The 57671-nt window shown below is 74.3% G+C and carries 44 protein-coding genes and 2 tRNA genes (2 of these 46 only partly in view); 15 read left to right on the top strand and 31 right to left on the bottom strand.

Annotated elements, in window-relative coordinates:
* A protein-coding gene (locus ACF053_RS12675) for a catalase (RefSeq protein ID WP_058940668.1) crosses the window boundary here: on the bottom strand, positions 1 to 654 show its start. The gene continues 798 nt to the left of window position 1, outside the view; only the first 654 of its 1452 coding nucleotides appear in the window; the start codon lies at positions 652 to 654; its stop codon lies off the left edge, out of view.
* Between the two features lie 143 nt (positions 655 to 797).
* Between ACF053_RS12675 and ACF053_RS12670 the strand changes: the two genes are divergently transcribed.
* Positions 798 to 1214 (top strand): Fur family transcriptional regulator, encoded by a 417-nt coding sequence (locus tag ACF053_RS12670; RefSeq protein WP_058940667.1) that lies wholly within the window; start codon positions 798 to 800, stop codon positions 1212 to 1214.
* A 350-nt stretch (positions 1215 to 1564) separates the two neighbouring features.
* Here the strand turns inward: ACF053_RS12670 and ACF053_RS12665 are convergent.
* From ACF053_RS12665 to ACF053_RS12650, 4 genes are all read right to left on the bottom strand, one after another.
* A tRNA-Met gene (locus ACF053_RS12665) sits at positions 1565 to 1638 on the bottom strand.
* A 49-nt stretch (positions 1639 to 1687) separates the two neighbouring features.
* Positions 1688 to 3601, bottom strand: coding sequence for a tetratricopeptide repeat protein (locus ACF053_RS12660; protein ID WP_391953871.1), 1914 nt, complete (start codon positions 3599 to 3601; stop codon positions 1688 to 1690).
* A gap of 196 nt (positions 3602 to 3797) precedes the next feature.
* Positions 3798 to 3871 (bottom strand) — tRNA-Met (locus tag ACF053_RS12655).
* Positions 3872 to 3948: 77 nt separating this feature from the next.
* The gene (locus ACF053_RS12650; RefSeq protein WP_391954096.1) at positions 3949 to 6960 is read right to left on the bottom strand and encodes a UPF0182 family membrane protein; all 3012 of its coding nucleotides are present in this window, start codon (positions 6958 to 6960) and stop codon (positions 3949 to 3951) included.
* Between the two features lie 152 nt (positions 6961 to 7112).
* Between ACF053_RS12650 and ACF053_RS12645 the strand changes: the two genes are divergently transcribed.
* The gene (locus tag ACF053_RS12645) at positions 7113 to 7670 is read left to right on the top strand and encodes a PPA1309 family protein (RefSeq protein WP_391953870.1); all 558 of its coding nucleotides are present in this window, start codon (positions 7113 to 7115) and stop codon (positions 7668 to 7670) included.
* Positions 7671 to 7986: 316 nt separating this feature from the next.
* Here ACF053_RS12645 and ACF053_RS12640 read toward each other — a convergent pair whose 3' ends face one another.
* From ACF053_RS12640 to ACF053_RS12625, 4 genes are all read right to left on the bottom strand, one after another.
* Positions 7987 to 9075: a YlbL family protein gene (locus ACF053_RS12640; protein ID WP_391953869.1), complete on the bottom strand. Its 1089-nt coding sequence runs from the start codon at positions 9073 to 9075 to the stop codon at positions 7987 to 7989.
* A gap of 63 nt (positions 9076 to 9138) precedes the next feature.
* Positions 9139 to 9309 carry a hypothetical protein gene (locus ACF053_RS12635; protein ID WP_391953868.1) on the bottom strand — a complete coding sequence of 57 codons (171 nt, stop codon included), beginning with the start codon at positions 9307 to 9309 and terminating at the stop codon, positions 9139 to 9141.
* Between the two features lie 325 nt (positions 9310 to 9634).
* A complete protein-coding gene (locus tag ACF053_RS12630) occupies positions 9635 to 10096 on the bottom strand; it encodes a molybdenum cofactor biosynthesis protein MoaE (RefSeq protein WP_391953867.1) in 462 nt (153 codons plus the stop codon).
* 345 nt (positions 10097 to 10441) lie between these two features.
* Entirely contained in the window at positions 10442 to 11551 is a 1110-nt protein-coding gene (locus ACF053_RS12625; RefSeq protein ID WP_058940661.1) for an SDR family oxidoreductase, read from the bottom strand.
* Between the two features lie 191 nt (positions 11552 to 11742).
* Between ACF053_RS12625 and ACF053_RS12620 the strand changes: the two genes are divergently transcribed.
* Both ACF053_RS12620 and ACF053_RS12615 read left to right on the top strand, forming a co-directional pair.
* A complete protein-coding gene (locus tag ACF053_RS12620) occupies positions 11743 to 13302 on the top strand; it encodes a zinc-dependent metalloprotease (protein WP_391953866.1) in 1560 nt (519 codons plus the stop codon).
* On the top strand, positions 13299 to 13814 hold the full coding sequence (locus tag ACF053_RS12615; protein ID WP_391953865.1) for an NUDIX hydrolase: 516 nt from the start codon (positions 13299 to 13301) through the stop codon (positions 13812 to 13814). Before ACF053_RS12620 ends, ACF053_RS12615 begins: the two co-directional genes overlap by 4 nt.
* A 265-nt stretch (positions 13815 to 14079) precedes the next feature.
* Here the strand turns inward: ACF053_RS12615 and ACF053_RS12610 are convergent, their stop codons facing one another.
* From ACF053_RS12610 to ACF053_RS12595, 4 genes are all read right to left on the bottom strand, one after another.
* Entirely contained in the window at positions 14080 to 14835 is a 756-nt protein-coding gene (locus ACF053_RS12610; RefSeq protein ID WP_391953864.1) for an AIM24 family protein, read from the bottom strand.
* Between the two features lie 22 nt (positions 14836 to 14857).
* Positions 14858 to 15538: an AIM24 family protein gene (locus ACF053_RS12605; RefSeq protein ID WP_391953863.1), complete on the bottom strand. Its 681-nt coding sequence runs from the start codon at positions 15536 to 15538 to the stop codon at positions 14858 to 14860.
* 13 nt (positions 15539 to 15551) lie between these two features.
* Positions 15552 to 17357: a TerD family protein gene (locus ACF053_RS12600; RefSeq protein WP_391953862.1), complete on the bottom strand. Its 1806-nt coding sequence runs from the start codon at positions 17355 to 17357 to the stop codon at positions 15552 to 15554.
* 119 nt (positions 17358 to 17476) lie between these two features.
* Positions 17477 to 18055, bottom strand: a complete 579-nt coding sequence (locus ACF053_RS12595) for a M48 metallopeptidase family protein (RefSeq protein WP_058940656.1) — start codon at positions 18053 to 18055, stop codon at positions 17477 to 17479.
* A gap of 179 nt (positions 18056 to 18234) precedes the next feature.
* On the opposite strand from ACF053_RS12595, the gene ACF053_RS12590 reads away from it, so the two are divergent.
* Positions 18235 to 19380, top strand: a complete 1146-nt coding sequence (locus ACF053_RS12590) for a ThiF family adenylyltransferase (RefSeq protein WP_391953861.1) — start codon at positions 18235 to 18237, stop codon at positions 19378 to 19380.
* Positions 19381 to 19441: 61 nt separating this feature from the next.
* Positions 19442 to 20791, top strand: coding sequence for an ABC1 kinase family protein (locus tag ACF053_RS12585; protein ID WP_391953860.1), 1350 nt, complete (start codon positions 19442 to 19444; stop codon positions 20789 to 20791).
* Between the two features lie 229 nt (positions 20792 to 21020).
* Here ACF053_RS12585 and ACF053_RS12580 read toward each other — a convergent pair whose 3' ends face one another.
* From ACF053_RS12580 to ACF053_RS12560, 5 genes are all read right to left on the bottom strand, one after another.
* Positions 21021 to 21218, bottom strand: a complete 198-nt coding sequence (locus ACF053_RS12580) for a hypothetical protein (protein WP_391953859.1) — start codon at positions 21216 to 21218, stop codon at positions 21021 to 21023.
* A 120-nt stretch (positions 21219 to 21338) separates the two neighbouring features.
* A complete protein-coding gene (locus ACF053_RS12575) occupies positions 21339 to 21665 on the bottom strand; it encodes a hypothetical protein (RefSeq protein ID WP_058940653.1) in 327 nt (108 codons plus the stop codon).
* Positions 21662 to 22030 carry a WhiB family transcriptional regulator gene (locus ACF053_RS12570; protein ID WP_228982338.1) on the bottom strand — a complete coding sequence of 123 codons (369 nt, stop codon included), beginning with the start codon at positions 22028 to 22030 and terminating at the stop codon, positions 21662 to 21664. Before ACF053_RS12570 ends, ACF053_RS12575 begins: the two co-directional genes overlap by 4 nt.
* Before the next feature lie 169 nt (positions 22031 to 22199).
* The gene (locus ACF053_RS12565; protein ID WP_391953858.1) at positions 22200 to 22544 is read right to left on the bottom strand and encodes a hypothetical protein; all 345 of its coding nucleotides are present in this window, start codon (positions 22542 to 22544) and stop codon (positions 22200 to 22202) included.
* Between the two features lie 172 nt (positions 22545 to 22716).
* Positions 22717 to 24897 carry an ATP-dependent DNA helicase UvrD2 gene (locus tag ACF053_RS12560; RefSeq protein ID WP_391953857.1) on the bottom strand — a complete coding sequence of 727 codons (2181 nt, stop codon included), beginning with the start codon at positions 24895 to 24897 and terminating at the stop codon, positions 22717 to 22719.
* 153 nt (positions 24898 to 25050) lie between these two features.
* Here ACF053_RS12560 and ACF053_RS12555 point away from each other — a divergent pair, with 153 nt between their 5' ends.
* Positions 25051 to 25308, top strand: coding sequence for a mycoredoxin (locus ACF053_RS12555; RefSeq protein WP_058940649.1), 258 nt, complete (start codon positions 25051 to 25053; stop codon positions 25306 to 25308).
* Positions 25309 to 25602: 294 nt separating this feature from the next.
* Here ACF053_RS12555 and nudC read toward each other — a convergent pair whose 3' ends face one another.
* The 5 genes from nudC to ACF053_RS12530 form a co-directional block, all read right to left on the bottom strand.
* Positions 25603 to 26553 (bottom strand): NAD(+) diphosphatase, encoded by a 951-nt coding sequence (gene nudC / locus ACF053_RS12550; RefSeq protein ID WP_391953856.1) that lies wholly within the window; start codon positions 26551 to 26553, stop codon positions 25603 to 25605.
* Between the two features lie 50 nt (positions 26554 to 26603).
* Positions 26604 to 28010 (bottom strand): dipeptidase, encoded by a 1407-nt coding sequence (locus tag ACF053_RS12545; protein ID WP_391953855.1) that lies wholly within the window; start codon positions 28008 to 28010, stop codon positions 26604 to 26606.
* A 10-nt stretch (positions 28011 to 28020) separates the two neighbouring features.
* Positions 28021 to 31701 carry an ATP-dependent DNA helicase gene (locus ACF053_RS12540; protein ID WP_391953854.1) on the bottom strand — a complete coding sequence of 1227 codons (3681 nt, stop codon included), beginning with the start codon at positions 31699 to 31701 and terminating at the stop codon, positions 28021 to 28023.
* Positions 31702 to 32015: 314 nt separating this feature from the next.
* Complete coding sequence (locus ACF053_RS12535; RefSeq protein ID WP_391953853.1) at positions 32016 to 35636, bottom strand: ATP-dependent helicase; 3621 nt, start codon at positions 35634 to 35636, stop codon at positions 32016 to 32018.
* 82 nt (positions 35637 to 35718) lie between these two features.
* A complete protein-coding gene (locus tag ACF053_RS12530; RefSeq protein ID WP_391953852.1) occupies positions 35719 to 36192 on the bottom strand; it encodes an MGMT family protein in 474 nt (157 codons plus the stop codon).
* A 149-nt stretch (positions 36193 to 36341) separates the two neighbouring features.
* Here ACF053_RS12530 and ACF053_RS12525 point away from each other — a divergent pair, with 149 nt between their 5' ends.
* The 3 genes from ACF053_RS12525 (at position 36342) to ACF053_RS12515 (ending at position 42952) form a co-directional block, all read left to right on the top strand.
* Entirely contained in the window at positions 36342 to 39194 is a 2853-nt protein-coding gene (locus tag ACF053_RS12525) for a flippase-like domain-containing protein (RefSeq protein ID WP_391953851.1), read from the top strand.
* Between the two features lie 234 nt (positions 39195 to 39428).
* Positions 39429 to 41117 (top strand): alpha/beta hydrolase, encoded by a 1689-nt coding sequence (locus tag ACF053_RS12520; RefSeq protein WP_391953850.1) that lies wholly within the window; start codon positions 39429 to 39431, stop codon positions 41115 to 41117.
* A gap of 242 nt (positions 41118 to 41359) precedes the next feature.
* Positions 41360 to 42952 carry an alpha/beta hydrolase gene (locus ACF053_RS12515; protein ID WP_391953849.1) on the top strand — a complete coding sequence of 531 codons (1593 nt, stop codon included), beginning with the start codon at positions 41360 to 41362 and terminating at the stop codon, positions 42950 to 42952.
* Positions 42953 to 43125: 173 nt separating this feature from the next.
* Here the strand turns inward: ACF053_RS12515 and moeZ are convergent, their stop codons facing one another.
* The 7 genes from moeZ to ACF053_RS12480 form a co-directional block, all read right to left on the bottom strand.
* Entirely contained in the window at positions 43126 to 44304 is a 1179-nt protein-coding gene (gene moeZ, locus ACF053_RS12510; RefSeq protein WP_391953848.1) for an adenylyltransferase/sulfurtransferase MoeZ, read from the bottom strand.
* Between the two features lie 85 nt (positions 44305 to 44389).
* Entirely contained in the window at positions 44390 to 45142 is a 753-nt protein-coding gene (locus ACF053_RS12505; protein ID WP_391953847.1) for a spherulation-specific family 4 protein, read from the bottom strand.
* Positions 45130 to 46089, bottom strand: coding sequence for an NAD-dependent epimerase/dehydratase family protein (locus ACF053_RS12500; protein ID WP_391953846.1), 960 nt, complete (start codon positions 46087 to 46089; stop codon positions 45130 to 45132). The genes ACF053_RS12505 and ACF053_RS12500 overlap by 13 nt, the downstream gene beginning before the upstream one ends.
* Positions 46090 to 46489: 400 nt before the next feature.
* Positions 46490 to 47791 carry a hypothetical protein gene (locus ACF053_RS12495; protein WP_391953845.1) on the bottom strand — a complete coding sequence of 434 codons (1302 nt, stop codon included), beginning with the start codon at positions 47789 to 47791 and terminating at the stop codon, positions 46490 to 46492.
* Positions 47784 to 49622 (bottom strand): DUF3492 domain-containing protein, encoded by a 1839-nt coding sequence (locus tag ACF053_RS12490; RefSeq protein ID WP_391953844.1) that lies wholly within the window; start codon positions 49620 to 49622, stop codon positions 47784 to 47786. Before ACF053_RS12490 ends, ACF053_RS12495 begins: the two co-directional genes overlap by 8 nt.
* A 216-nt stretch (positions 49623 to 49838) precedes the next feature.
* The gene (locus ACF053_RS12485) at positions 49839 to 51203 is read right to left on the bottom strand and encodes a DUF3152 domain-containing protein (protein WP_391953843.1); all 1365 of its coding nucleotides are present in this window, start codon (positions 51201 to 51203) and stop codon (positions 49839 to 49841) included.
* A 173-nt stretch (positions 51204 to 51376) separates the two neighbouring features.
* Entirely contained in the window at positions 51377 to 52465 is a 1089-nt protein-coding gene (locus ACF053_RS12480; protein WP_391953842.1) for an alpha/beta fold hydrolase, read from the bottom strand.
* A 125-nt stretch (positions 52466 to 52590) separates the two neighbouring features.
* Here ACF053_RS12480 and ACF053_RS12475 point away from each other — a divergent pair, with 125 nt between their 5' ends.
* From ACF053_RS12475 to ACF053_RS12460, 4 genes are all read left to right on the top strand, one after another.
* Positions 52591 to 52830 (top strand): hypothetical protein, encoded by a 240-nt coding sequence (locus ACF053_RS12475; RefSeq protein WP_391953841.1) that lies wholly within the window; start codon positions 52591 to 52593, stop codon positions 52828 to 52830.
* A gap of 360 nt (positions 52831 to 53190) precedes the next feature.
* Positions 53191 to 53832: a TetR/AcrR family transcriptional regulator gene (locus ACF053_RS12470; RefSeq protein WP_058940637.1), complete on the top strand. Its 642-nt coding sequence runs from the start codon at positions 53191 to 53193 to the stop codon at positions 53830 to 53832.
* 135 nt (positions 53833 to 53967) lie between these two features.
* Complete coding sequence (locus ACF053_RS12465) at positions 53968 to 54195, top strand: DUF3107 domain-containing protein (protein ID WP_391953840.1); 228 nt, start codon at positions 53968 to 53970, stop codon at positions 54193 to 54195.
* A gap of 378 nt (positions 54196 to 54573) precedes the next feature.
* On the top strand, positions 54574 to 54843 hold the full coding sequence (locus ACF053_RS12460; RefSeq protein WP_391953839.1) for a hypothetical protein: 270 nt from the start codon (positions 54574 to 54576) through the stop codon (positions 54841 to 54843).
* A 100-nt stretch (positions 54844 to 54943) separates the two neighbouring features.
* Here the strand turns inward: ACF053_RS12460 and ACF053_RS12455 are convergent, their stop codons facing one another.
* Positions 54944 to 55678 carry a ferritin-like fold-containing protein gene (locus ACF053_RS12455; protein ID WP_058940692.1) on the bottom strand — a complete coding sequence of 245 codons (735 nt, stop codon included), beginning with the start codon at positions 55676 to 55678 and terminating at the stop codon, positions 54944 to 54946.
* 423 nt (positions 55679 to 56101) lie between these two features.
* Here ACF053_RS12455 and ACF053_RS12450 point away from each other — a divergent pair, with 423 nt between their 5' ends.
* Positions 56102 to 57671: the 5' portion of a DEAD/DEAH box helicase gene (locus ACF053_RS12450; RefSeq protein WP_391953838.1), read on the top strand. The gene runs 683 nt beyond the window's last position; only the first 1570 of its 2253 coding nucleotides appear in the window; its start codon is at positions 56102 to 56104; its stop codon lies off the right edge, out of view.

Here is a 57671-nt window from a genome sequence, read left to right as displayed (position 1 = left end):
GTCGGTCTTGAAGTGGTACTTGACCCAGAAGACCTCGCCGGCCTCGTTGTTCCACTGGTACGTGTGCGAACCGAAGCCGTCCATGTGGCGGTAGCTCGCGGGTATGCCGCGGTCGCCGAAGAGCCAGGTCACCTGGTGCGTGGACTCGGGCGAGAGGCTCCAGAAGTCCCAGACGTTGTCCGCCTCCTGGGAGCCGGTGTACGGGTCGCGCTTCTGGGTGTGGATGAAGTCGGGGAACTTGATGGCGTCCTTGACGAAGAACACCGGGGTGTTGTTGCCGACGAGGTCGTAGTTGCCCTCCTCGGTGTAGAACTTCAGCGAGAAGCCCCGCGGGTCGCGCACCGCGTCCGCCGAGCCGAGGTTGCCCGCGACGGTCGAGAAGCGCAGGAAGACCTCGGTCTCCCGGCCGACCTCGCCGAGGAAGTGCGCCCGGGTGTAGGGGGTGACGTCGCCGGTCACGGTGAAGGTGCCATACGCCCCGGCGCCGCGCGCGTGGACCACGCGCTCCGGGATGCGCTCGCGGTTGAAGTGCGCGAGCTTCTCCAGCAGGAGCTGGTCCTGCACCAGAACCGGACCACCGACGCCCGCGGTCTCGCTGTTCTGGTTGTCGGCGACCGGCGCGCCGGCCTCCGTGGTGAGGGGTCCCTGCGTCACGTGCGCCTCCTGCGTCTCAGCACTCAGTCCTGTCCCTTGGCCAAAGCCGTTCCCGATCCTACAATGGACATTGTCTAAGTCAAGCCCGCATCCAAAGCCACACCCGTTCGGGACTGAGTCCCCCGCCTGTTAGGCTGAATCGCATGAGTGACCTGTTGGAGCGCCTGCGCGGCCGCGGCTGGCGGATGACCGCACAGCGGCGCGTCGTGGCGGAGGTCCTCGACGGAGAGCACGTCCACCTGACCGCGGACGAGGTCCACGCCCGGGCGGCGGAGCGGCTCCCGGAGATCTCCCGCGCGACCGTGTACAACACGCTGGGTGAGCTGGTCAGCCTGGGCGAGATCCTCGAGGTCTCCACGGACCGCCGTGCCAAGCGGTACGACCCGAACGCCCACCGTCCGCACCACCACCTGGTGTGCGCCCGCTGCGGCGCCATACGGGACGTCCATCCGCAGGGCAACCCGCTGGCGGACCTGCCGGACTCGGAGCGCTTCGGCTTCACGGTCTCGGACGTCGAGGTCACCTACCGCGGCCTCTGCCCGCACTGCGCGACCGCCTGAGGCCGCGGTCCGCGGTCCGCGGACCGTCGACACTCCGCCCCGCCGCTCGCCCTTCGTACGACGAGAGCCCCCGACGCACGACGCGCCGGGGGCCTTTGCCGTGCCTCCGGGGAGCGCTCCGCCCGGATCGGGCCGACAAGGCGCCCGCCGCTGCGCCACGCCCGCCCCCGGGCCCACACGCCCGTCCCGGCTCCACACGCCCGCCCAGGGCCCGCACGCCACCCCGGCTCCGCACGCCCGCCCCGCTCCGCATGCCCGGCACGCCCGCCGCCCGGTCGCCCCGTACGGGGCGCGGGTGGCCGGAAAACACCTAGGGCCCGGATCGAATGATCCGGGCCCTAGGTCTTCAGTAGCGGGGACAGGATTTGAACCTGCGACCTCTGGGTTATGAGCCCAGCGAGCTACCGAGCTGCTCCACCCCGCGTCGGTGAACACCACCTTACGGGACGGCGTGGACCGGCGCAAATCCGGGCTCAAGCGGTCAGCTCCTGGTGCAGCGCCTCGCTCAGGCGCGCCGCCCGCTCCGCCACCTCGGCCGGCCCCAGCTCCACGGCGCGGGCGCACCAGCGTCGCCCTTCGGCCAGCTCGCCCCTGCGGGCGGCGAGCAGCGCCAGGCGCAGGGCGGCCCGCCCGTGCCCGGCCCGGGCGGCGCGGCTCCACCACAGGGCGGCCTCGCGCTCGTTGCCGTCGCGGGCGAGCAGCAGGCCGAGGTTGAAGGCGCCGTTGCGGCTGCCGGCCTCGGCTGCCTCGCGGTACCAGCGCCCCGCCTCGGCGACGTCGCCGCGCGCGGCGGCGAGCATGCCGACCCGGACCTGGGCGCGCCGGTGGCCCTGCTCGGCGGCGCGCTCGTACCACTCCTCGCACTCGCTCTTCGGCGTCTGCGGCTGGCCGAGGGTGTGCGGCTCGGGCGGGGGCTGACGGGCGTCGAGGACGGTGGCCAGGCGGAACGCCGCCTCGGCGCTGCCGCCGCCCGCCGCGCACCGCAGGTGCCGCTCGGCCTCCTGCTCGTCGCCCTCGCGGAGCCGGGCCATGCCGACCTGCAGGGCCGCCTCGGTGTGACCGGCCGCCGCCGCGCGCTCGTACCAGCCGAGGGCCGCGCGGTCGTCGTCGCGGCCCGCGTAGAGGATGCCGAGGTTGAAGGCGGCGTCCACGCTGCCCGCTTCGGCCGCCTTGGAGAACCACGGCTCGGCACCGTGCGGGTCGTCGGCCTGCAGGAGCAGGATCGCCAGGGCGTTGGCAGCCTCCCGGTGGCCGGCGTAGGCGGCGCGCCGGTACCACTGCTCGGCCTGGGCAGTGCGGCCCTGGGCGGCGAAGAGCAGGCCGAGGTTGTAGGAGCCGTTGACGTCGCCCGCGTCGGTGGCGGCGCGGTACCAGCGCTCGGCGGTCTGGTACTCGCCGCGCGCGGCGTGCAGCGCGCCGAGCGCGTTGGCGGCGTTGCCGTCCCCGTCCTGGGCGGCACGCAGCCACCAGACGGCGGCGCTGTCCTCGTCCCCGGCGTCGCGCAGCAGGAAGCCGAGCGCGCACGCGGCACGGGGCTCGCCGCCCTTGGCGGCCATCAGGTACCAGCGGCCGGCCTCCTTGAGCTCGCCGCGCTTCTCCAGGATCGCCCCCAGGTGCAGCGCGGCCCTGCGGTGCCCGCGCGCGGCGGCCTGCCGGTACCACTGCTCGGCGCCGTCCGCGGCGGCGGTGCCGGCCCCGTCCGGCTGCTCGGCCGCGGCGGGGTCGCCGCCCTCCGGGGACGCCCCCTGGGGCGCCCGCTTCTCCAGGGCTCGGGCCAGCCGGTACGCGGCCTCGCGGTGCCCCTGCTCGGCGGCCGTGCGCAGCCACCGCTCGGCGCCGGCGTCGCCGCGGTGCTCCATGAGGTCGGCGAGGGCGTACGCGCCGAGGGCGTGGCCCTGCTCCGCGGACTGGCGCAGCCAGTACTCGGCGGCGGGCTCGTCGCCGCGCTCGCGGTGGTGGCGGCCGAGGGCGTGCGCGGCGGCGGCCGAACCGGCGACGGCGGCGACGCGCCACCAGCCGGCGGCCTCGTCGGGGTAGCCGCGCTGGTGGAGGAGGACGCCGAGGTTGTTGGCGGCGGCGCGGTCGCCGTCGGCGGTGGCGGCGCGCAGGTAGGGCTCGGCGGCGTCGAGGTCACCGCGGCGCAGCAGCATGGCGCCGAGGACGCTCATGGACGCGGTGTCGCCGGTGTCGGCCGCGCGGCGGTGCCGCGCCTCGGCCTCGACGGTGTCGGCGGCGGCCTCCGCGAAGTCCATGCCTGCCGTGTTCCACGCGCCCGTCAGATCGGGCGCGGCGTCGGCGTCGTCGAACGCCTCCGAGGCCCCGCCGGAGTGCTGTCCCTCGAACCGCCCACTCTCCAACAGCGTCGCCCTGTCCCCCATACGTCCCATCGTCGCACCACCCGCAACCCGCCTACACCTGGTATACCGCAGCCAGTGAGGTCACTTCAGCGTTTTGTCGACATGCCCACAGAGAGACAAGTCAAACACAAGGCGTGTCAACTCCCCACTCCGGACACGGCCTTCGGCCGGCCGTACACATGACCAGGGCCCGGATCCTCGAAGGATCCGGGCCCTGGTCTTTCAGTAGCGGGGACAGGATTTGAACCTGCGACCTCTGGGTTATGAGCCCAGCGAGCTACCGAGCTGCTCCACCCCGCGCCGTTGTGTGACCCACAGTACCACGGCGCGGGGCGGGCGTTACCGGCCCCCCGTTCGAGGGGCCGGTCGCGCTCCGGTCAGCCGGCGTCCGGGGAGGCCGATGGCGACGCACCCGACGCGGCCGGCTTCGACGCGGCCGGCGTGGCCGGCTTCGACGCTCCGGGGGCGGGCGTCGGGGTGCTCGCCGGAGGCGTCTGCCCGCCGGCCTTGCGCTGGGCGTCGGCCGCCGCGGCGCGCTCGAGCGCCTTGGCGAGCTCCTGCTGGGACTTGCCGTACGCCTCCCAGTCGCCGCGCTTGAGCGCCGCCTCGCCGTCCGTGAACGCCTTCTGGGCGTCCGCGATGGCCTGCTTCAGCGCGGCCTCGCCCGTCGCCGGCGGCTTCGTCGGGTCCGGGTTCGGGTCCGTCGACGGGGGCTCCGGGGTGGGGGAATCGCCGTCCACGCCGAAGACCGCGTTGAGCGCCTCCCCGAGGCTGTTCTCGAACCGGGTGGTGTCCTTCGTCGCGTCGCCCTCCGGCTTGCTGGCGTCGATGTACGAGACCGCCACCTTCTTCAGCAGCGGGTAGAGCGCACTGCGGCCCTGGGCGTAGACGGGCTCGACGTACAGCCATCCGCCGTCCATCGGCACGGTCAGGAGGTTGCCGTACTCGATCTCCGAGTCGGCGCCCTTCATGTCACGCACGAACGTCGCCACGTCGGGGAGGCTGTTGAGCTTCGACTGCACCTGCGCCGGACCGGGCACGTCCGACGTGGCGCGCAACAGCCTTATGCGGCCGTAGTCCTTGCTGGTCGCGTCGGCGTCGACGGCCATGAAGGCGCCCAGGTTGGGCCGCCCGTTGGGCGTGAACGTCGTCGTCAGCGAGAACCGCTGCTGCTCGTCGCCGGGCATCTTCAGACTCAGGTAGTACGGCGGGACCGCGTTGCCGTCCTTCTTCGTCGGGTCGGCGGGGACCTGCCAGGCGTCGCTGCCGCTGTAGAACTGCGCGGCGTCCCGGACGTGGTAGCGGGTCAGCAGCTCGCGCTGGACCTTGAACATGTCCTGCGGGTAGCGCAGGTGCGACTTCAGCTCGTCCTTGATGGCGGTCTTCGGCTCCACGGTGCCGGGGAACGCCTTCATCCAGGTCTTCAGGACCGGGTCCTCGGTGTCCCACTGGTACAGCTTGACCGAGCCGTCGTACGCGTCGACGGTGGCCTTCACCGAGTTGCGGATGTAGTTGACCTGGTTCTGCTGGGCGACGACCGTGCGGGTCTGGTTGCCGGCGGTCAGCGAGTCGGCGGTGGTGTCGCCGAGCGTCGTCCGCGACGCGTACGGGTAGCCGTTCGTCGTCGTGTAGGCGTCGACGATCCACTGGACGCGGCCGCCGACGACCGCCGGGTAGGCGTCGCCGTCGATCGTCAGCCACGGGGCGACCGCCTCGACGCGCTGCTTGGGTGTGCGGTTGTACAGGATCCGCGAGCCGTCGCCGATCGCTCCCGAGTAGAGGATCTGCGGCTCGCTGAACGCGACGGCGTACGCGGCGCGGTTGAAGGCGTTGCCGAGGCTGACGCCGCTGTCGCCCTTGTAGCTCGTCATCCGCTCGCCGTTGGCCTCGTAGTCGAGCTCCTTCTGCGGGCCGCCGACGATCGAGTACTGCTCGGTCTTCTCGCCGTAGTAGATCCGCTGCTCGTACTTGGGCAGCGTGCCGGTGGTGGGCAGGCCGCTCTCGGTGAACTGCGGCGCGCCCGTGCTGTCCACCGAGGTGCCCGCGGCCATGATCGCGCCGTAGCCGTGGGTGTAGGTGAAGTGGTCGTTGATCCAGTTCCGCTTCGGGATGCCCTTGATGTTGAGCTCACGCAGGCCGACGACCGTGTCCTGGCCCTTGTACCGGTCGACGTCGAGGGTCACCGGGAACTGGTAGTACTTCCGCCTCTGCTCCAGCTGCTGGAACGTCGGCGAGACGATGTTCGGGTCGACGAGCCGGTAGCTGGCCGCGGTCGTCGCGTCGGCGCGCAGCTGCGGCTTCGACTTGACCGTCGCCTTGCCCGAGTAGTTCTCGGGGACCGTCCGGTCGATGTCGTACGCCTTGCGCGTCGCCTCGATGTTCTTCTTGATGTACGGCGCTTCCTTGGCCTGCTCGTTCGGCTGGACCTGGAACTTCTGAACGATCGCCGGGTACAGGCCGCCGATCAGGATCGCCGACAGGACCATCAGGCCGAAGCCGATCACCGGCAGCTGCCAGGTGCGGCGCCACAGCGTCCCGAAGAACAGCAGGGCGCAGATGACCGCGATGCAGAAGAGGATCGTCTTCGCCGGGAGGTAGGCGTTGGCGTCGACGTACCGCAGGCCCGTCCAGTTGCCCGCCGCCTTGAAGTCGCTGGACTTCACGGCGAGGCCGTACCGGTCGAGCCAGTACGCCACGGCCTTCAGCGACACGAAGACGCCGAGCAGCACGGAGAGGTGGCCGGTGGCCGCGGCGGTGGCGCGCGCTCCGGGGCTCGTCACGCGCAGCCCGCCGTACAGGTAGTGCGTGAGAGCGGCGGCGATCAGCGACAGCACCGTGGCCGCGAAGCCGAAGCCGAGGAGGAACCGGTACCAGGGCAGGTCGAACGCGAAGAACGACACGTCCATCCCGAACTGCGGGTCCTTCTGGCCGAAGGCCACGCCGTTCACCCACATGAGCCACGTGCGCCACTGCCCGGAGGCCGAGGCACCGGCGATCAGGCCGACGAGCGCCGTGATCCCGAGCAGCACCCACTTCTTGTACGGCGCCACGCCCATGCGGTACCGGTCGAGGCTCTGCTGCTCCAGCGACATGGCGCTGAGCGGCGGCCGCAGCCGGTGCGCGAGCCAGATGTTGAACCCGACGGCCAGGGCCATCAGCAGGCCGAAGACGGCGAACATGCCGACCTTCGTCCACAGGGTGGTGGTGAAGACCGACGAGTAATCGACGGACCGGTACCACAACCAGTCCGTCCAGAACCCGGCGAACATGACGAAGAGCATGGCCAGGACGGCCAGCACCCCCAGCGTCATGAGCAGGGTGCGGGCCCGCCGGGACGGCCGGCCGACTCTGATCCGTGGCCCGGTCGGGCCTCCGCCGCGGTCCGGCATCTGGAAAGCCAACGTGCGCCCCTCGAAGTTCGCGTCGTGTGTGCTGCGGGTGTCGTGCTGTGGCCCCGGATTCACCGGCGCCCCACTGATGCAACTTACTGAAGCTTTACCTGGTTCCCGTCTCCGGGTCGAGAAGAGGCAGGATATTGACCATGCCCAATGTTTCTCCCTCCGGCCCTCCGATGGCCGCAAGCCCGCTCACCCGCGCGGTCCTCGAGATCGACGAGTACGCCTCGGGTCTCGGCTGGGACCAGCCGGCCCGCCTCTTCGCCCTCGTCGACACCGTGCGGCTGCGCGCCGACGAGCCGGAACTGGCCGCCCAGCTCGGCCTCGGCGGCGACGCGGACGCCGCCCCCCTCACCCCCGTCGAGCAGGACGAGCTGCCCTCCGGCGCCCCGCTCGACGAGTTCCTCGCCACGGTCGCCTGGCCCGACGCCGTCACCGGCTGCGCCCTGACCGTGGAGCGGCTGATGCTGCCGCCGTCCGCCGAGGGCTCCGTCCCCGACGGCCTCGACGAGGCGGGCCTCGCCCGGTGGGTCGCCTCCCACCCGAAGCGTCAGGAGGTGCGCATGACCGTGGCCGTGCTGCGCGACGGCGCGCGCGAGTCGGCCATCCGGCTCCGCGAGAAGGACTCGCCGACGGAGGTTCTCACCGGCGCCGACCTGGTGCCGGGCCTCGCGGAGGCGCTGGCGGCCACGTTCGAGGGCTGACCGCCGTACGCCCCTGGGGGCGGGCCGGGACCGCGGGGGGAGGCGGCACCGGCCCGCCCCTCACGCGTACCGGGCCCTCTGGGGGCGATGCCCGGGCCGGCCCCCGGCGGCGCCGCGGGCCGGTCTGCGCGCGATGCGCGGACCGATCCCCCCGGCGGGTGCACGGGCCGGTCGCCCGGCGGGTGCGCGGGCGGGTCCGTGGACCGATCCCCCCGGCGGGTGCACGGGCCGGTCGCCCGGCGGGTGCGCGGACCGGTCCGCGCGCATGGCCGGGCCGGTTCCCCGCCGGCGCGCCGCGGGCCGGCGGCCGGGTGCGTCAGCCCGGGGAGCAGTCGGGAAGGCCGGCCGTGTCACCCTTGCGGACCTTCTCCAGGGACTTCACGGCGTCGGCGATGGTGTCGACCTTGATGAGCGTCAGTCCCTCGGGCGTGGCCGACGCGGCGGAGGGGCAGTTGGCGGCGGGCGTCATGAAGTAGCGCGCACCGGCCTCGCGCGCCCCCACGAGCTTCATCTCGATGCCCCCGATCGGGCCCACCTTGCCGGTGTCGTCGATGGTCCCCGTACCGGCCACGAACCGGCCCCCGGTCAGCGCGCCGGGCGTCAGCTTGTCGACGATGCCGAGCGCGAACATCAGGCCGGCGCTCGGGCCGCCCACGTCGTCGAGCTTGATGTCGATCGCGAACGGGAAGGTGTGGTCCCTGCCCGCCTGGATGCCGACGATCGCCCGGTCCGCGTCGGGCGCCCGCTTGGTGGAGACGGTGACGGTCTCGCTGGTGGTGGGCGCGCGGCCCGCCTTCTCCGCTGCGGCGGCGTCCTTCGCGGGGACGATGGTGAAGGTGACCGGCTTGCCGGGCCGCCGCTTGGTGACGATCTTCGCCACGTCCTTGGGGTCGCGCACCGGAGTGCCGTCGACGGACTTGATCACGTCACCGGCGTGCAGCCTGCCCTCGGCGGGGCTGTCCTTCTGGACCGAGGAGACGACCACCCGGGCGGAGACGGGGATGCCCAGCTGTCCGAGCGCGGCGACGCGGGCGCTCTCCTGGGACTGGCTGAACTCCTCGGCGTTCTCCTGCGTGGACTGCTCCGCCGTCTTGCCGTCGGGGTAGAGCGTGTCATGCGGTACGACGACGGCGTCCTCGGCGATCCATCCCGCGACGGCCTCCACGAGGTTCATCCGGTACTCCGCACCGGTGACCCTGACGGTGGTCATGTTCAGGTGGCCGGAGGTCGGGTACGTCTCGTGGCCGGAGATCCGAAGCACCGGCTCCCCCCGGGCGTCACCCAGCGTGTTGACCGTGGGGCCCGGGCTCATCTCGGAGTAGGGCACCGGGATGAGGACTCCCGCACAGAGCAGCGCGATGAGCGAGAGGGTGGCGGCGAGCATCGTCACGGTGCGGCGTGGCATGGAACGACAGTACGGGACGGGTCTGTCAGTGCACTCGTGGGGCCGGTCCGTCCGTGGTGGCCGTCAGACGGATCCGCCGCTCGAGTGGGTCCGGTCCATGGCGTCGCGGAAGCGCGCGTAACCGGCGAGCTCGGCTATGTCCTCGGTGGTGCGGCTGCGTGCGGCCCAGACGCCCCATATCGCGGCGCCGACGGCGGCGAACAACGGGATGAGCAACCAAGCGAGCGCTGCCATCGCGGCCTCCCGTCCCCTAGAGCGAAGCAAGTGATGATCAGCAGATTAACCGTCCGTGCTACCCACGCTCGTACCGGGGAGGCGGTTACGCAAATCGGCTGAGCCCCCGTCTCGGGCGACCCGTTCGGCGGGTGCCGGCGGGCGGCCCGTACCACCCCCGCGGGGAGCGCTTCCGCCGGACCGGTACCGCCGACCGGGCGATGCCGTCGGCGGGCGCCGGTACCACCGCGACCGGGGACGCCGTCCAAGGGCCGGTACCGCCGACCGGGTGACACCGACCGCAGGCCGGCGTCACCGCCGACCGGGGGACGCGACCGCAGGCCGGTCAGCAGGAGCCGACCCACTCCTCGGTGCCGTCCGAGAAGCGCTGGTGCTTCCAGATGGGGACCTCGTGCTTGAGGTCGTCGATCAGCTTGCGGCAGGCCGCGAACGCCTCCGCACGGTGCGGGCAGGACACTGCGACGACCACCGCGAGGTCGCCGACGACCAGGTCGCCCACCCGGTGCACCGCGGCCAGGGCGCGCACGGGGTACTCCGCGACGACCTTCTCGGCGACCCGCCGCAGTTCCGCCTCGGCGGAGGGGTGGCTGGAGTAGCCGAGCGCGTCGACGTCGGCGCCCCCGTCGTGGTTGCGCACGGTCCCCACGAAGAGCGCGGTCCCGCCGGCCGCGTCGTCGCCGACGGCCCGGAACACCTCGTCCAGGGAGAGCGGGGTGTCGCGGACGGCCAGCAACCGGATCGGGTCGTCGGCGGCCCGCTCGCCGGGGTGGTCGTAGGTGGGTGCCATGCCACCCATCGTGCCGCACACCCAGGCGACGCGGTATTGCCTGTTCGACCGGTGGACGCACGCGCGCGTTGGAGCCTCCTACAGCGGACGGCGCCGAAGGGTTGTCGCTCCCGGCCCGCACCGGTCGGGCCTGGTCGGGCTTGGGGCTGGTCGGGTCTGGTCCGGCCAGGTCGGGCCCGGTCGGTGCGGGCCGGGCCAGGTCGGGCCCGGTCGGGCCCGGTCGGGGTCCCGTCCCGGCCGAGACACCGGTCACCGGGCACCGGGCACCGGTCGCCCCGGGTCGGCCGTTCCGGCCCGCACGCCCGCACCGGTCGGGACGGGCCGGGTCGGGGCTGCCGTGCGTCGCTACAGGCCGCGGCGCCGGCGGGCACGGCGGACGAGGGCGGCCGTACCGAGCAGGGCGACCGTGGCGCCCGCGGCCCCCGCCGCCGTGGCGTCCTTGCGGCCGAGGCGCCGGCCCGCGACGGTGTGCCGGCCCGCGACCTCCTCCAGGAGCGCGGTCAGCACCTCCTCGTTCGTCCAGCTCGGCCGCCATCCCGCGTCGTGGAGCCGGCCCACGCTCACCACCCACGGGTGCATCGTGTAGGCGAGGTCACCGGCCGGTGAGGGGGTGAGCCCGATGCGGTGGAGCCTGGCGGCCGCGCCGAGCGCGACGGCCGACGGCAGCTCCATGCGCCGGATGCCGCTCAGCTCCTCGACCTCCTCCTGCTCCAGCCAGCCGTCGCAGCCGACCGCGAACTCCCCCTCGACCTTCTCCAACGCCGCGTACTCCAGGGCGCTGACCAGGTCCTCGACGTGGCAGAACTGCCAGGCCGGACGGGATCCGGCGACGACGAGCAGCCGCGGCGACTCGAAGTAGCGGGTCAGGGCGGTGTCGGTGCCGCCGACGAGCACGGCGGGGCGCACGACCGTGATGTGCAGGCCGGGGTGCGCGCGGGGCGCGCGGCGGGCCAGGCGCTCGATCTCCAGGAGGTCGCCCACACCGGTCGCCTCGGCCGTCGCCCGCAGCTCGGCGTCCTCGGACAGCGGGATGTCGTTGTCCGGGAGGGCGCCGTAGACCATGGCGGAGGTGCACAGCACGGCCCGGCGGACCCCCGCGGCCGCGGCGGCGGTCAGCACCGTCTGCGTACCGCGCACGTTGTACGCGGTACGGGCGGCGGCGTCCGTCTCCAGGTCCAGGTCGAGGGCGAGGTGCACCACGACGTCCGCGCCGCGCAGCTTCTCGGCGATGGCCGGATCCCGTACGTCCAGGATGTGCCACTGCGCCTCGGCCACCTCGCCGCGGCGCTCGTCGATGGCGATGACCTGCCGGATCTCCTCCGAAGCGGCCAGGCGCCGGGTCAGCATGTCGCCGAGGCCGGACGCGGCGCCCGTGACCGCGACGACGGGCCCCCGGGCGGCGGACGGGGTTGAACGGTTTCGCGCTGCGCGAACCTGCGGATCTGGGGAACTCACCAGGCGTCTCCAGCGGTTGTCTTCAGTACGTACGCGGTCAACGCGCACGCACCAGGTGGCGTCCATCCTGCCGCAGGCACTGCGCCAGTGGAGCACCGAGCCCCAGACCCGGCCCGGATGTCTAGGCTGGGTGTGATGTCGGGCAGCCGCCGTCGGCAGGAAGCCGGCGGCCCAACGAGCCGAGGAAACCCGTGAGCGACACCCCATTCGGATTCGGCCTTCCCCCGGAGGAGCCGGACGACGGCGACCAGGGCAAGAAGAAGCCCGAGGGTGGTGCCAACCCCTTCGGGGGGTTCGGCGGGCTGCCCGGAGGCCAGGGCGGCGCGGACAATCCGTTCGCCGCCATGTTCGGCTCCTTCAACCCGGCCGACCTGGGCGCCGCCTTCCAGCAGCTCGGCCAGATGCTGAGCTACGAGGGCGGTCCCGTGAACTGGGACATGGCCAAGCAGATCGCCCGGCAGACCGTCTCCCAGGGCGCGCCGGACGGCAGCAAGGACAGCAGCGTGGGCGCCGCCGAGCGGAAGGCCGTCGAGGAGGCGGTCCGCCTGGCCGACCTCTGGCTCGACGGCGTCACGTCGCTGCCGTCCGGTGCGGCCGGTGCCGTCGCCTGGTCCCGCGCGGAGTGGGTCGAGGCGACGCTGCCGGCGTGGCAGCAGCTCGTGGACCCGGTCGCGGAGCGCGTCGGCACCGCCATGGGCGACGTGCTGCCGCAGGAGATGCAGGCCATGGCGGGCCCGCTGATCGGCATGATGCGCTCCATGGGCGGCGCCATGTTCGGCCAGCAGATCGGGCACGCCGTGGGCGCGCTCGCCGGCGAGGTGGTCGGCTCGACGGACGTCGGGCTGCCGCTCGGTCCGGCCGGCAAGGCCGCGCTGCTGCCGCTCAACGTGGCCGCGTTCGGCCGGGACCTCAGCGTCCCGGAGGACGAGGTCCGGCTGTACCTGGCGCTGCGCGAGGCCGCCCACCAGCGGCTCTTCGCCCACGTGCCGTGGCTGCGCTCGCACCTGTTCGGCGCGGTCGAGGGGTACGCGCGCGGGATCAAGGTCGACACGTCCAAGCTGGAGGACGCGGTCGCGCAGCTCGACCCGAGCAGTCCGGAGCAGCTGCAGGAGGCGCTCCAGCAGGGCATGTTCCAGCCCGAGGACACGGCCGAGCAGAAGGCCGCGCTCGCCCGTCTCGAGACGGCGCTCGCCCTGGTCGAGGGGTGGGTGGACGCGGTGGTGCACGCCGCGGCCGGCTCCCGGCTCACGTCGGCGGACGCGCTGCGCGAGACGCTGCGGCGGCGCCGCGCCTCGGGCGGTCCCGCCGAGCAGACCTTCGCGACGCTGATCGGCCTGGAGCTGCGGCCGCGGCGGCTGCGGGACGCGGCGCGGCTGTGGGCCTCGCTCACCGACGCGCGCGGGGTCGACGGGCGGGACGCGCTGTGGGAGCACCCCGACATGCTGCCGACCGCCTCCGACCTGGACGACCCGGACGGTTTCGTCCACCGGGAGCACATGGACTTCTCCGAGCTGGACAAGATGCTCGGCGAGGCGGCCGGCCGCCCGGACCGGGTCGGCGGCTCCGACGGATCGTCGGGCGAGGGCAGCTCGGGTCAGGGCAGCCCGGGCGAGGGCAGCCCGGGCGAGGGCAGCTCGGATGAGGGCGGTGCCCCGGGCAACGGCGGTGCCCCGGGCCAGGGCGGCACCCCGGGTGCGGGCGGTGCCTCGGGTCAGAGCGACGCCTCGGGTGAGGGCGACAAGGACAAGTGAGCCTGCACACCGACGCGGTCCGCGTCCTGGAGGGGTACGGGGACCAAGAACAGCTGCGCCGGACGTACCTGGACCACCTCGCGGCGCACGAGGACGCCATGTGGAAGGCCTGCGCGGCGGGCCATCTCACCGCCAGCGCCCTGGTCGTGGACCCGGAGCGGGGCAGGGTGCTGCTGACCCTGCACCGGAAGCTGCGCATGTGGCTGCAGATGGGCGGGCACTGCGAGCCCGGCGACCGGACGATGGCCGCGGCGGCGCTGCGGGAGGCGACGGAGGAGTCCGGCATCCCGGGACTGGACCTGCTGCCGGGCGGCCCGGTCCGGCTCGACCGGCACGCCACGCCCTGCGCCTGGCACCTCGACGTGCAGTACGCGGCGGTGGCGCCGCCGGACGCCGTGGAGGCCATCAGCGACGAGTCGCTGGACCTGCGCTGGTACGCGTACGACGACGTGGCCGACGTGGCCGACGCGTCGGTGGTCCGGCTGGTCGAGCGAACGCTGACGCGGCTGTAGCCGCAGCCGGGGCCCGGACATCCGGGGCCGAAGGCTCCGAGCCCGGAGCCGGGAGCCCGGAAAGCCCGGGCGGGAGCCCAGGGCCCAGGGCCGAAAACCCCGTGTCCGGAAGGCTCCGAGCCCGGAGCCCGGAGCACCGGAGCCCTGAGGGGCGCTCGCCGTGGAGGCGGGCGCCCCTCCCGGGTGTCGGGCGGGTGCGCGGGGCGGCGGTGCGGCCGCGCGTGCGCGGCTTAGGCGCGGCGGCGGGTCCGGCGGGTGCGCGGATTCAGTTCCAGGCGTTGTTCTGGTTCTGCCCGTGCGCGCCGTGCTGGCCGACGCCGAACTGGGCCGCCACGCCCTGCCCGATCTGCGCGCCCTGCGGCGGCATGACCTCGCTGGGCTGGACGAGGGCGAAGCCGTGGCCGAGGAAGTTCAGCTCCCAGCCCTCCCCGGTCGTTCCGCGACGCCGGCGGACGTTCGACGAGTGCGTCTGGGCCTGCATCTGCACCCGTAGCGACGACGACCAGGCGACGATCGCGTCGGCGTCGACGTTGACGTACTTGTCGGGCGTGACCTGCATCATCAGGGGTTGCCCGGACGTCATCAGGGCGACCTGGCCGCGGCCGGAGATGTTCAGCTGGTACTTGCCGGAACCAGAGATGCCGTACTGGCTGTCCACGGCGATGACCTCGGTGTGCAGCGTCGAGTCGAGCGCCAGCACGTAGGCGCTGTCGACGGTCAGCCCGTCCTGGTCGACGTCGACGACGTGGATGTACTGGGCCAGGTTGGCGAGGTAGACGGTGCCCTGCCCGGAACAGCGCATCAGGTCGAGCCCCTCGCCGGTGGTGGCGTGGGCCGTGCGCTGGCTCTGGTTCTGGATCTCGCCGTCGAAGTCCATCAGTCCCTGGTAGGCGACCATGGCGCCCTTGCGGGCGAGGACGTCGTCGTGACCGGTCAGCGCGACCCGCAGGAGCTGCGGGTTCTGCACCGTGTACCGGTCCTGGCTCTGCTGTTCCGTGTGGCTGAAAAGCGGACTCTGCATGATCTGTTCTCGCTCCCCCGGCTCAGTTCCGGACCCGTAGCCGGTCGGTGCTGTCCTCGCTCGGCTGTACGACGACGATGCCCTGGCCCGAGAAGGCCATCTGGTACGCCTCCCCGCTGCCCCGCCCGATGAGGGAGGACGCCTTGAAACTGCGCTTGCCCTTGACCTTCAGGGAGGGCGACCAGGCGATGAGCGCGTCCGGGTCGACGTACGTCTCGTCGTCGCCCCGGCCGCAGTCGACGACGACGGGCGTGCCGCGCGAAGTGAGCGCGACCCAGCCGGTGCCGCCGATCTGGACGTTCCACAGGCCCTGGCCGGCGAACTTCGCCATGCCCTTGACGCGCTCGACGCCCCACTGGAGGTGTGCGTCGAAGGCCAGGACGTTCGTGCCGTTCACGGACAGGGCGTCGCCGTCGAGGTGGACGACGACGACGTCCGCCCCGTAGTCGGCGAGATAGAGCAGTCCGTCGCCGGAGCACTTCATGAGGGGCGCGCCCTCACCGGTGACCCAGGAGGAGGCGATCTGCCGCACCGCCGGCGGGTTGGGCTCGTACTGGACGAAGCCCTCGTAGGCGACGACGGAGCCGGTGCGGGCGAACAGGTCCTGGCCGGTGGCCATGGCGACCTTGACCATGGCGTTGCCGTGGTTCTCCATGCGGACCGTGACGGGGGTCGGGGCGTAGCCCGCGAGCTGCTGGTTCATTCCTCGGGCTCCCTCAGACCTCGTAGGGCTGGACGACGATGAAGTTGCCGGGGGCTCCCCGGAACTGCAGGTTCACGGTCTCGCCGCTGTGGCCCGGGTAGGCGTTGCGGCGCAGCCGGACCTGGCTGGAGAGGACCACCTGGGAGGCGGCCGACCAGGCGACGACCGCGTTGCAGTCGGCGAAGGTGGTGGGCGTGACGGGCAGGACCACCGGGGTGCCCTGCGTCTTCACGACGACCGTGCCGGTGCCGTGGAAGAGCATCGTGAACAGCGCCCCGCCGGGGATGCCGTGCCCATCGATGCGGCGGACCTCGTGGTGCAGCGACTCGTCGAAGGCGAGGACGTTCTCGGCGGAGACGCAGATCCCGTCGCCCTGGAGCTCGATGGGGTGCAGCTGCGCGTTGTTCTCGGCGAGGAAGAGCTGGCCGCGGCCGGTGCAGCGCATGAGCTGCATCTCCTGGCCGGTGGCGTTGCCGACGATGCGGCCGGCGAAACCGGCGCCCTTGTAGCCGAATTCGACCTTGCCCTGGTACATGACCATGCTGCCCTGCCGGGCGAGCACGGGCGTCTGGCCCAGGGCGAGGTCGACCCGCATGAGCTGCGGGTTCTGCGACGTCCAGCGCTGCCCGGTCGGCGTCTCGCGGTACTTCTGCAGCGCGGCCGCCAACCCGGCACCCTGCGAAACGCCGTGTGGGGCACCGCCGTGCGGCATACCCGACTGCGGGGCGCCTACGGGCGGCATACCGGCGTGCGGGGTGCCGACGGGCGGCGTCCCCATGGCGGGCTGCTGCCCGTACGCGCCGGGAGCCGGCTGCCCGTACCCGGGCGCCTGACCGTACGGCGCCTGGACCGGTGCGCCGTGTGGCGGCGTCTGCCCGTAGGGGGCGGGCGCCCCGTGCTGCGGCGGCGTCTGCCCATACGGTGCGGGCGCCCCGTGCGACGGGGTCTGCCCCGGCACCTGCCCGTAGGGGACGGGCTGCTGCGGGTGCTGGGGGTGCTGCGGCTGTCCGTACGGCGTGGGCGGCGGCGCGGGTACCTGCGGGACGGGTGCCTGGGGCGGCGGTTCCTGCGGGGCCACCGCCGCGCCCAGCGGCGCGGCCATCGTGGGCGCCCCGTGCAGCGCCTGCTGCGGCTGGGCCGGGGCGGGGACCGGAGGCTGCTGTGCGGCCACGGGGGCGCCGAAGGCCGGAGCGGGCTGGGCCGGGGCGGCCGGGCCGGCGGGCGGCGCGAAGGACGGCGCGGCGTGCGGGGCCTGCGGCTGCTGGGGGGCCTGGGGCTGCTGGGGCTCCTCCTCGAGGACCTCGCCGCCGAAGTTCTTCAGCAGCGCGTCGAGGCCGCCGTCGAAGCCCTGACCGACCGCGGCGAAGCGCCAGCCGTCCTTGCGGTAGAAGTCGCCCAGCATCACCGCGCGCTCGGTGGTGAACTCCGAGCCGCTGAACGCGTACCGGGCCACCTCCTCACCGCCCGCGACGATCCTGACGTAACCGGCGCCCACCTGCGACATCTGTCCGGCGCCGTCGATGGTGGCCGTGAAGGACAGCTTGTGGATGCCGTCCGGCACACGGTCGAGCGTGACGCGGAAGGACTCGGTGTCACCGGCCTGCGCGCCCAGCAGCTGGATGGACTCCTCGGGGGACTTGGGCTGGTTGAAGAAGACGAAGTACCGGTCGTCCGAGAGCCGCTCGTCGGCGTCGAGGCCGAAGCAGCTGATGTCGAAGGACAGTCCCGGTCCCGCGATCTGCACGCCGACGTACAGATCGGTCCCGGCTGTCAGGTCACTGATCCGGGCCTTGTGGCCCCGTTGGAATTCCCTGGCCATGCGTGAAGACCGTCCCCCATCCCGGAATGTGTGTGCGTCGCGCCAGGCTAACGGCTGGCCACGACGGTGGACCACGCCGGCGACCGGCTCGGTACGCACTCGGTACAGGACCGGGGAAGTCAGTCGCCGGACGGACACGGAGGGTGCGGCAGGCGGCCGGCGGCGACCACGCCCTCCAGGTAGCCACGCGCCCGCTCGGTCCTCGGATAGGAGTCGAGCAACTGCCAGAACCGCGGCCCGTGCCCGGGGACGAGCAGGTGGGCCAGCTCGTGCAGCAGCACGTAGTCGACGACGTACTCGGGCATCCCCTGGAGCCGGTGGGACAGCCGGATGCTGCCCTCGGCCGGGGTGCAGGATCCCCAGCGGGTGTTCTGGTTGGTGACCCAGCGGACGGACGCCGGCCGTGCCCGACCGCCGAGGTACTGCGCGGACAGCCGCTCGGCCCGCTCGGCCAGCTCGGAGTCGCCGGGGCGACGGCGGCTCTCCTGGGCGGCGAGCTTGTCGAGCATCTGGGTCACCCAGCGCCGCTCCTCCGCCTGGGACATCCGGGCGGGGATGAGGACGATGGTGCGGTCGCCCTCGCGGTAGGCCGAGACGGTCCGGCGGCGGCGGGTGCTCCTGCGCACCTCGACGGCGGACGTCCGGTCCGCGTGGGACGGGTCGCTGGTGGTGGGGCTGGGCTGGGGGTCGGCGGGCACGACCCGACGGTACCTGCCGGCCGGTTCATTGAAGTCGCTCGGCGGCGGTGACCCCGGCGGTCCGTCCACAGCTCGCAGCATTCGTATGACTGATCGGCCTCCCTGTGGATGAGGGTCGGAGGCGATGGCGCCGACGGCGGCATGCTGCACCCACGTGACGGGCGAGGGAGGTGGCGAGGATGCATCCGATGGTGAAGCCGGCGCTGCGGCGCGCATGGCGGGATCTGCAGTGCGTGCAGTTCGGGGTGGCGCCCGCGCACGCGGTGGTGGTGGGCCCGGTGGACACGACGACCGGGAGCCTGCTGGCGCTGCTGGACGGGACCCGCGGGGTGGGTCTGCTGAGGGAGGAGGCACGGGCGCTCGGGGTGCCGGACGGCTGGTTGGAGGCGTTGCTCGACCGGCTGGCCGCGGCGGGGCTGCTGGACGACACGGCGCCGGGCGACCGGGCGGTGGAGGCCGTGCGGCGGGAGGCCGGCGTGCTCGACCGGATGCGCGCCGATCTGGGGTCACTGTCGGTGGTGCACCGCGAGCCGGGCGGTGCGATACGGCGCCTGGCCGCGCGCGGCGGCATGCGCGTCCAGGTCAGGGGTGCGGGTCGGGTGGGGGCGGCGGTGGCCGGGCTGCTGTCGGCGGCCGGTGTCGGCCGGGTGGAGGTGATGGACGGCGGGCGGGTCGAGCCGTGGGACGTGGCGCCCGGCGGTTTCCCGGCCGAGTCGGTCGGGGACCGGCGGGACGTGGCGGCCCGGCGGTTGGTGGGCCGGTCGGCGCCGGGCGGCGGGCGGGCGCCCCGTGCGCCGACGGGGCCCGAGCCGGGTCTGTCGCTCGTGGTGGTCACGCCCCGGGACGGGCTGGCGGCGTACGCCCCGGACCCGGTGGCGGCGGACACGTGGGTGGGGACGGGCACACCGCATCTGTTCGCCGGGGTTGTGGAGGCCACCGGGGTGCTGGGGCCGCTGGTGCTGCCGGGCGAGACCGCGTGCGCGCGGTGTGTGGAGATGGATCGGACGGACGCTGATCCGGCGTGGCCGCGCCTGCTGGCGCAGTGGCGGTCAGGGCGCCGGAGTGCGGTGCCGGCCGGGGACGTGGGGTTGTCGGCGGCCGTGGCCGGGTTGGCGGCGGCGCACGCGCTGGCGTTCCTGGACGGGGGTGTGGCGGCGAGTGCGGGGGCGCGGTGGGAGGTGTCGTCACCGCTGCTGGAGTGGCGGGCGCGGCCGCTGCGGCCGCATGGCGGGTGCCCGTGCGGGGCGGCGGACCGGGAGCCGTCGGACGGGGAACGGGAGCGGCCCTCGGGGGTCCGCGGCGGGCAGGACACAATGGCGGGGTAACCGCCGTCGGCGGCGCGTGTCAGGGCAAGGCGGCACGGGAGTCTGGGCTTTGGAGGGGCGTATGTCTGATCTTCCCCGGAAGGCGGTCACCCGGACCGCCAAGTTGGCCGCTCTGCCACTGGGCTTCGCGGGGCGGGCCACGTGGGGGCTGGGCAAGCGGATCGGGGGCAAGTCCGCCGAGATCGTCGCGCGGGAGCTCCAACAGCGCACGGCCGACCAGCTGTTCAAGGTGCTGGGCGAGCTGAAGGGCGGTGCGATGAAGCTCGGGCAGGCGCTGTCCGTCTTCGAGTCGGCGCTGCCGGAGGAGGTCGCGGGGCCGTACCGGGCCGCCCTCACCAAGCTCCAGGAGGCGGCGCCCCCGATGCCGACGAGAACGGTGCACGCCGCGCTCGCGGAGCGGTTGGGCGAGGACTGGCGGGAGCTGTTCCTGGAGTTCGACGAGAAGCCGGCGGCCGCGGCCTCGATCGGGCAGGTGCACCGGGCGGTGTGGCACGACGGGCGCGAGGTCGCCGTGAAGGTGCAGTACCCGGGGGCGGGTGAGGCGCTGCTGTCGGACCTGGCGCAGCTCAGCCGGTTCGCCCGGCTGTTGGGGCCGCTGGTGCCGGGCATGGACATCAAGCCGCTCATCGCGGAGATGCGCGACCGGGTGTCGGAGGAGCTGGACTACGACCTGGAGGCGCGGGCCCAGCGGGAGCACGCCGCGGAGTTCGCTGACGACCCCGACGTGGTGGTGCCGGGCGTGGTGCACCAGTCGGACCAGGTGCTGGTGACGGAGTGGATCGACGGGGTGCCGCTGTCGGAGGTCATAGCGGACGGCACGCCGGAGGAGCGGGACCGGGCGGGCCAGTTGCTGGCGCGGTTCCTGTTCTCGGGCCCCGCTCGGACGGGCCTGCTCCACGCGGACCCGCACCCGGGGAACTTCCGACTGCTGCCCGGGGAGGACGGCGGTCGGGCGCGGCTGGGAGTGCTGGACTTCGGGACGGTGGACCGACTTCCGGGCGGGCTGCCGGAGACGATCGGCCTGTGTCTGCGGATGGCCCTGGAGGGCGAGGCGGAGACCGTCTACGAGCTGCTGTGCGACGAGGGGTTCGTGAAGGAGTCCATAGAACTGGACCCGGAGGAGGTGCTCGACTACCTGCTGCCCATCATCGAGCCGGCCGAGGCGGACGAGTTCCTGTTCACGCGCGAGTGGATCCGCTCGCAGGCGGCGCGGATCGCCGACCCCCGCTCTCCGGCACACCAGCTGGGCAAGCAGCTGAACCTGCCCCCTGCGTACCTGCTGATCCATCGGGTGACGCTGAGCACGATCGGCGTGCTGTGCCAGCTGAATGCCTCGGTGCGCCTGCGCGACGAGTTGGAGGAGTGGCTGCCGGGGTTCCTGCCGGAGGAGCCGGTGGAGGAACCGGCCTGACCTGACGGGACGCGGCGGCTGCGAGCTCCCGGTCGTGCATCGTGAGCCGGCAGCCACGAGCATGAGGTCGTCGGTCGTCAGGCGCGTGGTCCGTGGTCCCGCGCGAGGTGGTGCCCGGTGCGGGGTGACGCCCCGGTGCGCGAGGTGGTGGTTCGGTGGAGCCACCACCGGCGGCCCGGTGGGTCACCACCAGCGGCCCCCGGTGGGCCACCATCAACGCCCCGGTGGGTCACCACCAGGCGGAGTCGAGTCGGCTCTCGATGGACCGAAGGTGGTCGCGGGCGCAGGTGTCGCAGAAGTACAGCCGGGTGCCGTTCTCGACAGAGCAGGTCCAGGTGACGGGGAGGCCGCCGGCGGTCGTGCCGCAGCGTGAGCACACCGCGGTGGGCGTGCGAGGCTGCGCGGGTTCGGGTGTCCGCTCGTTCACCACGAGACGATAACCCCACCGGCCGCCGGATCCCGGGACGAACGCACCGTGGGGGCCGGTCGGTGAGACCGGCCCCCACGGGATGGGCTGTGGTGATGGTCGGGTGCCGCGGCCGGTCGGCTACTGCATGACCGCCATGGCCAGCGCGCGGCGCGCGCGGAGCGAGGCACGCTCCGCGCGCCGCTGCATCCGCCGGGCCGTGATCAGGCGGGCGCCCGCCCGTTGCTCGTCGGCCTCCCGGAGGCGCTCGTGCATATGTGCACGTGCCAGGGCTTCTGGGATGAGTTGCATTTCTCGGGTCCTGTTCTGGCGCGCGGCGTGCGCACCGAGGGTGGTGACGTCAGAAGTCGCGGAGCCCAGGGGCTCGTTGGTGGAAGAGGTCATCGGGGCCTGCTTCTGGGGTTCGTGCGTGAGGGGGCGGTCGATCGTTCCGGTGCCGGTGTTCATGCCGTGACCGGGTTCTTGCGCGGGCGGCCACGCGGCCGCTTGCGGGCGACCACCACGCCCTGGACGAAGAGCTCACCGCCCCAGACGCCCCACGGCTCGCGCCGCTCCTTCGCACCCGCGAGGCAAGCGGCCATGAGCGGGCAGGTGCGGCAGAGGGACTTGGCGTACTCGACGTCCGCCGGAGACTCGGCGAAGAAGACCTCCGGGTCGTAGGAGCGGCACGGTACGGGCACGCCGAGGTTCTCGATGGCGTCGTCGAGCGCGGTGAGCGCAGTGAGGGCGGTCACGTCGTGGTCCTTCATGAGGCCGGGCGGGGAGATCGTGTCGGAAGGCGGTACGGACGGGGCGTGCGCTTCGAGATGCACGGTGGTGTGTTTCCTCGTCTGTCGGTCCGGCGGGTGTGCCGGTGGGCTGGTACCGGGTTCTGCTGGTCCCGAGGCCCCTTCGTCCTGGTCCGCCCGTTCGGGCAAAACAGAAGGGCCGCGGATCCCGGGTGGGGTTCCGCGGCCCTGAAGGCGCCGGCCTGATGCTGGATCAGGCTGGATCACTCCAGGGTTCGAGCCCACGGAAGGCCCACATCGTGTGGTGCTGCTGCTGCGTCTGCTCCGTCAGGTCGGCACCGGTCGCCGCAAGGGCATAGGCCGGGGCCTGCGCCGCTGCTACTCCTGCTTCCAGTGCCTTGGTCGGTCGCTCATTGGCCGCAAAGACCTCGATGACGGGGAGAGCCGACAGGGAGGACGACGGACGGGCGGCCCGGAGACCACGCAGACCGGTGCCAGGGAACGCCGAACCGGAGAGGCCGAGCGAGCAGGCGGAGGCGACGACCGAGCGATCGGTCATTTTGGCGGTGCTGACGTTGCGGGTCTTGATGCTGATCACTGGAATCGCCTCCTCTCGGCGTCTCGGGGTGGGGATCGGCCGGAGCCGGTCCCACGCGTATTCGGATAAGTACAGCACGAGGACAGGGCTTCAAGGAAGCCGCTGTTCGCGTGGTTAAGAACCTATGGGGATCTCCGGGGCGGGCGCAAACTATTTTTGCGACGAGTTGCGATCAGTCTTCGGCGTCGTCCACACCGACATCCTGACCTGCGCAGATGGCCAGGACGTCGGCGCCGAAACGATTGAGCTTGCGGATGCCGACACCGGGGATGGCGGCGAGCTCGCCGTCGGTGGACGGGACCGTCTCGGCGATGGCGATGAGCGTCTTCTCCGTGAAGACGCAGTAGTCGGGCTGGCCGGCGCGGCTCGCCTGCCGGGCGCGCCAGGCGAGCAGCCGCTCGTACAGGCCCTCGTCCATCTCCGAGGGGCAGTCCTCGCAGCGCATCAGCTTCATCTCGCCGGCGATCGTCAGCGTCGTGCCGCACACCCGGCACCGCACCGGGCCGCGGACACGCCGGGTCCGGGCGCCCGCGGCGGGCGCCCGGTCGACACCGCCCGCGTGCGGCGCGCGGATGGTCTGCCCCGCGCTGCCGGGGCGCAGCCCCTTCAGGAACCGGGACGGCTCGCGGTGGGCCCGGCCGCCGGGCGAGCGGGACAGCGCCCAGGACAGGCTCAGGTGGCGGCGTGCGCGCGTCACCCCGACGTAGAGCAGGCGCCGCTCCTCCTCGATCTGCTCGTCCGTCCTCGCGTACGTGATGGGGAGCATGCCTTCGGTGAGGCCGACGAGGAAGACGGCGTCCCATTCGAGGCCCTTCGCCGCGTGGAGGGAGGCCAGCGTCACGCCCTGGACGGTGGGGGCGTGCTGGGCGGCCGCCCGCTCGTCCAGCTCGGTGACGAGGTCGGCGAGGGTGGCGTCCGGGCGGGCGCGGGCGAGGTCCTCGGCGAGGCGGACGAGCGCGGCGAGCGACTCCCAACGGTCCCGGACGGCCCCGGACCCCGCGGGCGGCTCCGTGGTCCAGCCCTTCGTCGACAGGACGGCACGGACCTGCGAGGGCAGGTCGACGACGTCGTCGAGGAGCGGGTCGTTCGCGCCGAAGCGGGCCGCGCTGCGCAGGGCGGCCCCCGCCTCCCGCACCTCCTGCCGTTCGAAGAAGCGCTCGGCGCCGCGCAGCTGGTACGGCACGCCGGCGTCGGCGAGGGCCTGCTCGTAGACCTCGGACTGGGCGTTGATCCGGTACAGGACGGCGATCTCCCCGGCCGGGACGCCGGAGGCGATCAGGTCGCGGATGCGGCGGGCGGTGCCCTCGGCCTCGGTCGGCTCGTCGCCGTACTCCGCGTAGACGGGCTCGGGGCCGGGCGCGCGCTGGGAGACCAGTTCCAGCCGGTGGTCGGCGGCGCGGCCGGACGCCTGGGCGAGGAGGCCGTTGGCCAGGTGGACGACCTGGGGGGTGGAGCGGTAGTCGCGGACGAGTCGGACGACCGTCGCCTGCGGGTGGCGGGTGCGGAAGTCGAGCAGGTAGTCGGGGGTGGCGCCGGTGAAGGAGTAGATCGTCTGGCTGGCGTCACCCACGACGCAGAGGCTGTCGCGGTCGCCGAGCCACAGGTCGAGAAGGCGCTGCTGGAGCGGGGAGACGTCCTGGTACTCGTCGACGACGAAGTGCTGGTACTGGCGGCGGACCTGGTCGGCGATGTCGTGGCGGTCCTGGAGGATGCCGACCGTGAGCAGCAGGACGTCCTCGAAGTCGAGGACGTCGCGCTCCCGCTTCAGCTGCTCGTACATGGCGTAGATCTGGCTGGTTTCCGCCGGGTCGCGGGGGGCCGTGCGCTGGGTCTTGGCGACGGCCGCCGGATAGTCGGCGGGGACGGTCTGGGTGACCTTCGCCCACTCGATCTCCGAGGTGACGTCGCGCAGCTCGGAGCGGTCGAGGCGGACGCGGCAGCGGGTGGCGGCGTCGGCGACGAGCTGGGCCTTGCGGTCGATGAGCCGGGGCAGGTCGCCGCCGACGGCTTTCGGCCAGAAGTACTGGAGCTGGCGGAGGGCCGCCGAGTGGAACGTGCGGGCCTGGACGCCGCCGGCGCCGAGCTGCCGCAGCCGGCCGCGCATCTCCCCCGCGGCGCGGTTGGTGAACGTGACGGCCAGCACGCCGGAGGGCTGGAGGATGCCCGCGCGGACGCCGTACGCGATGCGGTGGGTGATGGCCCGGGTCTTGCCCGTGCCCGCGCCGGCGAGGACGCACACCGGTCCGTGCAGGGCCGTCGCGACCTCGCGCTGCTCCGGGTCGAGCCCGTCGAGCACCGCGTCGGCCGAGTCCGGTACCTGCGGGAAGAGGGTGGAGTGCGTCGCTGGTGTCACCCTGCCATGCTGCCAGGTCGGTGGAGGGGGACGGCTCGGTCGTCCACAGGGGTGCGACGCCGGTCATACCGGAGGCGGGAATGCCCGGCCGGTCCCCGTACGTTCTCCCCGGTGCGATCACGCACTCCAGCGATCCGAGGAGCGGAAGAGACGATGCAGGGTTCTGTGACGATGTACAGCACCACCTGGTGCGGCTACTGCCGGCGGCTGAAGAGCCAGATGGACCGCGAGGGCATCGCCTACACGGAGATCAACATCGAGCTGGACCCGGAGTCCGCCGCGTTCGTGGAGAAGGTCAACAACGGCAACCAGACCGTCCCCACCGTGCTCGTCGCGCCGAACGGCGGCGGCGAGGACGTCGTCATGACCAACCCGAGCCTGAAGCAGGTCCAGCAGGCGCTGGCCGGCTGACGCCACCGCGCCGCTCCGCAGACAGGACGCCCCCGCCGACCGACCGGCGGGGGCGTCCGCGTTCCTGATCGCGGGGCGGCGGCCCGGCCGGGGGACACGGCAGGCCCGGCCGGGGGGCTCGGCGGACCGGCGCCGGGTGGCTCGGTGGGGCCGGCCAGTGGCTCGGCCGGCCCGGCCGGGGGCTCGACGGACCAGCCAGGGGGCTCGGCCCGCCCGGCCGGAAGGCTCGGCCGGGCCGGCCCGGGCGCCCCGCTTCGGCGGAGCGCGGCCGGCGGCCGCCTCCCCCGGGCGGGTTCAGAGGGCGGCGGCGCCCGGCTTCGGCAGCGGTCTGCCGTACCAGAGCTCGATGAGGTGCGAAGCGATCGAGACGCCGAACGGCGGCAGGACCTCTCCGGAGGCGAAGGCGGCGGTGAGCTCCTCGCGGGAGAACCAGCGGGCCTCCTCGATCTCGTCGCCGTCGACGTCGATCTCGCACGACGTGGCACGGGCCACGAAACCCAGCATGAGGCTGGACGGGAAGGGCCAGGGCTGGCTGGCGACGTACTCGACCGTGCCGACGGTGACGCCGGCCTCCTCGAAGACCTCGCGCACGACGGACTGCTCGATCGACTCGCCGGGCTCGACGAAGCCGGCGAGCGTCGAGAAGCGGCCCTCCGGCCAGTGCACCTGGCGGCCGAGGAGCGCGCGGTCCTGCTCGTCCGTCACCAGCATGATCACGGCCGGGTCGGTGCGTGGGTAGTGCTCGGCGCCGCAGGCCGGGCAGCGGCGGATGTGGCCGGCGGCCGCGATCACGGTGCGCTCGCCGCAGCGGGAGCAGAAGCGGTGGAGGCGCTGCCAGTTCTCCAGGGCGACGGCGTGCACCATCAGGGCGGCGTCGCGCCCGTCGAGCAGGAGACCGGCTTCGCGGAGCCCGGCGGGGCGTGCCGACTGGTCCATCCGGCCGGGCAGCGCGTCCTTCTGCAGGGCGAAGTAGCTGACCCCGTCGGTGTCGGTGCCGAGGAAGTAGCGGTGGGTCTCCGTCAGCGGCGCCTCGAAGGCCGGCGTCATGACCAGTTCGGTCCGGCCGTCGGGGGTGTCGTCGACCAGCACCTGTCCCCCGGAGACCACGAACACGCGCGTGGTCGGGTGGCTCCACGCCGCCGCGAGCCACGCCTCGTCGAGGCGGTGGTGGGCGGCGCGGTCGATACCGCTCGGGGCGGTGAAGCCGATCGGACGGTGACCGGCCTCGTTGCTGATGGTGCTCACTGGTGCTTCCAACTCCCCCGGGTCTGATGGGTGTCTGTCAAGCGTGGTCTTCAGCGGAGTGCGGTGGACAGCTCGCCCCACAGGTGGGCGGTCGTCTCCACGCCCTTGAGGAGGAGGCCCAGCTCGACCTTCTCGTTCGGCGCGTGCCAGCCGTCGGACGGCACGGAGATGCCGAGGAAGAGGACCGGCGCGGCCAGCACGTCCTGGAGGTCGGCGGCGGGCCCGGAGCCGCCCTCACGGGTGTAGCGGATCTTCGCCCCGTCGAAGGCGCGGCTCATGGAACGGGCGACGGCCCGCAGGGCCGGGTGGTCGAGCGGCGTCAGGCAGGGGCGGGTGGCAGCGCCGAAGGTGATCCGGTGGCGGATGCCGGCCGGGACGCGGGCGGCGACCCAGTCGCGGACCGCTTGCTCGATCCGGTCCGGGTCCTGTCCGGCGACGAGCCGGAAGGTCAGCTTCAGCTGGGCGGACGAGGGGATGATCGTCTTGCCGCCGGGGCCCTGGTAGCCGCCGCCGATGCCGTTGACCTCGGCGGTCGGGCGGGCCCAGACGCGTTCCAGGGTGGAGTAGCCCGCCTCCCCGAGGGTGCCGTGCGAGCGGGCCGTGGCCAGCCACGCCGCCTCGTCGAACGGCAGCTCGGCGATGAGTTCCCGCTCCCTTTCGTCGAGCTCGACGACGCCGTCGTAGAAGCCGGGGATGGTCACGCGCTCGTCGTCGTCGTGGAGGGCGGCGACCAGGCGGGCGGCGACGGTGGCCGGGTTCGGCACGGCGCCGCCGAAGGAGCCGGAGTGGATGTCCTGGTCCGGGCCGTGCAGCTCGATCTCGCACTCGGCGAGGCCGCGCATGCCGGTGCAGACGGTGGGCGTCGTCTCGTTCCACATGCCGGTGTCGGAGACGATCACGGCGTCGGCGGCGAGACGGTCGCGGTGCCGCTCGACCAGGGCGCGGAAGTGCGGGGAGCCGGATTCCTCCTCGCCTTCGACGAGCAGCCTGAGGTTGACGGCGGGGGCGGTGCGGCCGGTCAGCTCCAGATGGGCGAGGACGCCGAGGGTGTGGAAGAACACCTGCCCCTTGTCGTCGGCCGCCCCGCGCGCGTGGAGCCGCCCGTCGCGGACGACCGGCTCGAAGGGCTCCGTGTGCCAGCCGTCCTCGCGGGCGGCGGGCTGCACGTCGTGGTGTCCGTAGACGAGGACGGTGGGCGCGTCGGGGTCACCGGAGGGCCACTCCGCGAAGACCGCGGGGGCACCGTCCGTCTCCCAGACCTCGGCGACCGGGAAGCCCGTCCCCCGGAGCTTGGCGGCGAGCCATTCGGCGCTGCGCCGCACGTCGGGGGCGTGCTCCGGCTGGGCCGAGACGGAAGGGATGCGCAGCCACTCGGCGAGGTCGTCGAGGAAGGCGTCGCGGTGCTGCTCCACGTACTTCCGTACGGTCTGGACGGCGCTGTCCGGGGTGTCGCTCATACTGCTGAGCCTATCCGGCGGAGGGCGGTGTCCCGTCTGCCGTCCCACCGATCAGGACGCGCTCCAGCCCGTCCCGGCCGGGCAGGCCCTCCGGGCGGACGACCTCCCCCGTGCGGACGTACACGAACGCGGCGCTGACCGCGTCCAGGGGCAGTCCGTGCAGCTCCGCCCAGGCGAGGCGGTAGACCGCCAGCTGGAGGGGGTCACCGGTGCGGTGGCGGGTGGTCTTCCAGTCGACGATCTCGTACGTGCCGGAGTCCGGGTCGTGGTAGACGGCGTCGATGCGGCCGCGGACGACCCGCCCCGCCAGGGCGAGCTGGAAGGGCGCCTCGACGCGGTGCGGCGTGCGGTGGGCGTACTCGGTCCGCTCGAACGCCTCCTTGAGGGCGGCCAGGTCCCGCTCGTCGACGATCTCCGGCTCGTCGGCGTGGACCTCGCCGCCGGGCAGCTCGTCGGGGCCGAGCAGCGGCAGGGGCAGCGCCTCGAAGCGCGACTCCACCCAGGCGTGGAACCGCGTGCCGCGGCGGGCCGCCGGCTGCGGCGGGCGCGGCATGGGCCGGGCCAGCTCCGCCGCGAAGGCGTCGGGGTCGGCCGCCAGGCGCAGCAGCTGCGAGGCGGAGAGCGAGGCGGGCAGCGGCACGTCCCTGGTGGCGCTGCGGGCGCGCAGCAGCTCGCCGGTGAGGGCGTCGAGGTCGCGGTCCCAGGAGGCGACGGTGCGGGCCTCCTCGGGTGCGAGCCGACCCGTGTCGCCACGGGGTGCCGGGGTGTCGTCGCGCAGGGGCGGGATGTCGTCTTGGGGGTCGTCGCCGGCGTCGTTCCGGGGGTCCCCGGCGTCGTCGCGGAGGTCCCCGGCGTCGTCCTGGGGGTCCGGGGTGTCATCACCGGGGAGCCCAGGCCGTGCTCCGGAGCGTCCGGTGGTGGTGCCCGGGCGTCCGGTGCGCTGGTGCGGGAGCGCGTGCGCGGGCAGCGGGAAGCCGTCCGGGAGCTCGCCCCGCGCGTGGGAGGTGTCGTCCGGAACCTCGGGGTCGTCGTCCCGGGGCGGGGCGTCGTCCGGCCGGGAGACGTCCACGTCGTCCGGGGCCTCCACGTCGTCCGACCAGAAGACGTCCACGTCGTCCGGTGCGTCCACGTCGTCCGGCCACCACGGCACGTCGTCGACGGCCGCGTCCGGCGCGTCGGCCGCCTGCCGTGCGTCGTCGTCGGGCGGGGCCTCCAGGTAGGCGAGGACCGTCTCGGCGGCGGCGCGGCGGCGGGCCAGGGACGCGGGGTCGAGCGGCAGCGGCCACGCGTGGTCGTCGGCGGCGGCCCCGAGGGCGGGGTTCTCCGCGTCCTCGTCCGGTTCCTCGGCCCACGCCTCGATCTCGCCGTACCCGGCCGCGCAGTGGTCGTACAGCGCGTGGAGGAACGGGGAGGGACCGCGGCGGCGCTTCTGGGACGGCCCCCACCAGTGGGCGGAACCGAGGAGGACGGAGCGGGGGCGGGTGAAGGTGACGTACCCGAGGCGGAGCTCCTCGGTGTGCTGGTGGTCCCGCAGCGCGTCCTTGAACGCCCTCAGCGACGCGGCGTCCCAGGTGTCGATCCCCGGCAGGGTGTCGGCGTCGCCCCGCAGGGCGTACGGGAGCACCTGCGGCTGGGCGGTCCACGCCTCACGCGCGCGGGAGCTGGGGAACTGGCCGGTCACGAGGCCGGGGACGGCGACGACGTCCCACTCCAGACCCTTGGACTTGTGCGCGGTGAGGACCTTGACGGTGTTCTCGCCGCCCGGCAGGGCGTTGTCGAGGCCCTTCTCGTACTGGGCGGCCGTGCGCAGGAAGCCGAGGAAGGCGAGGAGCGTGGCCTCGCCGTCCACGGCGGCGAAGCGGGCGGCGACGTCCAGGAAGTTCGACAGGGTCTCGCGGCGGCGGGCGGCCAGGGCGTGCGGTGACGCGGAGAGCTCGACCTCCAGGCCGGTGGTGGCGAGGATGCGGTGCAGCACGTCCATCAGTGGGTCGGCGAGGGCGCGGCGCAGGTCGCGCAGCTCGGCGGCGAGACGGGCGAAGCGGACGCGCGCCTCGGCCGAGAACGGCAGGCCGTCGTCGTGGCCGCCGGTGTCCAGGAAGGTGTCCAGGGCGTCGGCCAGGGAGATCACCTCGGCGGGGTCCACGCCCTCCACGGCGGCGGCGAGCCGCTCGTCGGGGTCGGCGTCGCCGTCGGTGGCGCGGTGGACGAGGAGGCGGGCGCGGCGGCCGAGGAGGGCGAGGTCACGGGCGCCGATGCGCCAGCGGGGGCCGGTGAGGAGCCGTACGAGCGCGGCGTTGGCACCGGGGTCCTGGAGGACCTCGCAGACGGCGACCAGGTCGGCGACCTCGGGGAGGTGCAGGAGCCCGGACAGGCCGACGACCTCGACCGGCACGTCGCGCGCGACGAGGGCCGCCTGTATTTCGGGGAAGTCCGTCGCCGTGCGGCACAGGACGGCGATCTCGCCCGGTTCCTTGCCAGTGCGGACGAGGTGCGCGATGGAGTCGGCGAGCCAGGCGATCTCCTCGGCCTGGGTCGGCAGCAGGGCGATCCGCACCACGCCGTCCCGCTCGGCGCCGGGGGCGGGGCGGAGCGCCTCCACGCCCTCGTGCATGGCGCGCAGGGGCTCGGCGAGGCCGTTGGCGAGGTCGAGGAGGCGGCCGCCGCTGCGGCGGTTCTCGCTGAGCGCGTACCGGGTCGCGGGGCGGCCGTCGGCGTACGGGAAGTGCTCGGGGAAGTCGTCGAGGTTGGCGACGGACGCGCCGCGCCAGCCGTAGATGGCCTGGCAGGGGTCGCCGACGGCCGTGACGGGGTGGCCGGTGCCCCCGCCGAAGAGGCCGGAGAGGAGCAGCCGCTGGGCGACGGACGTGTCCTGGTACTCGTCGAGGAGGACCACCCGGAACTCGTCGCGCAGCTGCGCGCCGGCCTCGGGGCGGGTGAGGGCGAGCCGGGCGGAGAGGGCGATCTGGTCGCCGAAGTCGAGCAGGTCGCGCTCGCGCTTGGCGGCGCGGTAGCGGACGACCAGGTCGAGCAGTTCCCGTCGGGCGGCGGCGGCCTCGGGCACCTTGCGCAGGTCGGCGTTGCCGAGGCGGACGGCCTCCAGGGCGGTCAGCAGCCGCGCGTCGTGGGCGTCGAGGTCCTCGGGGGGCACCAGGTGCTCGGACAGCTCGGCGTCGAGGGCGAGGAGGTCGCTGACGAGCGTGGGGAAGGAGCGGGTGAGCGCCGGGTAGGGGCCGGGGGCCTCGCGCAGGACGCGGGCGGCGAGCTGGTAGCGCGTCGCGTCGGCGAGGAGGCGGGAGGTGGGCTCCAGGCCGATGCGCAGACCGTGGTCGGTGAGGAGCCGGCCGGCGAAGGCGTGGTACGTCGAGATGCTCGGCTCGCCGGGCGGGTCGTCCGGGTCGATGACGTCGGGGTCGGTGACGCCGGCGCGGACGAGGGCGGTGCGGACGCGCTCGGCGAGCTCGCCGGCGGCCTTGTTGGTGAAGGTGAGGCCGAGGACCTGCTCGGGGGCGACCTGCCCCGTACCGACCAGCCAGACCACGCGGGCGGCCATCACCGTGGTCTTCCCGGAGCCGGCTCCGGCCACGATGACCTGCGGGGCCGGCGGCGCGGTGATGCAGGCCGTCTGCTCCGGGGTGAACGGGATGCCGAGCAGCTCCTTGAGCTGCTCGGGGTCGGTGATGCGTGCGGTCACCCGGAGAAGGCTAACCGGGGCCACCGACAGCGCCCCGCCGCCGGAAGGGCCGGGGCCCGGGAGGGCCGGGGCCCGGGAGGGCCGGGGCCCGGGAGGGCCGGGCGCGAGGCGGGCGGGCGTGCCGAACCTCACTTCCGGGGCCGTCGTCCCTCGGGCGCCGCCACCTTGGGACGTGCGCCCGTGGATGCCGGGTCGTGGATGCCGGGTCGTGGATGCCGGTTCGTGGGCGCCGGGTCGTGGTGCCGGTCCTGGGCGCCAATGCCCTCGGGGCCCTCGCCCTTGGGGCTGCGCGCCGTCGGGGCGGGGCCCCGGCCTCACTCGACGATGTGGCGGCCCTCCGGGCGGGCGCTGCAGGAGGCACGGAAGGCGCACGTGGTGCAGTGCTGACCGGTGGTGGGGGTGAAGCGTTCGTCGAGGACGCGCCCCGCGGCGGTGGCGAGGAGGTCGGAGACCCACTCCTCGGACGGCGGCTCCTGCGACTGCACGCGCGGCAGGGCGTCGCCGCCCTCCTTCTTGGGGGCGGCCTGACGCAGGTGGACCAGTTCGGCGCCGCCCGGATCGGGGCGGCGCCCGTCGAACACCTCGTCGAGCGCCCCCTCGCGGACGGCGAGCTGGTAGACGGCGAGCTGGGCGTGGCGGGCAACCTCGTCCTTGGTCGGCGTCTGCTTGCCGGTCTTGAAGTCGACGACGTAGGCGCGGCCCTCCTCGTCGCGTTCGACGCGGTCCATGGAGCCGCGGATCCGCACCGCGTACTCCCCCGCCTCAAGGGTGACGTCGAAGCCGTGCTCGGTGGCGGCGGGGGCGCGTCCGCCGCGGTCCATGACGTGCCAGCGCAGGAAGCGCTCCAGCGCCACGCGCGCGTGCTCCTTCTCCTGCGCGGACTTCCAGGGAGCGTCGAAGGCGAGCGCGTCCCACACGGAGTCCAGGCGCTCCATGAGGACGGCCAGGTCGGCGGGGGTCCGGCCGGACGCGACCTCGTCGGCGAGGACGTGCACGACGTTGCCGAAGCCCTGGGCGGCGGTCGCGGGGGCGTCGGCCTTCACCTCACGGCCCAGGAACCACTGCAGGGCGCACGTGTTCGCCAGCTGGTCCAGGGCACTGCCGGAGAGGGTGACGGGCTGATCGCGGTCGCGCAGCGGCGCGGGGGCGCGCGTGGGCTCGTACAGGCCCCACCAGCGGTACGGGTGGGCGGCCGGTACGAGCGGCTGCCCCTCGTCGTCGGCGAGGGCCGCCAGCCGGGCCAGGCGACGGGCGGCGGCGTCGCGCAGGGCGGGTGAGGCGTCCGGGTCGACGGTGGTGGCGCGCAGCTCCGCGACGAGCGCGGAGACGGCGAGGGGGCGGCGCGGGCGCGCGGTGACGTCCTTCGGTTCGACGCCCAGCTCGGCGAGGAAGCGGGAGGGCTGGTCGCCGTCCTCGGCGGGGGCCTTCACCGCGGTGACGACGAGCCGGTCACGCGCACGTGTGGCGGCGACGTAGAAGAGGCGGCGCTCCTCCGCGAGGAGGGCACCGGGGGTGAGCGGTTCGGCGAGGCCGTCGCGGCCGATGCGGTCGGCCTCCAGGAGGGAGCCGCGGCGGCGCAGGTCGGGCCAGAGGCCCTCCTGCACCCCGGCGACGACCACCAGGCTCCACTCCAGGCCCTTGGAGCGGTGCGCGGTCATGAGCCGTACGGCGTCGGGGCGGACCTGCCGCTTGGAGAGGGTGTCGGCGGCGATGTCCTGGGCTTCGAGCTCGGCGAGGAAGTTCAGGGCGCCGCGCCCGCCGGTGCGCTCCTCGGCGCGGGCCGCGGTGTCGAACAGGGCGCACACGGCGTCGAGGTCCCGATCGGCGTTGCGGCCGGCGGGGCCGCCGCGCAGGGCGGCGCGGTGGAGCCGGTGGGGCCAGCCCGTGCCGTTCCACAGGTGCCACAGGGCCTCCTCGGCCGTACCTCCGGCGGCGAGCAGCTCGCGGGTCTCGCGCAGCAGCCCGCCCAGGTACTGCGCCCCGCGCGCGTAGGCGGGGTCGTGCGCGACGAGCCGCTCGGGTTCGGCGAGGGCACGGGCGAGGAGGTCGTCGGAGGGCGGAGGGACCTTGTTGCCCGCCGCGCGCTCCTCGTCGCGCAGGGCGCGGCCGAGGCGCCGCAGGTCGGCGGCGTCCATGCCGCCGAGGGGGGACGTGAGCAGCGTGAGCGCGGTCTCGTTGTCCAGCCAGGGCGCGGCGTCGCCGCCGGACGCCCGGGCACCACCGGACGGGTCGGGGTCGGACGGCTGGTCGTCGGACGGAGTGGAGTCGGACGGCTGGTCGTCGGACGGAATGGAGTCGGACGGCTGGTCGTCGGACGGCTCGGAGTCGGACGGCTCGGAGTCGGACGGAGTGGTACCTGAGTGCTCGGTACCGGGCGCCTCGCCGCCGGACGGGGAGGTACCGGAGGGCTCTGCTCCTGACGGCTCCGCGTCGGAGCTGCCCCCGTCGGACGTCCCGGCGCCGTGCGGCGCCCCGGCCGGCTTCGGGACGTCCTGTCGCTGCGGCTCGGGCGCCGCCGCCGGCCGCGCCGCCACCGGTGCCGCTCGGGTCGGGAGCGCCGCCGTGGCCGTGACGCGCAGGGCCGTGAGGAGCGGCGCGACCGCCGGTTCGTGGCGGAGGGCGACGTCCGCGCCGTCCGTCTCCAGTGGGACGCCCGCCGAGGTGAGCGCCCGGCGCAGGGAGGGCAGGGAGCGTGCGCCCGCGCGGACGAGGACGGCCATGTCGCTCCACGCGACGCCGTCCTCCAGGTGGGCGCGGCGCAGGATGTCGGCGATGTTGTCCACCTCAGTGGACGCGGTCGGGAAGGTGTACGCCTCCACCCGGCCGCCGTCGCGTACCGCCGCCAGGTCACGGTGGGCCCGTGCCGCCCCCGCGGGGAGCCGCGGCAGCGGCATCCGGGCGGTGAGCAGCCGGGTGGCGTCGAGGACGGTCGACGCGGAACGGCGCGACGTCCGCAGCACGGCGACCGGCGCGGGGCTGCCGTCGGGGGCCGGGAACATCCGGGGGAAGTCGAGGATGCCGTTGACGTCGGCGCCGCGGAAGGCGTAGATCGACTGGTCGGGGTCGCCGAACGCGCACAGGGTGCTCCCCCGCCCGGCGAGCGCCCGGAGGAGCCGCACCTGTGCGGGGTCGGTGTCCTGGTACTCGTCGACGAAGACGGCGTCGTACCGGGGCAGCTCCACCCGGTCGGCGAGGAGCACGGCCCGGTGGACCAGCTCGGCGTAGTCGAGGACGCCCTGCATGTCGAGGACGTCCAGGTACTCGGCGAGGAAGTCGGCCGCCGCCGCCCAGTCGCGCCGGCCCGTGCGGGCGGCGAACGCGGCGAGGGCGCGCGGACCGAGGCCCAGCTCCCGGGAGCGGGCCAGTACGGCGCGCACCTCGTCGGCGAAGCCGCGCGTCGTCAGGCAGGCGCGCAGTTCGTCGGGCCAGTGCACGCGGGCCAGGCCCTCCCGCTCCAGGTCGAGCTGGCCGGCGAGCAGCTCGCGGACGGTGACGTCCTGCTCGGGGCCGGACAGCAGGCGCAGCGGCTCGGCGAACAGGTCAGCGTCCTGGTGGGCGCGGACGAGGGCGTAGCAGTACGAGTGGAACGTCGTCGCCTGCGGGGCGCGCGCGCCGGGCAGGCGGGCGGCCATCCGGTCGCGGAGCTCGACGGCGGCCTTGCGGCTGAAGGTGAGGACGAGGATCCGCTCGGGGTCGGCGCCCCGGGCGACGCGGGCCGCCACGGCCTCGACGAGCGTCGTGGTCTTGCCGGTGCCCGGCCCGGCGAGTACGAGGAGCGGTCCTCCCGCGTGGTCAACCACCCCGCGCTGGGCTGCGTCCAGGAGAGGAGGAGCCACCGGGTCCGGCGGGGTGCGCACCAGCCGGTACGCGCCCGGGGCACCCGCCCGTACCTGTTCCTGGTACGGCGCGCGCCGGGTGGTGGAGGAGGAACTCACGTGGATCGCCGGTCCTGGAGGGTGTGCTGAGGGTGAGGGTGCGGTGGAGAAGGGGCGCGGCCCCGCCGTATGGCGGAAGCTGTCAATTGTGAGCCATCGCATGCCCGGTGTCGCCCGCGTCACCGCTGCCGGCACCGGTGTCCCCGTCCCACCGGGCCCGCCGCATGTCCAGGCGCGGCACGGACGCGGCCGCGCCGCGCTCCGGCGCGGTGCCCCGCGCGGGGGTGCCCTCCGGCAGGGGGGCGGCGGCCCGCAGCGGTGCGCCGTCCCGTACGGGAGCCGGGTCCCGCAGGGGGGTGCCCTCCGCGCGGTAGTGGCCGAGCGCGCGGTGCTCGTGGCCGGGCAGCAGCCGCCCGTCGGCCCGCACCACACGCCACCAGGGGACCGATCCGCCGTAGAGCGCCATGACCCGGCCGACCTGGCGCGGGCCCCCCTCACCGAGCCATTCGGCGACGTCCCCGTAGGTCATCACCCGGCCGGGTGGGATGAGCTCGGCGACCTCCAGCACGCGCTCGGCGTACTCCGGAAGCCGGTCGGGGTGGTCCTCGGAAGTCATCCGCTCCATCCTGCACCACGGGTACGACAAGGCGGGCATCACACCCTGATGCTCTCCCCCACCTCCCGGTCATGTCACCATCTTCCGGGCGGTGACTGGTGATACGAGATCGAGAAGACGACCCCACGGAGAAGGCGAAGGGACGGGACGTGCGGCCTCCCGACGTGGCGAGCGCTCCGGGCGCCGAGCCGCACCCGAACGCCGCCCCGGCGGACGGCGGCGGACCGGACTCCGACGGCCCGGCCGACGGCCCGGCGCGGCACGACGCCCCGGGCGGCTCCGGCGTACCCGACGCTGCCGGCCCCCCCGGCCCGGACGGCCCCGCTCCCGCGCCGGTCCCCGAGGAACCCTCGCGCCCCCCGGTGCCCGAGGCCCCACACGGTCCGGACGCCCTCGCCGAGCAGCACAACGACGTCTCCGGTGACGAGCCACTGCTCGCCGCGCGCGTGCACCGCCCCTCCGACCTGCTCCGCCTGCTCGTCGGCGTCCTCGCGATCATCGTCGTCATCGGCATCGCCGCCTTCGCCAGCGGCACCACCTCCGGCCTCGAACAGGACATCAACAAGGGCACCGGTCAGGCGCCCGCCGTCTTCGTCAAGGTCGCCGGTCTGGTCTCCAGCATCGCCGTGCTGCTCGTCCCCGTGGCCTTCGCGATCGAGCGGCTCATCAAGCGGGACGGGCTGCGCATCGCGGACGGTGTGCTCGCCGCGGTCCTCGCGCACGGGGTGACCCTCGCCACCGACCTGTGGGTGGCCAGGGCCGCGCCGCTCGCCATCCAGGAGGCGCTGACGCAGCCGCAGAGCGGTGGTGGGCTGACCGACCCCGTGCACGGCTACCTGGCGCCGGTGATCGCCTACATGTCGGCGGTCGGCATGGCCCGCAGGCCCCGCTGGCGGATCATCCTGTGGGTGGTGCTGCTGCTCGACGCCTTCACCATGCTGGTCGCCGGGTACACCACGCCCCTGTCGATCATCCTGACCGTCCTGATCGGGTGGACGGTCGCGTACGGCACGCTCTACACGGTCGGCTCCCCCAACGTCCGGCCCACGGGACAGACCCTCCTGGCGGGCCTGCGCCACGTCGGCTTCCGGCCGGTGTCGGCGATGCGCGCGGAGGGCGTGCCGGACACCGCCGAGCAGGGGGACCGCGGCCGCCGCTACCTGGTCACCCTGGAGGAGGGTTCCCCCCTCGACGTGACGGTCGTGGACCGGGAACAACAGGCGCACGGTTTCTTCTACCGGGTGTGGCGCCGGCTGACCCTGCGCGGGATCACCACCCGCCGGTCCATCCAGTCGTTGCGCCAGGCGCTGGAGCAGGAGGCCCTCCTCGCGTACGCGGCGATCGCCGCAGGCGCGAACGCGCCGAAGCTGATCGCCACCTCCGAGCTGGGCCCGGACGCCGTGATGCTCGTGTACGAGCACCGGGAGGGCCGCTCCCTGGACTCGCTGACGGACGAGGAGATCACCGACGCGGTGGTGCGGGGGTGCTGGGAGCAGGTGCGGGCACTGCAGTCGCGGCGCATCGCGCACCGCAGGCTGACCGGCGACGCCCTGCTGGTGGATCGTTCCGGCAAGGTCGTGATCACCGACCTGCGCGGTGGGGAGATCGCCGCCGGCGACCTGGTCCTGCGCATGGACACCGCGCAGCTCCTCACGACGCTGGGCCTGCGGGTGGGCGCGGAGCGCGCGGTCGCGGCCGCCGTCGCCGTGCTCGGCCCGGACAAGGTCGCGGACTGTCTGCCGCTGCTCCAGCCGATCGCCCTGAGCCGGTCGAGCCGCGCCACGCTGCGCAGGCTGGCCCGGGAGCGTTCGCAGCGGGAGCGCGAGGCGGTGCTGGCGGCGTCGCAGGCGGCGAAGGAGGCCCGTCTGGAGGCGTCCACGGCCACCGGCGAGGTGGGCGGCAAGGCCGACGGGAAGGCCGAGCGCAAGGCGGTCCGCGCGGAGAAGCAGGCCGAGAAGCGGGCGCTGGAGGACGCGCTGCACGGAGCGCGCGAGGAGGACCTCCTCGCGCAGATCCGCCGCCAGGTGCTGAAGATCAGGCCGCAGGCCCCGGTGGAGCCGGTGCGGTTGGAGCGGATCAGGCCGCGCACGCTCATCAGCCTCATCGCGGGCGCCATCGCGGCGTACTTCCTGCTGTCGCAGATCGCCAGCATCCCGCTGTCGACGATCAGCGACGCGAACTGGGCCTGGGTGTCGGCCGCGGTCGTCTTCTCGGCGCTCAGCTACGTGGCGGCGGCGATGAGCCTGCTCGGGTTCGTCCCCGAGCGGGTGTCGTTCGCGCGGACCGTGGTGGCGCAGGTGGCCGGGTCGTTCGTCAAGATCGTCGCCCCGGCGGCGGTCGGCGGTGTGGCGCTGAACACCCGGTTCCTCCAGCGCTCCGGGGTCCGTCCCGGCCTGGCGGTGGCGAGCGTCGGGGCGTCCCAGCTGTTCGGGCTCGGCGCGCACGTCATGCTGCTGCTGGCCTTCGGGTACCTGACCGGCACCGAGCGGTCGCAGGACGACTTCACACCGTCCAGGAGCGTGATCGCGGGACTGCTGACGATCGCCGTGCTGGCGCTGGTCGTGACGGCGGTCCCGGTGCTGCGCAAGTTCGTCTCGACCCGGCTGCGGTCGCTGTTCGCCGGGGTCGTACCCCGCATGCTGGACGTGCTCCAGCGGCCGGTCAAGCTCGTCACCGGCATCGGCGGCATGCTGCTGCTGACGGCGATGTTCGTGCTGTGCCTCGACGCGTCGATCCGGGCGTTCACCGGCGGCACGCAGCCGCTGACGTACGCGAGCCTCGCCGTGGTCTTCCTGGCGGGCAACGCCATCGGTTCGGCGGCGCCCACACCGGGCGGTATCGGCGCGGTCGAGGGTGCGCTCCTGGCCGGTCTCGTGCTGGCGGGCGTCCCGAAGGAGGTCGCGGCTCCCGCGGTACTGCTGTACCGGCTGCTGACGCTGTGGCTGCCGGTGCTGCCGGGGTGGTTCTCGTTCAACCACCTCACGCGCAAGGGCGCCCTGTAGGGGGCGCCGGGGCCTGCCGGGGCGGCGGGTCGCCACCCGCATGGGCGCCCGTCACGGGCGGGGCGGCCCGGGCACGCCGACGATGGTCGCATGCCCACCTCTCGCGTCCCCCGGCGCACGACCGCCCTCTGGCGCACGTCGGCCCCCTGGCGTACCTCCCGCACCAGGCGCACCGCAGGCACGGCGTGCACCGGGGGCACGGGGTGCGTTGCCGAAGCGGGTACCGCGGGCGCGATGCCGGTCCCGGAGGCGGCGCCCACCACGGGGACGGCGCCCACCACGGGTGCCGGACGCAACACGGGTACCGGACGTACCAGGGACGCCGGGCGTACCACCGACGCGCGGCGGCCGGGGCTGCTGGGGCCGGCCGCCCGGCGGCGGACCGCGGTGCTCGCCGCCGCCGTCCTCCTCGCCGGTACCGCGGCGGGCTGCGGCGGCGGGGACGACGGCGCGGACGCGGACGGGGGCACGCTGGACGAGCTCGCCGCGCAGAAGCTGACATGGAAGCCCTGCACGCCTCCCACGGCCGCCGAGGGCGGTGCCACCGCGCCGTCGCCGCTGCCGGACGGCACGAAGTGGCAGTGCGCCTTCATGGATGCGCCCCTGGACTACGACAAGCCGGGCGGCGACACCGTCGAGCTGGCCCTCATCCGCGCCCCCGCCCGGGACGGGGCGAAGCGGATCGGGTCGCTCGTCTTCAACTTCGGCGGCCCCGGCGGCTCCGGCATCTCCGCCCTGCCGTCCTTCGCGCCCGACTACGCGGCCCTGCGCACCCGCTACGACCTGGTCAGCTTCGACCCGCGCGGGGTGGGGCAGAGCGACGGCGTGGAATGCCTGGACGACCGCGAGCTGGACGCCTTCCACGCCCGGGACGCCACGCCCGACGACGCCGGCGAGGTGACGGCCCTCCGGGACGGGCTGAAGGAGTACGCCGACGCGTGCGAGGAGAGGTCCGGCAAGGTGCTGCCGTTCGTCGGCACCCGGAACGCGGCCCGTGACCTGGACCTCATGCGGCGCGTCCTGGGCGACGACAAGCTGTACTACTTCGGCATCTCCTACGGGACCGAACTGGGCGGCGTCTACGCGCACCTGTTCCCGCGCCGCGTCGGCCGGGCCGTGTTCGACGCGGTCGTCGACCCGACGGCGACGGCCGTGCGGGGGTCGCTCGGCCAGGCGAAGGGCTTCCAACTGGCGCTGCGCAACTTCGCCCGCGACTGCCTCGACCAGGGTGACGACTGCGCCCTGCCCGGCAGCACGCCAGCGGAGATCGAGCAGTTCGTCGTGGACCTGCTGGCGCGGCTCGACGAACGGCCCGTCCGCGGGATCGGCGAGCGCCGGCTCACCCAGACGCAGGCAGCCAACGGCATCGCGCAGGCCCTGTACTCCAAGGAGTACTGGCGGTACCTGGAGCAGGGCCTCGACGAGGCCGACGGCGGCAACGGCGCGCTGCTGCTGGCCCTCTCCGACTCCATGAACGGCCGCGACGAGAGCGGCCGCTACACCAACCTCCAGGCGGCGAACGCGGCGATCAACTGCGTCGACGACAAGACCCGGTTCACCGCGGAGCAGGTACGGGAGAAGCTGCCGGAGTTCCGCGCGGCGTCGCCGGTCTTCGGCGACTTCCTGGCCTGGGGGCTGCTCTCGTGCGGCCAGTGGCCCGTACCGGGCACCTGGGACCATCCCGACGTCGCCGCGCCCGGCGCGCCGCCCATCCTGGTGATCGGGACCACCGGTGACCCGGCGACGCCCTTCGCGGGCGCGCGGGCCATGGCGAGGGCGCTCGGCGAGGGCGTCGGCATCGAGGTGACGTACCGGGGCGAGGGCCACGGCGCGTACAACGGCGGTGACGCCTGTGTGCAGCGGATCGTGAACGCGTACCTGCTCTCCGGCAAGGTCCCGGCCTCCGGCACGGTCTGTCCGTGAGCGGCCGATCCGTGAGGGACCCGTCCGCGGGAGGGCCCTCCGCGAGAGGCCCGTCCGCGGGAGATCCGTCCGCGGGGGGTCCGTCCGAGAGTGGGTGGTCGGTCCCTGAGGGGTGCGGCGGGATCCGTGAGGCCCTTGCCGGCCAGGGTTTTCCACAGGCCGGGAGGGCCGACGGTGGCGGCGCCTACGATGGCGTTCCACAGGTGGGGTGCCGGATTCGTCCGGGAAGCTCTGGGGGGCGGATGACGATGCGTGTACGAGCCGCGGCGATCGTGGCCACGGCGGCCGTGGTGGCCGGGCTGGCCACCGGGTGCCAGGCCGGGGACGGCGGGAGCGGTGGCGGTGCCGGGAGCGGCGGGAGCGGCGCGACGCCGGGCGCTTCGGCGAGCACGGCGCCCGGCCGGCCCGGCACTACGGCGGGGATGCCGGCCCTGCCGGCCTCGCTGACCGGTCAGAAGCCGAAGTGGCAGCCGTGCGAGGCGCCGGAGGGCGGTGACACGCCGGGTGCGTCGTGGCGGTGCGCGCGCGTGAAGGTGCCGCTGGACTACGCGAAGCCCCAGGGCGAGACGCTGTCGGTGGCGCTGATCCGCAAGGAGGCGCGCGACCGGAGCGGGCGGATCGGCTCGCTGCTGTTCAACTTCGGCGGCCCCGGCGCCTCCGGGGTGGAGATGCTGCCGGACTTCGCCCCGGACTACGACGCGCTCAACGCCCGGTACGACCTGGTCGGGTTCGACCCGCGCGGCGTCGGCGGGAGTTCGGCGGTCGTGTGCCGGTCCGACGAGGAGCAGGCCGCGTCCGAGGCGCGCGCGGACCTCACCCCGGACACGCCGGCCGAGGAAGCGGCGTACCTGAAGGACGGCGCCGACTTCGGGGCCGGCTGCGCCCGCCGCTCGGGCCGGCTCATCGCCCACGTCACCACCAGCAACACCGCCCGCGACATGGACGTGCTGCGGCACGTGCTCGGGGACGCGAAGCTGCACTACTTCGGCATCTCGTACGGCACGCAGCTCGGCGCGGCGTACGCGCACCTGTTCCCCGGGAACACCGGCCGGACGGTGCTGGACGCGGTGGTCGACCCGACCGCCGACACCAAGGGGCACGCGCGCCACCAGACGACGGGCTTCCAGCGGGCGCTGAACAACTACTTCGCGTCGACCGGCGAGGGCGCCGCCGCCGGGACCGCGCGCGTGGCCCGGTTGCTGGAGCGGCTCGACGGGCAGCCGCTGCCCACGACCGGCGGGCGGAAGCTGACGGAGGGCCTGGCGCTGACCGGCATCGTCCTGCCGCTGTACTCGGAGAGCAGTTGGCCGCTGCTGACGGAGGCGCTGGAGGAGGCCGAGGACGGCCGGGGCGACGCCCTGCTGCGTCTGGCGGACATGTACAACGACCGTGACGCGGACGGCCGCTACGGCACGGACAGCCACGCGCAGCGGGCGATCTCCTGCGCCGACAGCGACCAGCGCCCGACGGCCGCCGAGGCGAAGGCGCTGCTGCCGGAGTTCCGCCGCATATCGCCGGTGTTCGGCGCGTTCCTCGCGTGGGACACGGCCGGCTGGTGCGCGGACTGGCCGGTGAAGGGTGAGGGCTCGACGCAGGACGTGAGCGCGCCGGGCGCGGGCCCGATCCTGGTGGTCGGCACGACGGGCGACCCGGCGACCCCGTACGAGGGCGCCCGCCGGATGGCGGACGGCCTGGGTGAGGGCGTCGGCGTGCTCGTCACGAACAAGGGCGAGGGACACGGCGCCTACGGCTCGTCGCCCTGCGTGACGCGGACGGTCGACGACTACCTGCTCCGAGCGAAGGTCCCCCAGGACGGCACGACCTGTTCCTCCTGACCCACCCGCCCGTGACACCCCGCCCCGCCCACCGGACGCCGACCCCCGCCCCGCCGCCCCCTGGGCGGGCACGGCACGGCACGGGCACGGGCACGGCACGGGCAGGACAGGGGCACGGCGAAGGGGCCGGACCCGAGCGGTCCGGCCCCTCCTGGCCCGGGCGTGCGGTCGGGTCAGTAGACCGGCTTGTCGGGTTCGATCTGGTTGACCCAGCCGATGACACCGCCGCCGACGTGCACCGCGTCCGCGAAGCCGGCCGACTTCAGCACCGCGAGGACTTCCGCACTGCGGACACCCGTCTTGCAATGCAGGACGATCTTGCGGTCCTGGGGCAGGTCCTGCAGGGCGTTGCCCATCAGGAACTCGTTCTTCGGGATCAGCCGGGCGCCGGGGATCGAGACGATCTCGTACTCGTTGACCTCGCGGACGTCGATGATGTCGATGTTCTCGCCGTCGTCGATCCACTCCTTGAGCTGCTTCGGAGTGATCGTGGAGCCGGCCGCCGCCTCCTGGGCCTCCTCGGAGACGACGCCACAGAAGGCCTCGTAGTCGATGAGCTCGGTGACGGTCGGGTTCTCCCCGCAGACGGCGCAGTTCGGGTCCTTGCGGACCTTGACCTGGCGGTACTGCATCTCCAGGGCGTCGTAGATCATCAGCCGGCCGACCAGCGGGTCGCCCACGCCGGCCAGGACCTTGATCGCCTCGGTGACCTGGATGGAGCCGATGGACGCGCAGAGCACGCCCAGGACACCGCCCTCGGCGCAGGACGGGACCATGCCCGGCGGCGGCGGCTCCGGGTACAGGCAGCGGTAGCAGGGCCCGTACTCGGACCAGAAGACCGACGCCTGGCCGTCGAAGCGGTAGATCGAGCCCCACACGTACGGCTTGTTCAGCAGCACGCAGGCGTCGTTGACGAGGTAGCGCGTGGCGAAGTTGTCCGTGCCGTCGACGATCAGGTCGTACTGGCCGAAGATCTCCATCACGTTCTCGGCCTCGAGCCGCTCCTCGTGGAGGATCACGTCCACGTAGGGGTTGATGCCCTTGACCGTGTCGCGCGCCGACTCCGCCTTCGAGCGGCCGATGTCCGCCTGGCTGTGGATGATCTGGCGCTGCAGGTTCGACTCGTCGACCTCGTCGAACTCCACGATGCCGAGCGTGCCGACGCCCGCCGCGGCCAGGTACATCAGCGCGGGCGAACCGAGACCGCCGGCACCGACACAGAGCACCTTGGCGTTCTTCAGCCGCTTCTGTCCGTCCATCCCGACGTCCGGGATGATCAGATGGCGGGAGTACCTGCGGACCTCGTCTACGGTGAGCTCGGCAGCCGGCTCGACCAGGGGTGGCAGCGACACGGGGACTCCGTTGGTCGTATGTCAGTACGGGACTACCCCCGCGCGGGCGGGGACTACATGTCCCGTAACACTGCCACGGCCCTTCTCATTCCGAGACACCTGGTCCGATCTGCGAGACGATTTCGTCCCAGTAGCCGGGCAGCGCCGCGAACGGGTTGGTTTGTCCGGTGCGGTCCGTGAAGAAGATCGTCCCCGCTCCCTGCCACCGGGCGATCCGCACCGCCTCGTCCAGGTGGGTGCGCGGCACCCCGTGGACGAAGTGCGCGAACCGTTCCGGCGGGTGGTCGGCGGTCCACTCCGCCACCTGTGACCAGCGGTATTCCGTCCACGGCCCGGAGAAGGTGACCAGCTGGTCGGCGATCTCGGCGTATCCCGGGTACGGGTGGCGGCCGTGCCCGAGGACCAGGTGGCACCCCTCGGGCCGGTCGAGGACGGACTCCAGGGTCGCGGTCAGCCGCCGTGCCGCGGGCAGGTCTGCCCGCTCCGTGGGACAGCGGTCCAGGAAGAAGCCGTCCACGCGGTACCAGTCGAGGTACCGGTGTGCCTCGGAGACGCTGTCCCCGAAGGGGCGGGCACCGCCGTCCAGGTCGAGGAGGCCCAGGACCCGGATGCCGGCGTTGCGCAGTCGGCCCGCGGCCTCCAGGCAGTGCGGGTCGGGCCGGACGCCGGGGCCGTCCGCGACGTTGAGGACGGCCCAGTGCACCGGTGCGCCCGGCCGGGTCAGCTCCGCCCACTCGACGGGCGCGAGGAGCGGGTGGGCGTAGCCGGGGACGCCGAACCCGAGCCGTTCCGCGCCGGTCGCCGACAGGCCGGTGCCGGTCCTGGTCAGATGCGGCACGCCGCCTCCATCCAGATGTCGGCGAGGGACTCCTCCAGGTTGATCCGGGGCCGCCAGCCGAGCCGGTCGCGGGCAGTGCGGACGTCGGCCTGCTGCCAGGCGCCGCAGCCGTCGGGGTACGGGTGCGGGGCGGCCGGGGCGTGGTCGGTGACCGAGTCGGCGCGCTGCGCGGCGATGACGGGACGGGTCGGCGGGCCGTCCAGTTCGTGGAGGGCGCCGGTGTAGCCGGCGACGCGGGCGAGGACGGCGGCCGCGTCGCGCAGCCGTACGGCGCGGCCGGTGCCGATGTTGACGACGCCCTGCGCCGCGGAGAGCGACGCGGCGTGCACGGCCCGCGCGACGTCCCGTACGTCGACGAAGTCGCGCTGCACCCCGAGGCCGCCGAGCTTCAGCTCGGCATCACCGGACTGCATGGCCCGGCGCATGGCCTCGGCGAGCCGCCCGAGCGGCGAACCGGCGGGCGTGCCGGGGCCGACCGGCGAGAAGACCCGCAGGACGACGGCGTCCAGGCCGGAACCGAGGACCAGTTCGGTGGCCGCGAGCTTCGACACGCCGTAGGGGCCGCCGGGCCGGGGCACGGAGTCCTCGGCGGTGGAGGAGCCGGGCTGGGACGGGCCGTACTCGGAGGCGCACCCCACCTGGACCATGCGGGCGCCGCAGCGGCTGCGGCGCAGGGCCTCGCAGACGGTGGCGACGGCGACGGTGTTGTGCCGGGTCAGCTCGCGGGCGCCGCCGCGGGTGGCGCCGGCGCAGTTGATGACGACGCCGGGGTGGACGGCGTCCAGGAACCGGGTGAGCGCGCCGGGACTGCCGTTGGCGAGGTCGAAGCGGACGTCGGAGTCGTCGCGGCGGCCGAGCGCGGTGAGGTGCACCGCCGGGTCGGCGAGCAGCCGGTCGGCGACGAAGCGGCCGAGGAATCCCGTGGCGCCGAGCAGCAGCACCCTCATCGTGCGCCCCTTTCACACAGGTCGGCCGTGGCGGGGGGTCGGGGGGTCATCTCGTGTGTCTCCTCGGTGCTCTGGGGGTGTCGGGTCGCATGTCGTGTCGGGTCGCATGCGGGGCGGGGGTGGGGAGAGGTGCGCGAAGGCGGGGTGGGGCGGGGCCGTGGGAGGGGTGGGCCGGTGGGTCGGGTGGAGCGGTGGCGGCCGGGGTGACTCCCGGCGGCCCTGTGGTCGGTGGGGCGCGCGCGGTCGGCGGGGTGTCCGTGGCCTGCGGGTGGGTCGGGGCCCTGGGACGGATCGTGACGCTGGGGTGGCGCGTGACCTTCGGGGGGCGGGTGGCCGGTGGGGTTTCCGGGGCCGTGCGGGGTCATGGGCATGAGCGGTGTGGGGGTCGGTGCGGGTGTGGTCAGGGGCGGGCGTGTGCGGAAGCCCGGGCGAGCACGGTGGACGCGTACGCGAGCAGGACGGTGGCCGACCCGCCGCACGCGAGGGCGGGTACGGCTGCCGGGCCCCAGGTCTCGACGACGGCCCGGACGGGCGCGGCCACCGGGTCGAAGCCGGGCAGCCGTCCGGCGAGGACAGCGGCGCAGGCGAGGTACTGGGCGGCGCACGCGGCGCCGAGCGCCTTGGTGCCCGCCGGCGCGAAGCCGTGCGCGGTGAGCAGCCGGGCCAGGAACAGCAGGGCGCCGAGCGCCAGCGCCGGGACGAGCGGCCCCGGTGCGGCCCCCGGGACGAACCGGGTCAGGACGAGGAGACCGGACAGGGCCGTCAGGTACAGGGCGACGACCGCGAGGACCAGGGGCCTGGCCCGGGCGGTGAAGTCGTCCAGGCCCCGGCTGCCCGCGAGCCGGCGCCGGACCCGCACCGCGAGCAGCCGGGCGCAGCCGGCGGCCGGCGGCAGGGCCAGCGTGAGGGCCAGCAGCGGGCCCGTCGTGGGGGGCCAGGGTCCGTCGGGGCCACCGTGGACGAGCCGGTCGAGCAGCCCGTCGCCGTACGCCGCGTAGAGGAGGAGCAGGACAGTGGCGGCTGCCGCGGGGACCGGCGCGCGCCCGGGCGCGCGCAGCGGTCCGCGCCGGACGCAGAAGGCGAGCGCGACCGCGAGCCCGAGGGCCCCCGCGAGGGTGACGGCGAGCCGCGGCCTCCCGGTGGTCAGGTCCCGCCCGGCGAGCGTCAGCCCCCAGACCGCGGCCGGGAGCAGCAGGGCGAGGACGTCCCCCGCCCGCCGCGCCCACGGGCGCCCGGCTCCATCGGTGGCACCGCCCGAGGCACCGGGGCCGCCGTCCACCCGGTCATCGCCCCGGGCACCGGCCCGGGCGTCGGCCCGGTCGGCCCCTCCCGCCCGGCCCGGGTGGCCGGCCGGGGTGCTCGTGCGGGTGGCGGCGCCGTGGCCCGAGTCGCGCGGTACGCGCGCGTAGAGCTCCTCGGCGAGCGAGAACACGTCGCGGTGGCGGAAGCGGGCCGCGGTGCGGTCGGTGACGCCGTGGGCCTCCAGCCCGGCGGCGATCTCCAGGGGGTCGACGGCACGCTCGCACAGCTCCCGGTGCCGGTGCAGCAGCGCCTTGACGGGATCGGCGGAACCCCGGCGTGCGGAGGCCCCAGCCCGGGACACCGCGGAGGCGCCCGCCCCGGACCCGCCCGCTCCCGGTCCCCCGGAAGGGACCGTCGCGGCCGCCCCGGAGGTCGCGGGAGGCGGGGGTGTCTCAGACATGGCCACCCTCCGCTCCCCCTGTGGCCGCCGTGGCCGCCGCGATCCGAGCCGCCGGGGCCGGACCCACCACGGAGGCCGAACCCACCGCCGACGCCGAACCCACCGCCAGGCCCGACCCCGACGCCGACGCCGACCCCGACCCCGACCCCGACCGCGGCCCTGCCCCCGGAACCGCTGCCGCCGCTGCCACCGCCCACGTCGGGGTGGGGCGCGGGGCGGCGGTCCAGTGCCCCGGTACGTACGCCTCCGCGGGGTGGGCGAAGGGCACCGGGTGACCGTCGCTGTCGACGGCCTCGGACGCGCGGCGTACGGGGGCGAGCGACAGCAGTTCGAGGTAGAGGCCGTGGAAGGCCGCGACGTTCCGCTCGGCCGTGAAGAGTTCGAGCGCGCGGGCGCGCGCGGCAGCGCCGAGCCGCTCCCGGCGCTCGGGGTCGCGCAACAGCGCGAGGCAGGCGTCGGCGAGCGCCCGGGGGTTGCGCGGGGGGACCACGAGTCCCGTTCCGCCGATGACCTCGACGACCGCGCCGACGTCGGTCGAGACGGTGGCGCGGGCGCAGAGCATGGCCTCGATGAGGCTGACGGGGAAGCCCTCGACGACGCTGGACAGGACGGTCACGCACCCGGCGGCGTAGGCGTCGGGAAGTTCGGGTGCCTCGGGGCCGCCGATCTCCTCGAAGGAGACCGGGTTGTCGCCGACGGCGTGGGCGGTGGCCGCCTCGTCGGGGAAGAGCTGGGCGGCGAGCGCCCGGCAGTGCCCGAGGTAGGTGGACGCCTCGGAGTCCCGCAGGGGGGCCGCGATGATCCGCAACCGGGTGCCCGGCTCGGCCCGGCGCACCTCGGCGAAGGCGTGCAGCAGGCCGACGAGGTCCTTGGCGGGCTCGATCCGGCCGACCCAGACGAGGGTGCGCGGGTCGCCGCCGTCCGTACCGTCCCCGACGGCGGCGAACCGTTCCGCTTCGAGGCCCGGGTAGACCGTGCGCAGCTTGGCCCGGTCGGCGCCGCACCGCTCCTGCCAGCGACGCGTGTGGGTGTTGCCGGCGGTCACGACGGAGGCCCGGTCGTAGACCTCCGTGGCGAGCCGGCTGTGGAAGGCCGCGAGCAGGGCCCGCACGGGCGGGCTCAGCGGCGTCCCGCCGGTGGCGAGGTAGTGCGCGCGCAGCTGTACGCCGTACTCGCTGACCAGCAGCGGAACCCCGAAGAAGCGTTTGGCCAGGAGGCCGGGGAGGGCCGCGGCTCCGCCCGATGCCGCGTGGCACAGGTCGACCGCGCCGAGACCGTCGGCGTCGTACCAGTCGAGCGACAGGGGGCGCAGGGCGCGCTCCAGCTCGTGGGCGAGCGCCAGGTAGTCGGGGACGGTGGCGCCGTGTGCACTCCGGCGTGCGCCCGGGGCGCGGCAGGCGGCCTCCAGGACGCGCGCGGCCGCCTCGGAACGGAGGGCCGGCGCGAGACCGCCGCGGTCGCGGGCGAGCTCGGCGAGCCCGTAGAGGCCGTCGGCGAAAGCGGTGTCGGCAGCGGGCTCGGCACGACAGAGGGCGGTGGCCAGCTGCTCGAAGCGGTCGGTGAAGCGGCGGCGGTCCCGCCGCCCGTAGGGGCGCGGTCCGCGGGCGCCGTCTCGGAGGTCGGCCGACGCGGACCACAGGGGGGCGGTGCGCACGCGCTGGACGTGCGGGGGCAGCGGCACCCACCCGGCGTCCTCCTGGCGTGCGCTGCGGCTCAGCGCGTAGAGGTCGAACTCGTGCTGCGCGAGCCCGCGCACGAGCCGGTCGCACCAGAGCCTGGACTCACCCGCAGCGTACGGGTAGCCACCCTCGGTGAGCAGTCCGATCCGCACGAGTACACCCCCGATCTCCCTTGTGCGCGGCCGTCGTTGGTCCGGCGACTCGCGGCGGGACGACCGTAAGCGGACGAACAGGTGGCGCGATGGACGGTTGTCCGTCGCGCCACCGGAAGGGGTGAATGCACGTAACTTTCGCCCACCGGTCGCGTTCCGTCGCGCTAAGGCGCAGTGCGACTACGCTGCGTCAGGCTCCGGCCAGGCCGTGGGTCGTCACTCGCCCGGGTGGACCCAGGGGTTGGGGCGGCACTTGACCCCGTCGATCTCCAGCGACTTGGTCTGCTGCTGCATCACGGGCGCGGGCGCGCCGGGCGTCTGGCAGGTGCGGTGGTTGTGCCCCAACCGGTGCCCGATCTCGTGGTTGATCAGCATCTGCCGGTACGCGAGCATCGCCTTGGGGCCGAAGGTCTCGGCGCCCTGCGCCCAGCGGTAGGCGTTGATCATGACGCGGTCCGTGGAGGCGGAGTCGCACGAGACGTTGTCGATCGTCGTGTCGAGGCCCGACTTGGCGCACCAGACGCCGGTCGTCCCGGGGCTCGCCAGGGTGACGACGAAGTCCGGGCGCCCGGTGGAGATCCGCTCGAACGTCATGGCGCCGCCGTGCGCCCAGCTGCGCGGGTCGTTGAGGGTCTCCTGGACGGCCGTGGCGAACAGCTTGCCGTCGAGCCCGAGCCCCTTCTCCACGTCGACGCGGTAGCGGACCTTCTGCCCCTTGCCGGGCGCCGGATCGGCCCCGGGCACGGCCTCGAACGCACCGGTCCCCTTGAGGGTGGGCGCCAGGGGGAACTGGCGGGCCATCAGCTGGTCGTACGTCGGCGGCTCGACGGGCACGGCGGGCCGGGACGGCACCACCAACGGCGGTGTGGGCCGCTGGTCGGAACGGGACGCGGCGTCCTCGCCGGGCCGCAGGTCGGGGGTGTCGGCGGCCTGCCCGGTGCGGCCGTCCTGCCGGGTCTCGGCGACCTGACCGGCGACGACGACCGCGAGGACGGTGGTGACGGCGGCGGCCGCGATCCCGGTGTACGTACGGCTCCGGCCGCCCCTGCGGTCCTCGCCCGGGGCCCCCTCGCGCCCGGCGTCACGGGCGTCCCCGGCGCCGTCGGCCGGGGCATCGTGGGTGACCGCACCCCCACCGTCGGCGCGGGTCTGCGGGCCGGCGGCCGCCGGGGCGGTACCGGCGGCCGGTGCCCCGTCCCGCCGGTGGCCGCGCCGTCGGCGCTCACCGGCGGCGCCCACGCCACCGCCCGTACCCGCACCCACGCCGCCGTCGCCGGGCCGGGCCTCCTGCGGCACGGGCCCGTCGAACGCCTCGACGAACTCCTGGCGCGGACCCGGTACGCGCGGGGCCGCCTGCGCGATGCGCGGCTGCGCCGCGGCCACCGGCTGCTCCTGGGGGGCGTACGGGGCGGTGCCCCAGCCGCCGCCCGGTTCGCGCTGCTCGGGGTGTCCACCCCGCGCGTCGCGGGGCGTGGAGCAGGGGGCGGCGGTGCCGTGCGCCGGGGTGCCCTGGTCGTAGGGGTAGCCGTAGCCGTACTGCCCGGACGTCGGCGACTGCGGCTGCACGCCCTGCGGCTGCATGCCCCGGGGCTGTTGCTGCGGTGCGCCCTGCTGCGGTGCCGGTGCCGGCGGTGTCTGCGCCGGTCCCCTGCGACGGCGGCCGCCCCCCTGTGCGGCGGCGGTCGCGGTACTGCGGTCGACCCCCCGGTCGGTGGGTGCGGGGCCTTTGCGGCTATGTCGTCCCACGCCCCGGATCAGCTCCCCGTGCCGTCGTGCCGCTCGCCGCCGTCACGCCGTCCGGCCCCCTGCCGGTCACCGCCGCCCCGCGGCCCGACCTCCCGCCGGTCGCCGTCGCCGTCCCGGTCGGCCGGCACCGGATCGCCGGGACCCCGGTCCGTGACGAGGTCGCGCACCGCGCGGGCGACCGCCTCCGGGTACTCCATCATCGCCACGTGCCCGGCGTCGGGGAGCGTCAGCAGCCGGGCGTCCCGGAACGACGCGGCGGCCTTGCGGGCCATGCGGTACGACACGAGCCGGTCGCGCCCGCCGTAGACGAGCAGCGTCGGAGCGAGGACCCGCTCGGCCTGCCGCCACAGGTTGTGCTGGCCGCCGACGGTGTACGCGTCGACGATGCCCCGCGCGGAACGGCTCATCGCGTCCCAGAAGTACGGCAGCTGGAGGCGGCGCTCCATCTCCTCGACGGCGGCGCGCAGCCCCTCGTCCGTGACGGTGCCCGGGTCGCCGTAACAGAGGCCGACGACACCACGGACGCGCTGCTCGGGCGTCCAGTCCCGGGTCATGCGCGCGAACATCCGGGCCACACCCGGTACGGCCAGCAGCCCGGTGGGCCAGGCACCGCGCTGGGCCCGCAGTTCGGGCAGGGCGGGCGAGACCAGCGTCAGCGTGCGGACCAGGTCGGGGCGGACGGCCGCCACCCGGGTGGCGACCGCGCCGCCCAGGGAGTTGCCGATCAGGTGCACCGGGCCCCGGGCGCCGGCGTCGAGGAGCCGGATGACGGCGCGGGCGTGGCCCGTCAGGGAGTAGTTGCCGTCGTCGGGCGGCGGGGAGTCACCGAAGCCCGGCAGGTCGACGGCCTCGCCGTCCAGGACGTCCGCCAGGAGCGGCATGAGCGCCGACCAGTTCTGCGAGGAGCCGCCGAGCCCGTGCACGTACAGCGCGGGGGCCCGGCCGGTCGTGTCGTCGCACGGCCGGTAGCGGACGTTCAGCGTCAGCCCCGGCAGTGTCACGCGGCGCAACCGCTCCCCCTCGGCGACCCGTACGGCACCCACGCGGGGTACCGCCGCGGCGGCCGTCGGGGACGCGGGCAGCTCGGTCGAAGACATGCGCCAATGTTACGAGACGATCACGTCCGGAACGGTGTGTTCGCCGTCACAGGATCGCATAGCGCCGGAATGGGCAACCTTCTAGGCTCGAAGCAAGGGCAGACGCCCGCGAGGAAGGGGAGCTCATGACCGTCGACCCCACGGATCCCGAGACGCTGGCCGAGCTGGCCCGGGAGAACGGCACGACCGCGACCGGACTGGCCGAGGAGACGCCCGAGGCGGACGCCGCCGAGCAGCACACGGAGCTGGTGCCGCAGGCGGACGACCCCCTCGCGCGGATCGACCCCGAGGTGGCGAACGAGGCGGACGCGGTGGAGCAGGCGAGGGTGGTCGAGCTGGACGAGGACGACTACCGCGAGGGGTGACCGGCCCGCCCGCCCCTCCGCGCCGGACCGGACCGGGCTGCGGACGGACGGCGAACCGGCGGAACGGACGGCGGGCGGACGGAGGACACGCGGCGCGCAGGCCACTCGCCGCCGTCCGCCCGCCGCCCAGCGGCCGTCCCATCCTTCGCGGGCCGTCCGCGTGCCGCGGCCCGTCCCGACAGCGCGTCGCCCGGGTTCGACCACGTTCGCCCGGGGTCAGATTCGTTCAAACTTGAAGCTCCGGGTACCGCGGGCGTCCGGTACGTGAAATTCTGCGCTCGCACCGCGCACAGCCGGGTTACCCAAAAGTACGATGGCGGCGCGGCGCACAGCGCATTTGGATCGAATTTGGGAGGCGGCGTGACAGCCATCGAGCAGACAGAGGCGGCGCGCCCGAGGGGCACACGCCTGCCGCGCCGAGCCCGACGCAATCAGCTCCTGGGCGCGGCCCAGGAGGTCTTCGTCGCCCAGGGTTACCACGCGGCCGCGATGGACGACATCGCGGAGCGGGCGGGGGTCAGCAAGCCCGTCCTGTACCAGCACTTCCCCGGCAAGCTGGAGCTGTACCTGGCGCTGCTCGACCAGCACTGCGAGTCGCTGCTGCACGCGGTCCGCACCGCGCTCGCCTCCACGACGGACAACAAGCAGCGCGTGGCCGCCACCATGGACGCCTACTTCGCCTACGTCGAGGAGGAGGGCGGCGCGTTCCGCCTGGTCTTCGAGTCGGACCTGACGAACGAGCCGGCGGTGCGCGAGCGCGTCGAGCGGGTCTCCCTGCAGTGCGCGGAGGCCATCTCCGACGTGATCGCCGAGGACACGGGACTGTCCCCGGACGAGTCCATGCTGCTCGCGGTGGGTCTGGGCGGGGTGTCGCAGGTCGTCGCCCGGTACTGGCTGGCCAGTGACTCGCCCGTGCCGCGCGACACGGCCGTGCAGCTGTTGACGTCGCTCGCCTGGCGGGGCATCGCCGGCTTCCCGCTCCACGCGGCCGAAGGCCACTGACGTCGGACGGCGCCGCGGGGGCTTGTTCGCTCCTGGCGTGCGCCGCCCGGCCGTGGCGGGTCGCCTCTCCGGGCTAATGTGTGCAGCGTACGGCGCGGTGATCGCGCAACGCTGACCGTTCGGAGGGACATAGCCGTGGAGGTCAAGATCGGCGTGCAGCACGCGCCCCGGGAGATCGTTCTGGAGAGCGGGCAGTCCGCCGAGGACGTCGAGCGCGCGGTGGCCGACGCGCTGGGCGGCACGTCGAAGCTGCTCAGCCTGACGGACGACAAGGGCCGCAAGGTCCTCGTGCCGGCGGACCGGATCGCGTACGTCGAGATCGGCGAGCCGACGGTGCGCCGGGTCGGTTTCGGCGCGCTGTGACGACGTAGCGCGACAGCGACAGTCGGAGGCCCGGCGGGGGCGACCCCGCCGGGCCTCCGCCGTGTCCGCCCCCGTGACCGTCGCCGTATCCATCCCGTCGGCGCCACCCCTGACCCCGTCCGGGCCCGGCGCCTCCGCCGCCCCCGGCGCGTGTCCTCCGCCCTCGGCGCCGCCACCTCGGCGCCAGCCCTCGGCGGGCGCGGCCCCGCGCCCCTCCACCGGTGCCCTGTCTGCCGGTCAGGCGGCGGTCGCGAAGGGGTGTTCGGGTGTGGCGGTCACCCGGGGGTCACCGGGGCGCGCGGGAGGGTTGCGTTCCACGGGGCACGGGTAGGACCGGGACGACCGCTCTGCCCGCCCCGCCGTCCGCGAGGTGATGCTGTGTTCTGGGAAGCTCTCGGCTCCGTGCTGCTCGGCCTCGCCCTGGCCTGGGCCGCCCTCCACCGGCTGGCCGACCGGCTCCCGCCGCGTCGCACGGTGCTGGTCACCGGCGTGCTCGGCGCGCTGTTCGGCGCGCTCGTCACGCATGCCGCGCTCGGCCCCGGCTTCGTCCTGGGGACGCTGCTGGGCGCCGTCGCGATCAGCGCCGTCCTGTTGTCGCTGCTGATCCGCCCGGCGGCCCACCGCTTGCGCCGATCAGCGGCGGCGTGACCCACGCCGCCGCTCCCCGCCGGAGGACCGGGACCCCCGGGGGGACGCCCCCGGGTGACCGGGGCGGCCCCGGCAACCAGGGCAGCCCGGGAGACGGCCGCTAGGCCGCGAGGCCCAGGGCCGCCATGCGCTTCGTGTGCGCCTTGGTGATGCGCGAGAACATCTCGCCGACCGCCGCCAGGTCGAACCCGTCCGCGACGCCGCCGACGAGCATCGTCGACAGCGCGTCCCGCTCCGCCACGACCCGCTGGGCCTGCGACAGGGCCTCGCCCATCAGCCGCCGCGCCCACAGCGCGAGCCGGCCGCCGACACGCGGGTCCGCCTCGATCGCGGCGCGGACCTTCTCCACGGCGAAGTTCCCGTGGCCGGTGTCGTCCAGCACGGCCAGCACCAGCGCGCGCGTGTCCGAGTCGAGCCGGACGGCGACCTCGCGGTAGAAGTCGCTGGCGATCGAGTCGCCCACGTACGCCTTGACCAGTCCCTCCAGCCAGTCCGACGGGGCCGTCTGCCGGTGGAAGTCGTCCAGCGCCTTGGCGAACGGCTCCATCGCGGCGGTCGGCTCCACGTCGATCGCGGCGAGCCGGCCGCGCAGCTGCTCGAAGTGGTGGAACTCGGCGGACGCCATCTTCGCCAGCTCCGCCTTGTCGCCGAGCGTCGGGGCGAGCTTCGCGTCCTCGGCGAGCCGCTCGAAGGCCGCCAGCTCCCCGTACGCGAGCGCGCCGAGCAGGTCCACGACGGCCGCGCGGTACTGCGGCTCCGCGGAGGCGGCTGCCCAGTCGAGGGCGGCGATCCCGGTCGGTTCTTCTGCGGCAGTGGCGTTGTCAGGCGTCTCCATGAACCGCACAATAGCCCGCCCGTGGCGCCCGGTAAGGCCCTGGTCAGTGAGCGCGGGGGCCCGTCCCCCGAGTGTGACGTCCCCCTCCTTGTGAATCGTCCCGACACACCTGCGGGATTCCGGGGTACAGTGGTAAAGCGCCCTGTCGAGTACGCGGATGCTTCCGTATGCGCTCGGGGGGCGGTTCCATGAATGAGGATGCCCGGTCGGTGGCCCGATCGGCTCCGACCTGACAGCCCTCCGTGCGCCATCGCACATGAGGGGCCCCTCAGCGGTATGACGCTCGAGCGACGGCAGTGGTCCCGCGCCACCCGGCTGTGATGCCACACAGCGCGGCCGGACAGTGATCCGGCGCGGTAAGACCCCCAGCGTTCGCCTCGTACCGCGGCTCACAGAAGAGGCGACACCCTGACTACGCAGGCCATGACTTTCCGAGACCTGGGGATCCTCCCCGAGACCGCCGAGGCCCTGGAGGCCGTCGGCATCGTCAACCCCTTCCCCATCCAGGAGATGACCCTCCCGGTCGCCCTCTCGGGCAGCGACGTCATCGGGCAGGCCAAGACCGGCACCGGCAAGACGCTCGGCTTCGGGCTGCCGCTGCTGGAGCAGGTCACGGTCCCGGCGGACGTCGAGGCGGGCCGCTCCCGGCCCGACCAGCTGACGGACGCTCCGCAGGCCCTGGTCGTCGTCCCGACCCGCGAGCTGTGCACGCAGGTCACCAACGACCTCCTGACCGCCGGCAAGGTCCGCAACGTCCGCGTCCTCGCGATCTACGGCGGCCGCGCCTACGAGCCGCAGGTCGAGGCGCTCAAGAAGGGCGTCGACGTGGTCGTCGGCACCCCCGGACGCCTGCTCGACCTGGCCGGTCAGCGGAAGCTCGACCTCTCCCACATCCGCACCCTCGTGCTGGACGAGGCGGACGAGATGCTCGACCTGGGCTTCCTGCCCGACGTCGAGAAGATCATCAACATGCTGCCGGCGAAGCGCCAGACGATGCTGTTCTCGGCGACCATGCCGGGCGCCGTGATCGGCCTCGCCCGCCGGTACATGTCCCAGCCCACGCACATCAGCGCCACCGCGCCGGACGACGCGGGCGCGACGGTCGCCAACATCAAGCAGCACGTCTTCCGTGCCCACTCGATGGACAAGCCGGAGCTGGTCTCCCGCATCCTGCAGGCCAGGGGCCGCGGGCTCGCGATGATCTTCTGCCGTACGAAGCGCACGGCGGCCGACATCGCCGAGCAGCTGGAGCGGCGCGGCTTCGCGTCCGGCGCCGTCCACGGCGACCTCGGCCAGGGCGCCCGCGAGCAGGCGCTGCGCGCCTTCCGCAACGGCAAGGTCGACGTCCTCGTCTGCACCGACGTCGCCGCGCGCGGCATCGACGTCGAGGGCGTCACGCACGTGATCAACTACCAGTCGCCGGAGGACGAGAAGACGTACCTCCACCGCGTCGGCCGCACGGGCCGCGCCGGCGCGTCCGGTACGGCGATCACGCTGGTCGACTGGGACGACATCCCGCGCTGGCAGCTGATCAACAAGGCGCTGGACCTGAACTTCGGCGACCCGGTCGAGACGTACTCGACCTCCCCGCACCTCTACAGCGAGCTGGACATCCCGGAGGGCACGAAGGGTGTCCTGCCGCGCGGCGAGCGCACCCGGGCCGGGCTGGGCGCGGAGGAGCTGGAGGACCTGGGCGAGCCGGGCGGGCGCAAGCCCCGCGGTGGTCGGCGCCGCGAGGAGGAGCGTTCCGAGCAGCGCCCCGCCCGCACGCCGCGCCAGCGCCGCCGCACCCGTGGCGGGACCTCGCTCGACGAGCCGGCCGCCGCGCAGACGCCCGTCGCGACGACGGACGACACGACGCAGGGCACTGCCGACGGTACGGCTCCGGCCGAGCGCCGCACGCCCCGCCGCCGGCGCCGTACCCGTGCGGGCGCGACGGCCGAGGCCGCCGCGCCGGTGACTCCGGTCGCGCAGGCCCCGGAAGCGGTGGCCC

It is taken from the genome of Streptomyces kanasensis, from assembly GCF_043077165.1.
GTDB classification, from domain to species: Bacteria; Actinomycetota; Actinomycetes; order Streptomycetales; family Streptomycetaceae; genus Streptomyces; species Streptomyces changanensis.
This window is presented reverse-complemented; position numbering and strand designations above follow the sequence as displayed.

Bases quoted from the DNA above. Each gene is read 5' to 3' on its own strand.
- ACF053_RS12650 (WP_391954096.1), bottom strand. From the start codon at position 6,960: ATGCCGGACCGCGGCGGAGGCCCGACCGGGCCACGGATCAGAGTCGGC.
- ACF053_RS12485 (WP_391953843.1), bottom strand. From the start codon at position 51,203: ATGCAGCCGCAGGGCGTGCAGCCGCAGTCGCCGACGTCCGGGCAGTAC.
- ACF053_RS12520 (WP_391953850.1), top strand. From the start codon at position 39,429: ATGCCGGTCCCGGAGGCGGCGCCCACCACGGGGACGGCGCCCACCACG.
- ACF053_RS12585 (WP_391953860.1), top strand. From the start codon at position 19,442: ATGTCTGATCTTCCCCGGAAGGCGGTCACCCGGACCGCCAAGTTGGCC.
- ACF053_RS12645 (WP_391953870.1), top strand. From the start codon at position 7,113: ATGCCCAATGTTTCTCCCTCCGGCCCTCCGATGGCCGCAAGCCCGCTC.
- ACF053_RS12515 (WP_391953849.1), top strand. From the start codon at position 41,360: ATGACGATGCGTGTACGAGCCGCGGCGATCGTGGCCACGGCGGCCGTG.
- ACF053_RS12590 (WP_391953861.1), top strand. From the start codon at position 18,235: ATGCATCCGATGGTGAAGCCGGCGCTGCGGCGCGCATGGCGGGATCTG.
- ACF053_RS12495 (WP_391953845.1), bottom strand. From the start codon at position 47,791: ATGTCTGAGACACCCCCGCCTCCCGCGACCTCCGGGGCGGCCGCGACG.
- ACF053_RS12545 (WP_391953855.1), bottom strand. From the start codon at position 28,010: ATGAGCGACACCCCGGACAGCGCCGTCCAGACCGTACGGAAGTACGTG.
- ACF053_RS12530 (WP_391953852.1), bottom strand. From the start codon at position 36,192: ATGACTTCCGAGGACCACCCCGACCGGCTTCCGGAGTACGCCGAGCGC.
- ACF053_RS12500 (WP_391953846.1), bottom strand. From the start codon at position 46,089: ATGAGGGTGCTGCTGCTCGGCGCCACGGGATTCCTCGGCCGCTTCGTC.
- ACF053_RS12480 (WP_391953842.1), bottom strand. From the start codon at position 52,465: ATGTCTTCGACCGAGCTGCCCGCGTCCCCGACGGCCGCCGCGGCGGTA.
- ACF053_RS12635 (WP_391953868.1), bottom strand. From the start codon at position 9,309: ATGGCAGCGCTCGCTTGGTTGCTCATCCCGTTGTTCGCCGCCGTCGGC.
- ACF053_RS12455 (WP_058940692.1), bottom strand. From the start codon at position 55,678: ATGGAGACGCCTGACAACGCCACTGCCGCAGAAGAACCGACCGGGATC.
- ACF053_RS12670 (WP_058940667.1), top strand. From the start codon at position 798: ATGAGTGACCTGTTGGAGCGCCTGCGCGGCCGCGGCTGGCGGATGACC.
- ACF053_RS12630 (WP_391953867.1), bottom strand. From the start codon at position 10,096: ATGGCACCCACCTACGACCACCCCGGCGAGCGGGCCGCCGACGACCCG.
- ACF053_RS12575 (WP_058940653.1), bottom strand. From the start codon at position 21,665: ATGAACACCGGCACCGGAACGATCGACCGCCCCCTCACGCACGAACCC.
- ACF053_RS12475 (WP_391953841.1), top strand. From the start codon at position 52,591: ATGACCGTCGACCCCACGGATCCCGAGACGCTGGCCGAGCTGGCCCGG.
- ACF053_RS12555 (WP_058940649.1), top strand. From the start codon at position 25,051: ATGCAGGGTTCTGTGACGATGTACAGCACCACCTGGTGCGGCTACTGC.
- ACF053_RS12610 (WP_391953864.1), bottom strand. From the start codon at position 14,835: ATGCAGAGTCCGCTTTTCAGCCACACGGAACAGCAGAGCCAGGACCGG.
- ACF053_RS12660 (WP_391953871.1), bottom strand. From the start codon at position 3,601: ATGGGACGTATGGGGGACAGGGCGACGCTGTTGGAGAGTGGGCGGTTC.
- ACF053_RS12605 (WP_391953863.1), bottom strand. From the start codon at position 15,538: ATGAACCAGCAGCTCGCGGGCTACGCCCCGACCCCCGTCACGGTCCGC.
- ACF053_RS12600 (WP_391953862.1), bottom strand. From the start codon at position 17,357: ATGGCCAGGGAATTCCAACGGGGCCACAAGGCCCGGATCAGTGACCTG.
- ACF053_RS12640 (WP_391953869.1), bottom strand. From the start codon at position 9,075: ATGCCACGCCGCACCGTGACGATGCTCGCCGCCACCCTCTCGCTCATC.